Origin of the sequence: Paenibacillus filicis (assembly GCF_038070315.1) — a bacterium.
GTDB classification, from domain to species: domain Bacteria; phylum Bacillota; class Bacilli; order Paenibacillales; family NBRC-103111; genus Paenibacillus_G; species Paenibacillus_G filicis.
Genome location: NZ_JBBPCC010000017.1, coordinates 1 through 57,671, shown reverse-complemented (window position 1 = coordinate 57,671; position 57,671 = coordinate 1). Strand labels below are relative to the sequence as shown.

Annotated in this window: 48 protein-coding genes and 3 pseudogenes (1 of these 51 running past the window's edge); 42 read left to right on the top strand and 9 right to left on the bottom strand. The window is 48.4% G+C overall.

Features of this window, described 5'->3' with window-relative positions:
* From WMW72_RS23435 to WMW72_RS23390, 10 genes are all read left to right on the top strand, one after another.
* On the top strand, positions 1-471 hold the end of the coding sequence (locus WMW72_RS23435) for a HEAT repeat domain-containing protein (protein ID WP_341418003.1). 699 nt of this gene lie to the left of the window's left edge; 471 of the gene's 1,170 nt are visible here — the last part of the coding sequence; its start codon lies off the left edge, out of view; the stop codon is at positions 469-471.
* A gap of 15 nt (positions 472-486) precedes the next feature.
* Positions 487-1,935 carry a glycosyltransferase family 2 protein gene (locus WMW72_RS23430; RefSeq protein ID WP_341418002.1) on the top strand — a complete coding sequence of 483 codons (1,449 nt, stop codon included), beginning with the start codon at positions 487-489 and terminating at the stop codon, positions 1,933-1,935.
* 33 nt (positions 1,936-1,968) lie between these two features.
* Positions 1,969-2,784, top strand: a complete 816-nt coding sequence (locus WMW72_RS23425) for a response regulator (protein WP_341418001.1) — start codon at positions 1,969-1,971, stop codon at positions 2,782-2,784.
* A 31-nt stretch (positions 2,785-2,815) separates the two neighbouring features.
* Entirely contained in the window at positions 2,816-4,171 is a 1,356-nt protein-coding gene (locus WMW72_RS23420) for a nucleotide sugar dehydrogenase (RefSeq protein WP_341418000.1), read from the top strand.
* A 32-nt stretch (positions 4,172-4,203) separates the two neighbouring features.
* Entirely contained in the window at positions 4,204-6,033 is a 1,830-nt protein-coding gene (gene glmS, locus WMW72_RS23415) for a glutamine--fructose-6-phosphate transaminase (isomerizing) (RefSeq protein ID WP_341417999.1), read from the top strand.
* Positions 6,034-6,056: 23 nt separating this feature from the next.
* Positions 6,057-6,818 carry an NTP transferase domain-containing protein gene (locus tag WMW72_RS23410; protein WP_341417998.1) on the top strand — a complete coding sequence of 254 codons (762 nt, stop codon included), beginning with the start codon at positions 6,057-6,059 and terminating at the stop codon, positions 6,816-6,818.
* Between the two features lie 145 nt (positions 6,819-6,963).
* On the top strand, positions 6,964-8,178 hold the full coding sequence (locus WMW72_RS23405; protein WP_341417997.1) for a copper amine oxidase N-terminal domain-containing protein: 1,215 nt from the start codon (positions 6,964-6,966) through the stop codon (positions 8,176-8,178).
* A gap of 35 nt (positions 8,179-8,213) precedes the next feature.
* The gene (locus tag WMW72_RS23400; protein ID WP_341417996.1) at positions 8,214-9,092 is read left to right on the top strand and encodes a hypothetical protein; all 879 of its coding nucleotides are present in this window, start codon (positions 8,214-8,216) and stop codon (positions 9,090-9,092) included.
* 244 nt (positions 9,093-9,336) lie between these two features.
* A complete protein-coding gene (locus tag WMW72_RS23395) occupies positions 9,337-10,038 on the top strand; it encodes a response regulator transcription factor (RefSeq protein WP_341417995.1) in 702 nt (233 codons plus the stop codon).
* A gap of 26 nt (positions 10,039-10,064) precedes the next feature.
* Positions 10,065-11,504, top strand: a complete 1,440-nt coding sequence (locus WMW72_RS23390; protein ID WP_341417994.1) for a sensor histidine kinase — start codon at positions 10,065-10,067, stop codon at positions 11,502-11,504.
* A gap of 36 nt (positions 11,505-11,540) precedes the next feature.
* Here WMW72_RS23390 and WMW72_RS23385 read toward each other — a convergent pair whose 3' ends face one another.
* Positions 11,541-12,170 carry a YfbR-like 5'-deoxynucleotidase gene (locus WMW72_RS23385; protein WP_341417993.1) on the bottom strand — a complete coding sequence of 210 codons (630 nt, stop codon included), beginning with the start codon at positions 12,168-12,170 and terminating at the stop codon, positions 11,541-11,543.
* Between the two features lie 219 nt (positions 12,171-12,389).
* Between WMW72_RS23385 and WMW72_RS23380 the strand changes: the two genes are divergently transcribed.
* Positions 12,390-12,668 carry a hypothetical protein gene (locus tag WMW72_RS23380; RefSeq protein ID WP_341417992.1) on the top strand — a complete coding sequence of 93 codons (279 nt, stop codon included), beginning with the start codon at positions 12,390-12,392 and terminating at the stop codon, positions 12,666-12,668.
* A 224-nt stretch (positions 12,669-12,892) separates the two neighbouring features.
* On the opposite strand, the pseudogene WMW72_RS23375 reads toward WMW72_RS23380, so the two are convergent.
* Together WMW72_RS23375 and WMW72_RS35660 are read right to left on the bottom strand one after the other, a co-directional pair.
* Positions 12,893-13,165: pseudogene (locus tag WMW72_RS23375) on the bottom strand (Tn3 family transposase); the annotation flags it as partial.
* 22 nt (positions 13,166-13,187) lie between these two features.
* Positions 13,188-13,319 carry a hypothetical protein gene (locus WMW72_RS35660; protein WP_423227591.1) on the bottom strand — a complete coding sequence of 44 codons (132 nt, stop codon included), beginning with the start codon at positions 13,317-13,319 and terminating at the stop codon, positions 13,188-13,190.
* Between the two features lie 394 nt (positions 13,320-13,713).
* On the opposite strand from WMW72_RS35660, the gene WMW72_RS23370 reads away from it, so the two are divergent.
* On the top strand, positions 13,714-13,971 hold the full coding sequence (locus tag WMW72_RS23370) for a hypothetical protein (protein ID WP_341417991.1): 258 nt from the start codon (positions 13,714-13,716) through the stop codon (positions 13,969-13,971).
* A complete protein-coding gene (locus WMW72_RS23365) occupies positions 13,958-14,242 on the top strand; it encodes a type II toxin-antitoxin system RelE/ParE family toxin (protein WP_423227587.1) in 285 nt (94 codons plus the stop codon). The genes WMW72_RS23370 and WMW72_RS23365 overlap by 14 nt, the downstream gene beginning before the upstream one ends.
* A gap of 376 nt (positions 14,243-14,618) precedes the next feature.
* On the opposite strand, the gene WMW72_RS23360 is transcribed toward WMW72_RS23365, so the two are convergent.
* On the bottom strand, positions 14,619-15,290 hold the full coding sequence (locus tag WMW72_RS23360) for an NAD(P)H-dependent oxidoreductase (RefSeq protein WP_341417989.1): 672 nt from the start codon (positions 15,288-15,290) through the stop codon (positions 14,619-14,621).
* Positions 15,291-15,446: 156 nt separating this feature from the next.
* Between WMW72_RS23360 and WMW72_RS23355 the strand changes: the two genes are divergently transcribed.
* The 14 genes from WMW72_RS23355 to WMW72_RS23290 all read left to right on the top strand — a co-directional run bounded on the left by WMW72_RS23355 (position 15,447) and on the right by WMW72_RS23290 (position 29,659).
* Entirely contained in the window at positions 15,447-15,800 is a 354-nt protein-coding gene (locus WMW72_RS23355; RefSeq protein WP_341417988.1) for a winged helix-turn-helix transcriptional regulator, read from the top strand.
* Positions 15,801-17,150: 1,350 nt separating this feature from the next.
* Positions 17,151-17,360, top strand: coding sequence for a hypothetical protein (locus WMW72_RS23350; protein ID WP_341417987.1), 210 nt, complete (start codon positions 17,151-17,153; stop codon positions 17,358-17,360).
* 180 nt (positions 17,361-17,540) lie between these two features.
* Positions 17,541-18,446 carry an ATP-grasp domain-containing protein gene (locus WMW72_RS23345; protein WP_341417986.1) on the top strand — a complete coding sequence of 302 codons (906 nt, stop codon included), beginning with the start codon at positions 17,541-17,543 and terminating at the stop codon, positions 18,444-18,446.
* Between the two features lie 174 nt (positions 18,447-18,620).
* On the top strand, positions 18,621-19,682 hold the full coding sequence (locus WMW72_RS23340) for a suppressor of fused domain protein (RefSeq protein WP_341417985.1): 1,062 nt from the start codon (positions 18,621-18,623) through the stop codon (positions 19,680-19,682).
* 721 nt (positions 19,683-20,403) lie between these two features.
* On the top strand, positions 20,404-20,703 hold the full coding sequence (locus tag WMW72_RS23335) for a hypothetical protein (RefSeq protein WP_341417984.1): 300 nt from the start codon (positions 20,404-20,406) through the stop codon (positions 20,701-20,703).
* Positions 20,704-20,707: 4 nt separating this feature from the next.
* The gene (locus WMW72_RS23330; RefSeq protein ID WP_341417983.1) at positions 20,708-21,421 is read left to right on the top strand and encodes a DUF4274 domain-containing protein; all 714 of its coding nucleotides are present in this window, start codon (positions 20,708-20,710) and stop codon (positions 21,419-21,421) included.
* A gap of 22 nt (positions 21,422-21,443) precedes the next feature.
* Positions 21,444-22,073 (top strand): hypothetical protein, encoded by a 630-nt coding sequence (locus tag WMW72_RS23325; protein WP_341417982.1) that lies wholly within the window; start codon positions 21,444-21,446, stop codon positions 22,071-22,073.
* A 2-nt stretch (positions 22,074-22,075) separates the two neighbouring features.
* On the top strand, positions 22,076-23,803 hold the full coding sequence (locus WMW72_RS23320; RefSeq protein WP_341417981.1) for a WD40 repeat domain-containing protein: 1,728 nt from the start codon (positions 22,076-22,078) through the stop codon (positions 23,801-23,803).
* A 418-nt stretch (positions 23,804-24,221) separates the two neighbouring features.
* Positions 24,222-24,785, top strand: a complete 564-nt coding sequence (locus tag WMW72_RS23315) for an RNA polymerase sigma factor (RefSeq protein WP_341417980.1) — start codon at positions 24,222-24,224, stop codon at positions 24,783-24,785.
* Positions 24,760-25,545 (top strand): hypothetical protein, encoded by a 786-nt coding sequence (locus tag WMW72_RS23310; protein WP_341417979.1) that lies wholly within the window; start codon positions 24,760-24,762, stop codon positions 25,543-25,545. The genes WMW72_RS23315 and WMW72_RS23310 overlap by 26 nt, the downstream gene beginning before the upstream one ends.
* Before the next feature lie 80 nt (positions 25,546-25,625).
* On the top strand, positions 25,626-26,963 hold the full coding sequence (locus WMW72_RS23305) for an ABC transporter substrate-binding protein (RefSeq protein ID WP_341417978.1): 1,338 nt from the start codon (positions 25,626-25,628) through the stop codon (positions 26,961-26,963).
* Between the two features lie 38 nt (positions 26,964-27,001).
* Positions 27,002-28,486, top strand: a complete 1,485-nt coding sequence (locus WMW72_RS23300; RefSeq protein ID WP_341417977.1) for a YcdB/YcdC domain-containing protein — start codon at positions 27,002-27,004, stop codon at positions 28,484-28,486.
* A 298-nt stretch (positions 28,487-28,784) separates the two neighbouring features.
* Positions 28,785-29,243, top strand: a complete 459-nt coding sequence (locus tag WMW72_RS23295) for a carboxymuconolactone decarboxylase family protein (RefSeq protein WP_341417976.1) — start codon at positions 28,785-28,787, stop codon at positions 29,241-29,243.
* 35 nt (positions 29,244-29,278) lie between these two features.
* Complete coding sequence (locus tag WMW72_RS23290) at positions 29,279-29,659, top strand: SDR family oxidoreductase (protein ID WP_341417975.1); 381 nt, start codon at positions 29,279-29,281, stop codon at positions 29,657-29,659.
* A gap of 66 nt (positions 29,660-29,725) precedes the next feature.
* Here WMW72_RS23290 and sigJ read toward each other — a convergent pair whose 3' ends face one another.
* The gene (sigJ, locus tag WMW72_RS23285; protein ID WP_341417974.1) at positions 29,726-30,586 is read right to left on the bottom strand and encodes an RNA polymerase sigma factor SigJ; all 861 of its coding nucleotides are present in this window, start codon (positions 30,584-30,586) and stop codon (positions 29,726-29,728) included.
* A gap of 248 nt (positions 30,587-30,834) precedes the next feature.
* Between sigJ and WMW72_RS23280 the strand changes: the two genes are divergently transcribed.
* Entirely contained in the window at positions 30,835-31,398 is a 564-nt protein-coding gene (locus tag WMW72_RS23280) for a cupin domain-containing protein (protein WP_423227586.1), read from the top strand.
* An 18-nt stretch (positions 31,399-31,416) separates the two neighbouring features.
* On the opposite strand, the gene WMW72_RS23275 is transcribed toward WMW72_RS23280, so the two are convergent.
* Positions 31,417-32,829: a PQQ-dependent sugar dehydrogenase gene (locus tag WMW72_RS23275; RefSeq protein ID WP_341417973.1), complete on the bottom strand. Its 1,413-nt coding sequence runs from the start codon at positions 32,827-32,829 to the stop codon at positions 31,417-31,419.
* Between the two features lie 321 nt (positions 32,830-33,150).
* Here WMW72_RS23275 and WMW72_RS23270 point away from each other — a divergent pair, with 321 nt between their 5' ends.
* Entirely contained in the window at positions 33,151-33,720 is a 570-nt protein-coding gene (locus WMW72_RS23270; protein WP_341417972.1) for an SF0329 family protein, read from the top strand.
* A gap of 129 nt (positions 33,721-33,849) precedes the next feature.
* Here WMW72_RS23270 and WMW72_RS35655 read toward each other — a convergent pair.
* A pseudogene (locus WMW72_RS35655) lies at positions 33,850-34,158 on the bottom strand (NUDIX hydrolase); the annotation flags it as partial.
* Between the two features lie 309 nt (positions 34,159-34,467).
* On the opposite strand from WMW72_RS35655, the gene WMW72_RS23265 reads away from it, so the two are divergent.
* From WMW72_RS23265 to WMW72_RS23250, 4 genes and pseudogenes are all read left to right on the top strand, one after another.
* Positions 34,468-35,382 (top strand): ornithine carbamoyltransferase, encoded by a 915-nt coding sequence (locus tag WMW72_RS23265; RefSeq protein ID WP_341417971.1) that lies wholly within the window; start codon positions 34,468-34,470, stop codon positions 35,380-35,382.
* Positions 35,383-35,530: 148 nt separating this feature from the next.
* Positions 35,531-35,954 (top strand): annotated as a pseudogene (locus WMW72_RS23260) (GrpB family protein).
* Positions 35,955-36,008: 54 nt separating this feature from the next.
* The gene (locus tag WMW72_RS23255) at positions 36,009-36,632 is read left to right on the top strand and encodes a hypothetical protein (RefSeq protein WP_341417970.1); all 624 of its coding nucleotides are present in this window, start codon (positions 36,009-36,011) and stop codon (positions 36,630-36,632) included.
* Position 36,633: 1 nt separating this feature from the next.
* The gene (locus WMW72_RS23250; protein WP_341417969.1) at positions 36,634-37,311 is read left to right on the top strand and encodes a TetR/AcrR family transcriptional regulator; all 678 of its coding nucleotides are present in this window, start codon (positions 36,634-36,636) and stop codon (positions 37,309-37,311) included.
* A 161-nt stretch (positions 37,312-37,472) separates the two neighbouring features.
* Here WMW72_RS23250 and WMW72_RS23245 read toward each other — a convergent pair whose 3' ends face one another.
* Both WMW72_RS23245 and WMW72_RS23240 read right to left on the bottom strand, forming a co-directional pair.
* Positions 37,473-38,231 (bottom strand): glucose 1-dehydrogenase, encoded by a 759-nt coding sequence (locus tag WMW72_RS23245; protein WP_341417968.1) that lies wholly within the window; start codon positions 38,229-38,231, stop codon positions 37,473-37,475.
* Positions 38,232-38,616: 385 nt separating this feature from the next.
* Entirely contained in the window at positions 38,617-38,943 is a 327-nt protein-coding gene (locus tag WMW72_RS23240) for a helix-turn-helix domain-containing protein (protein ID WP_341418100.1), read from the bottom strand.
* A 960-nt stretch (positions 38,944-39,903) separates the two neighbouring features.
* Here WMW72_RS23240 and WMW72_RS23235 point away from each other — a divergent pair.
* From WMW72_RS23235 to WMW72_RS23195, 9 genes are all read left to right on the top strand, one after another.
* Positions 39,904-40,719 carry a hypothetical protein gene (locus WMW72_RS23235; protein WP_341417967.1) on the top strand — a complete coding sequence of 272 codons (816 nt, stop codon included), beginning with the start codon at positions 39,904-39,906 and terminating at the stop codon, positions 40,717-40,719.
* 15 nt (positions 40,720-40,734) lie between these two features.
* Positions 40,735-42,156, top strand: coding sequence for a glycosyltransferase family 2 protein (locus WMW72_RS23230; protein WP_341417966.1), 1,422 nt, complete (start codon positions 40,735-40,737; stop codon positions 42,154-42,156).
* A 37-nt stretch (positions 42,157-42,193) separates the two neighbouring features.
* Positions 42,194-43,012, top strand: a complete 819-nt coding sequence (locus tag WMW72_RS23225; protein WP_341417965.1) for a response regulator transcription factor — start codon at positions 42,194-42,196, stop codon at positions 43,010-43,012.
* Between the two features lie 2 nt (positions 43,013-43,014).
* Positions 43,015-44,379, top strand: coding sequence for a nucleotide sugar dehydrogenase (locus tag WMW72_RS23220; protein WP_341417964.1), 1,365 nt, complete (start codon positions 43,015-43,017; stop codon positions 44,377-44,379).
* A 48-nt stretch (positions 44,380-44,427) separates the two neighbouring features.
* Complete coding sequence (gene glmS / locus WMW72_RS23215; RefSeq protein WP_341417963.1) at positions 44,428-46,260, top strand: glutamine--fructose-6-phosphate transaminase (isomerizing); 1,833 nt, start codon at positions 44,428-44,430, stop codon at positions 46,258-46,260.
* Positions 46,261-46,349: 89 nt separating this feature from the next.
* Positions 46,350-46,517 carry a hypothetical protein gene (locus tag WMW72_RS23210; RefSeq protein ID WP_341417962.1) on the top strand — a complete coding sequence of 56 codons (168 nt, stop codon included), beginning with the start codon at positions 46,350-46,352 and terminating at the stop codon, positions 46,515-46,517.
* A complete protein-coding gene (gene glmU, locus WMW72_RS23205; RefSeq protein WP_341417961.1) occupies positions 46,514-47,530 on the top strand; it encodes a bifunctional UDP-N-acetylglucosamine diphosphorylase/glucosamine-1-phosphate N-acetyltransferase GlmU in 1,017 nt (338 codons plus the stop codon). Before WMW72_RS23210 ends, glmU begins: the two co-directional genes overlap by 4 nt.
* Positions 47,531-47,550: 20 nt before the next feature.
* A complete protein-coding gene (locus tag WMW72_RS23200) occupies positions 47,551-49,758 on the top strand; it encodes a hypothetical protein (RefSeq protein WP_341417960.1) in 2,208 nt (735 codons plus the stop codon).
* Positions 49,759-50,230: 472 nt separating this feature from the next.
* Positions 50,231-57,671 (top strand): DUF7601 domain-containing protein (locus WMW72_RS23195; protein WP_341417959.1); only part of this gene is annotated, 7,441 nt, incomplete at its 3' end.

Below are 57,671 nucleotides of genomic sequence, written 5' to 3'. Positions count from 1 at the left end.
TCTGCGGTCTTCCGTCTTATGGAATCCAAGCATGAAGACATTCAAGTTAAAGCGGTGGACGTCTACTTGAAAAGCTCCCGTCTGCTGCCTAGAAACGTCGTTGGCAGGCTGCTGAGTCATCCGAATCTCGTCATTCGCCGGTTGACGATCGAAGCTTTGGCCGACATGAAAAATCCGGCTTATGTCGAGCTGATGACAACCAGTCTGGGCGACGACGATCAGCGAATCGTGCACGCGTCGGCCAAGGGCTTGCTCCGTATGGGAGAAGAAGGGATGGTTGCGCTTTGTGAGCGTACCGCAGCGGTTCAAGGTACGGAACGCGGGCAGTTCATGCAGCAGCTGATTGATGATGAGATCAAGCATCTGTCTATGCAGCTGCACCATTTGGATAAGCTCATGCAATATAACCTACTCATGTATACCTATGACAAAATATTTCACAAGTCAAAACGTTTGTATCGTGTCGTATAGGAGGGTTGCGTAAACATGTGGGTTTTCGAGTATCAAACGGTGGTGGATTCATTCCTGAAAGGGCTAAGGGAGTTTTTGCTTTATTACAGCTATGCCGCTCTCTTTTACGTGATTCTCGTCACGGTGCTTTATTATTTCATCTTCGGATTTTCGATTCGGCATATTTTCTCGCTCAAGCGGGGAATTCAGTACAATCGGATCAATAAGCTATCCAGCTCCAGCCAGCTCCCACCGGTTTCCTTATTGGTACCGGCCTATAACGAGGAGTTAACCATTATTGAGAATGTCAGGTCGCTGCTGGCGCTCAATTATGCGGAATATGAGGTGATCGTCGTCAATGACGGTTCACAGGACCAGACCTTGACGTGCATGCTTGAAGAATTCAAGCTGGAGCTCATCCATCCGGTGTTTTCCAGCAGCATAAAGACGGGAAAAATCAGAGGGGTGTACTATAATCCCCAGTATCCCAATCTTTACTTGGTAGATAAGGAGAATGGTGGGAAGGCGGACTCGCTGAACGCAGGCATCAACCTTTCCCACTACGCGTTGATCTCAACGATTGATGCGGACTCTTTGCTGGAGAAGGACGCCTTAACGAGGATTGCCCGGGTGTACATGGAGAACCCCGAGGAGACGATCGCCGTTGGCGGCAATGTTCGGATCGTGAATAGCTGTACCGTGGAAGACGGCATCGTGAAAGATGTTCAATTTCCTCGTAAGCTGCTCCCAGCCCTGCAGCACGTCGAGTATACGAAAGCGTTCCTCGGCGGCAGGATCGGCTGGAGCGCCGTCAATGGTCTCATTATTATCTCGGGAGCCTTCGGCGTGTTTCAGAAGGAGAAGGTCATCGCAGTCGGCGGTTACCGTGGGGGCTACCCCGGTGAAGATATGAACATTGTGATTAAGCTTCACCGTTACTGCCTGGAGAATAAAATCCCATACCGGGTAGCGTTTTGCCCGGATGCCGTTTGCTGGACACAAGCCCCGGATTCGTACCGGATCTTGAGCAGTCAGCGCAAGCGCTGGGGGCGGGGAAATCTGAAAAATATGATTGAAGAAGGCATTCACATGGTGCTGCGCCCGAAATACAAGGTATTCGGGATGGTGACACTTCCCTATAACATCGTGTTTGAAACCCTGAATCCGTATTTCCGCCTCAGCGGCCTGCTCGCTATATTGGGCTACTGGATGCTGAATATGACGGATTGGCACACTGTCGTTATCTTTTCGTTAGTCAATTTATTTTCCTGCTTTGCCTTAAGCCTGGGGGCCTTGTTTATTGAAGAGACGGCCTTCAGCCGGTATCCCAAGCTGAGTGACCTGAGCAAAATGATCTTGTACTCTCTCTTGATGTTTTTCGGTTATCGGCAAATTGGTGTTTGGTGGAGGTTAAACGGACATGTTCAATTCCTGCGTAATAACAACTCGTGGGGAACGATGGTCCGTACCAATTTTAATAAATAGCAATCCTAAACAAAGACAAGAGGAGTGGAGAAGATGGCGGTATTGGTTCATGATCCGATTCAAGAAGCGATGTTGCAATTAGCAGAACGAGTTCAGGCTTCCTATGAAAAGGGGACTCCATGCGGGATGATCCTTGTGCCATGCGCAGCGGTGGGCCAGAAGGTGCTGGACCAGATGCAGTCCTATATGAGCGGCTTCCAGCCAGAGATACCCCAACATTCCTTCTACTTGGATTCCAGCGGCCTTCTCGGAATCGTTCTGTCCGGGCAAAAGCTTATCCATACCCATTATACATCGCTCGTGCTCAAAGAGTTCCTGGAGCAGCAAGGCTTGCTCCAAGGTCAGATGGTCGTCGCCAGCTTCCCGGAGAGTGGGGAGCTGACGGAACAGTCGATGTCAGAGCTGCTCCATACGACACTTCAAGGGAAAGGGGAGAGCCGAGATATTCACCTGTTCATGAATCATGGGGTTCAGCAGGGAATTACTTCGATTCTCATCGCTGACCCGGACGAGGTGAGCAGAGAGTTTGTCAAGCTGCGGCTTGAGATCAACGGATACAAGGTCGAAGAGGCCAAGGACGGCAGTGAAGCGCTCGAGAAATTTGAGAAAACGATGCCTAACCTGGTGATCACGGAGCTGAACCTGCCGATTCTTGACGGGTACCAGTTGATCGACAAAATCAAGAGGGACTATGCCGGCGATGGACAAGTCATCGTGCTTACGGATAAGCAGCTGCCGAAAAGTATGGACCGTGCCTTTGAATTGGGCGCATCCGATTATGTGACGAAGCCCTTCTCCATTTCGGAGCTGGAGTGGAGAATTAAGAAGCTGGTTTCCCGTCTGGGCTAATAACGAGAAAACATGGGAGGGTGGAAGCATCATGAACGCATATAACCATTTAACATATAAATTTCAAACAAAAACAGCCGAAATCGGGGTCATTGGTCTCGGCTATGTAGGGCTGCCGCTATGCATGGAGATGGCGAAGGGCGGATTTACGGTATACGGCATCGATCTCGATGTCCGGAAGGTAGAGTCCCTTCAAAGGGGTCAATCGTATATTCAAGACGTTCCGAACGAAGAAGTGGCGAAAGCGATCGAGTCCGGCCGATTTATTCCGACCGACGACTACCATACGGTTCAAAAGCTCGATGCGATCAGCATCTGCGTACCGACTCCACTGAGTGAAAACCAGGATCCGGATACCTCCTATATTCAGAGTGTAGTCCGGGAAATCAAGAAAAATCTCAAGCGCGGAGCGTTGATCATCCTAGAGAGCACCACCTATCCGGGAACGACCGAGGAGCTCATCCAGTTCGAGCTGGAAGCGCAAGGACTCAAGGTGGGCAAGGATTTCTTCCTCTGCTTCTCTCCGGAGCGGGTCGATCCGGGTAATCCGAAATTCAACACCTATAATACGCCCAAGGTGATCGGCGGTACGACGGAAGCGTGCATCAACCTCGGCGTAGCCTTATACAGCCATGTCGTGAAGGACGTTGTACCTGTCTCCTCGCCGAAGGTAGCGGAGATGTCCAAGCTGCTGGAAAATACGTTCCGCAGTATTAACATTGCGTTCATTAACGAAATGGCCATGATGTGCGACAAAATGGATATTGATGTGTGGGAGGTCATTAAGGCTGCGTCGACGAAGCCATTTGGCTTCATGCCGTTCTATCCGGGACCTGGCATTGGCGGTCACTGCATCCCGCTGGACCCGATGTATTTATCGTGGAAGGCCAAGGAATTCCGCTTCTACAGCAAGTTTATCGAGCTGGCGCAATCCATCAATGATAATATGCCGGAGTATGTCCGGTATAAAGCTTCGCAGGTTCTCAATACGTATGCGAAATCCATCCGCAATTCGAAGATTCTTATTCTAGGTATGGCGTATAAGCCGGATGTGGATGATCTCCGCGAATCGCCGGGGCTGGAGCTGTACGAGCTTCTTCGGGAGAGCGGAGCTTATGTGGACTATTATGATCCGCATGCCATCTCCTTCCGCGATAAAGAAGATCATACGGTACAATCCGTGGACTACGATCTGTCCGCGTTTGCCAAATATGACTGCATGGTGCTGATCACGAATCACCGCTGCTTCAATAACCGTGAACTCGCGGAGCTGGGCGTTCCGATCATCGATACGCGCAACGCTTTCGTAGACATTGAAGCTGACAATATTTATAAGTTGGGTACGGGTATTCGGGGGCAAGAAGTGAAGCTCGCCGTTGGCGTTTAAACTCAATATAGAAAAGAGAGGAGAAAACAACGATGTGTGGCATTGTAGGGTATATTGGACAACGAGACGTACAGCCGATTCTGCTGAACGGATTAAGCAAGCTGGAGTATAGAGGGTATGATTCCGCGGGGATCGCGGTACTGGTACAGGATCAGATCCAGATTAGCAAGGCGGAAGGACGTCTGGCCAACCTATCGAGTCAGCTGGATAAGCGGCCGTTGAAAGGATCGGCCGGTATCGGGCATACACGCTGGGCTACTCACGGCAGACCGTCGGATGTGAACTCCCATCCACATACGGATATGTCGGGTAAATTCACTGTCGTGCATAACGGCATCGTGGAAAACTACATGGAGCTGAAACAAGAGCTGGCGCAAAACGGAGTCATCTTTGCTTCCGAGACCGACACCGAGGTGATTGCACACCTGCTTGCCGAGCATTACGAGGGCGACATCGTCACCGCCGTGCGTGCGGTGATTCAGAGGCTGCAAGGGGCTTATTCGCTTGGTGTCATGACGGAGTATGAGCCGGATAAGCTTGTCGCGGTCAGACAATCGAGTCCGCTTGTTATTGGCGCAGGTCAGGGAGAATTCTTCATGGCTTCGGACATCTCCGCCCTGATTGAGTATACCCGTGAGGTATATATTTTGGAGGATGGCGATTTGGCCGTCATTACCCAGGAGGGTGTCTCCATCACGAAGATCGAGACCGGGGAGCCGTCGGAGCGTGAGCTGCTGCATATCGATTGGAGCGCAGATCAGGTGGAGAAGGGACCGTTCGAGCACTTCATGCTGAAGGAAATTCATGAACAGCCGTTAACGCTACGCAATACGATGCTCGGGCGCATCAACGACCAGGACGAAGTGAGCTTCCCGGAATTGGCGCACGCAGCAGGCGCGTTTGGGCAGGTGGATAAAATCTTTATCATAGCTTGCGGCACCGCCTATCATGCCGGACTTGTCGGCAGCACGGTTCTGGAGAAGCTAACGCGAATCCCGGTGCAGTGCGATATCGCATCGGAGTTCAGATATCGTGACCCGATCATCACGGATCGAACGCTCGTCATCGTCGTGAGCCAATCTGGGGAAACGGCAGATACGCTTGCTGCCCTGCAGGAGAGCAGAAGGCAAGGAGCTAAGGTCATGGCCATTACCAATGTGCCAACCAGTTCGATTGCGCGAGATGCGGACTATGTTATCGCAACGAAGGCCGGCCCGGAAATTGCCGTAGCATCGACGAAAGCATATACTGCTCAGCTGCTCGCCTTCTATTTGTTCAGCATTTACTTGGCCCAGGAAAGACAGACGCTGTCTCCCGAGCTTCATGCGGAGCTGATCAAAGGGTTGAAGTCACTTCCCGTTCAGGTGGAGAAGGTGCTGGAGAACGCCAACGAAGTGAAGCTGTATGCGGAATCGATCAAGGATGCGGACAGCCTGTTCTTTATCGGAAGGGGCTTGGACTACGCTGTTGCGCTGGAGGGCTCTCTCAAGCTGAAGGAAATCTCTTATATCCACTCGGAGGCTTATGCAGCGGGAGAGCTCAAGCACGGCACCTTGGCGCTGATCGAGAAGGGTACGCCGGTGATTGCGCTGGCTACGCATATGGATTTGTACGAAAAAACAGTTAGCAATATTAAAGAAGTCAAGGCCCGTGGAGCACATGTGATGGGGATTACGGTGGAAGGCAATGTGGGGCTGCTCAACGCGGTCGATGAAATCTGCTTCATCCCGCCGTCCCTCCAGCTATTCGCACCGATATTGGCCGTCGTGCCGCTTCAGTTAATCTCCTATTACGCCTCCCTGGCTCTGGAGAACGATATTGATAAACCGCGCAACCTGGCCAAAAGTGTGACGGTTGAATAACCATCCGGAGGGGAGCTGAACACATGGAAGCATTCGCTATTCTATTAGCTGCAGGGAAAGGCACACGGATGAAGTCGGAGCTGCCCAAAGTGCTTCATCCTGTCGGAGGCATGCCGATGATCGTCCGTTTGGTGAGCAAGCTGGAAGCGATGCCTATCACTCAGATTTTGGCGGTGGTCGGGCATCGGGGAGAGCTGGTGGAGAAGTGCTTGGGAACGCGGGTTACCTACGTTCAGCAGGAGAGTCAGCTGGGAACGGCACACGCCGTTCTTCAGGCTGAGCGTCTGCTCCGTACCCGCAGCGGATCGACCTTGGTGCTTACGGGCGATACGCCTCTGATCCGACAATCCACCATCGAACGGCTGCTGGCGGCCCAGCGGGCACATATAAGCGCTGGCGTAGTGCTGACCGCGATCGTTCAAGATCCAACCGGCTATGGAAGAATTATCCGAGACCCTTCGAGCGGCGAAGTTGTCGATATCATCGAAGAGAAGGACGCAACTCCCGAGCAGAAACGGATTACCGAAATCAACACAGGGATTTTCTGTTTCGATAATGAGAGGCTGTTTCAAGCGCTCCCAGGCGTTACCAATGACAATGCACAGCAGGAATACTACTTGACCGATATCGTGAAGGTGATGCGACAGACGGGTATTTCCGGAGGCCAGAGGCGATTCGAGGCAATCATCCTCGAGGACCCCACAGAGGTGATGGGGATCAACACCCCTGAACAATTGGAGGAAGCGAATCGGGCCTTTTATGAGCGCAAGGGGATTTTTGCATAACGGGTCATAGGGAGGAGTGCGGATATGGGACCTATTTTTGGTACTCAAGGCCTGGTAGAGGTGGCAAAGGAAGAGCTTGAATATAGCGTGGTTTAATCCGTTAGTCCCGATAAGAAAGACGATTGCATGCTTGGTCCTTGGCCAAATGTTAACAAGCGTTCCTTTATTTCTCCCGGTGGACTCTCTTGTCACGGAGCTTGGGGTGGAGGTCAACGGGGAAAAGATAGTCTTTACGGATGTTCAGCCATACGTCGATGAACAGACGGGTAGTACGATGGTGCCGGTAAGGGAGATAGCCGAAAAACTGGGTGCTGAGGTGGAATGGGATCGTTCCCTGGAACAGGTAACCTTTCGCAGTCAGCACACCACATCAATATTGACCATTGGTGAAAAACAGGCTTGGGTTGACGGCAAGCAGGTGGAATTAAACGCTCCGGCTGTCCTAAAAAATGCCCGAACCATGGTCCCGCTAAGAGCTGTTAGTGAGAGCCTCGGGGCCGATGTCGATTGGGTGGGAGAACGGAATTTGGTACTGATAACTTCGGCGGACAAAGCCCAAAGGTCCACCTGGATCTGGGACAGCAAGCTGATTGAGACGGATGGTGACAGCATCCTCCAGTTCGCGGTGAACCAAAAGCTGACTTCCATTTATCTGCGCTATGAAACGTATCCGGGTCAGGACGTGTACCGGAAGTTCATTCGCAGAGCGAGTGGTCTAGGCATCAAGGTTGAGGCGCTGGCCGGCAAATCGGATTGGATCTATGACTATAACCATATCTATATCCGGCAATGGATTGCAGCGATTACGCAATATAACGCTTCGGCAGATGCTTTAGAACGCTTCCAAGGCTTCCATTTTGATATTGAGCCTTACACCTTGGACATGTGGAAGATCAATCAGACCTGGGTGCTCGAGCGGTGGATGGATACGATCAGATTCATTGAATCGGAAGTGAGAAAAGCGGATCGCAGCATGACGATGGCTTTCGATATTCCCTTCTGGATCAACAGCTGTACCGTTCCAGGATCCAACTACTCCTTTAGCGCTTGGCTGCTGGAGAAGGCGGACAGTGTGGTCATTATGGCTTATCGTAATCAGGCACTTGGCAACAACGGCATCATTGCCAGCGCGAAATCCATCATTTTAGAAGCAGCTACGCTGAAGAAGCAGGCGATCGTTGCCGTGGATACGTTGCCTAGTAAGGAAGCCGATTATACGACCTTTTATAAGTCGAAATCTTCGCTTATGGAGTCGGAATTGAAACAGGTCAAGGAAAGCCTCTCCCCTTATCCGAGCTATATCGGCATCGCTGTCCATGATTACGTGAGATGGATCGAATTATTGAACGCTAATCGCTGAGCAGATTCGATGAACAAGAAGGAGGAGGATGAACAATGAAAATTACAGGTTTGGTGATCTCTCTGTTGGTTGGTGCGGCGATCGGTGTCTCAGGGATGGCCTTCGCAGGCGGCAATGAGACGACCGGGGCCGGCACCTTTCAGGAATCGTCTTTACCGGGAGGAGGCCTTGAGGTTCCTCATAATGATCGGATTCATCTTTCTACCGATAAGCAGTGGATCTCGTCGGAAGGACACTTGTCGGATCTCATTCGGCTTCAGTGGACGAAAGATCGAGCGAAGCCGGCCATCGCTTGGCTGGACGAAAATGGAAAAGACAAGGCGGCTATCATCGCTCATGCCAAAGCGAATAACCCCGAACAGCACGATCATAATCATATGTCGTTCGAAACGACGATGGCACCTGACGGCAAAAACGCGAACGAACTGTTTACGCGGCTGGAAATTCCGTTCGACCAGGATGTGGCTGACATTCGCACGCATTCCTCTAATTTCAATGTGATGGACGGAATTTTACGGATTGCCGGAACCGGTGGCGTCAATCGTGATCTGACTTGGGCCAAATCGGAGGATGGGAATGCCACGACGCCTCGCTGGTCCATGCGTGCAGACTCCTCCGAGGAAACCGGAGGCAATACCGGGTCCAATCTGCAAATTATTCGTTATTCGGATGACGGTCAAGCACTGGACAATCCGTTAACGATTAACCGCAGCAGCGGCAATATCGGGATTGGCAACTCGGACGCCAAGACCAAGCTTGACATCAGTGATGACAGCATCCGCATCAGGAAATCGATGACGCCAGCCTCGTCTACGGCTCCCGGAGAAGTGGGGGAGATGGCATGGGATGACGGGTATGTGTATGTTTGTGTGGCACCTAACACATGGAAAAGAACGGCATTATCTTCGTGGTAAAAATAACTAGGTAAAGCCCTTTGTTTCATAGAGGGCTTTTTTTGAGCCTAAGCGAAAAATGCCTGGTATGACGCGGGGTCTGACCGCATCGGGCGTGCTTCCAAAGCAGCTTTTTGTTAAAATTTTTAGGGGCTCTTAGGTGAATTTCATTGTGTAATATAAATAATACATTTTCGCCTACCCACTTAAAAAAGAATGGATGTCAGAAGTCTATGGGAGGATCATAGAAAGGTGTGAACCGCTTATGCCTTGGAAAGTGTTGATTGCGGATGACGATCCCAATGTGAGAGAAATCGTCCGGCTCTACTTCCGTCAGCAGCTCATCGAATTAATCGAAGCCCCTGACGGCGTCTCGGCCCTGACCATGTTAGCGGAAGTTAAACCTGATATTGTGATACTAGATGTGATGATGCCCGGGCTCGACGGTTATGAAACGTGCCGGGAGATTACCAAGCGTTACGATGTGCCGATCATTATGCTAACGGCGAAGAACGATGAGTTTGATCGGGTGCTGGGCCTTGAGTTGGGCGCCGACGATTATATGACCAAGCCCTTCAGTCCGAGGGAGCTGGTGGCGCGCATTAAAGCGATCTTTCGTAGAATGCAGAAGGGGCAGCCGATTATTGAGGCGGATGCGACCTCTCAATTTGAGTTTGATGATTTGGTCATTCATGTGACCCGCCGAGAGGTGCTCGCGGGGAGTATGAAAATTGACATGCGCCCCAAGGAGTTTGAACTGCTCGCCTTTTTTGCAAAATCTCCGGGCAGCGTGTTTACGAGAGAACAGCTGCTGGAGCAGGTGTGGGGATATGATTTTTTAGGCGATATGAGAACGGTGGACGTTCATATTAAAAAGCTTCGTGAAAAGTTAAGCCCTTGTCATCAGGTTTGCATTCATACGGTCTGGGGAGTGGGTTATAAATTTGAGGTAGAAGCATGTACTTAAATCCCAATAAAAGCATATTCCTCAAAATGTTGACCAGCTCCATCGTTACGGTGCTTCTTGGGCTATGTGCGGTGGGACTCGTTATTTCGTTGTTTGCCAAGGCTTATATCGTGGACTCCAAAAATGATGAGATGATCCGGCAAGCCAAGCAGGTTAATCTCGCCATTCAAAATCAGACGGAACCGAGTGATGGATTTAAGGAGCAGCTGCGCTTTTTCGATCAAGCCTTTGATTCGCGTATTTGGATATTTGATTTGAATGGAAACATCGTGACTACCTCTTCCAAGGATGAGGTGAACGTAGGCAAGGTCGTCAGCACTGAAGTGGTCAACCAAGTCCTGCATGGTGAACCCGCCATATGGAATCAATCCGAAGGTTTTAAGGAAGGCATGCTTTCGATTGCCGTCCCATGGGGAAAAGACAACGACGTATACGGTGGTATTGTCCTGCATGCGCCTCTTAAAGGGATGAATGAGACCATTGCTCAACTTAGAGAAACCATCCTTTGGGTGACCCTGCTCGGTATATTCTTTTCATTCGGTGTATCCTCCTATTTATCCTGGTCCATTACTAGGCCCATCCAACAGATCGACAAGGCGGCAGCCAAGATTGCCGTCGGTAATTACAGTGAGAGAATTCAAATCGATTCCAAAGACGAGATTGGTGAGCTGGCGACGACCATTAATCACATGGTGGAGCAGCTTGCGCGCGTTGATCTGGAAAAGAGACAGCTGAATCAGCTGCGGCATGACTTTTTGGCTAATGTTTCCCATGAGCTGCGAACGCCACTTACGGCGATGCAGGGTTTTTTAGAGGCGCTTCAGGATGGTTTGATCGAAGAAGGAGCGCGGGAAAAATATTACGAGATCCTGTATAACGAAACCCTTCATATGAACCGGCTGGTCGATGATATTACCGATTTGATGAAGCTGGAAAATAAGGAAATCGATCTTGTGTGGTTGGCGGTCGATGTTCAGGCGATGCTGTCCAAGCTGTCCTTCAAATTCCAACCGGAAGCAGAACTCCGCGGGACGGTCATTCACTGCCTTGTGGATGAAAATTCGCCACAGGCTCACGCCGATCCGGATCGACTGGAGCAAATTTTAAACAATTTGATCAAAAATGCAATTAAGTTCACCGAGAACGGGACGATAGAATTGAAGGCGATGGCGATTCCATCCGAAGGGTGTGTCCTCATCACGGTAACCGATACGGGAATCGGTATATCGCCGGAGGATCAAGGGCTCATCTGGGAGCGCTTCTTCAAGGTGGAGAGAGGCAGACCCGTGAAGCATAAAGGCTCATCCGGTCTGGGTCTTGCCATTGTGCGAGAGCTTGTCGAGCTTCACAATGGAAGCATTCGCGTGCGAAGCGAGCTGGGGATCGGAAGCGCCTTTGAGGTCAGAATTCCGCTTTATGACAGCCGTCAGTATGTGCAGCCGTTAAGTTTAGGGGAGAGGGCTTGAGGAGGTATGAATGGAAGACGTGGTGTCATTCGGCATTTAGGATGCTAAGGCTTCATTTGTAATCTGCTCAATATTGATAGGAGATATTGAGCCTGCACGAACAATATCGGGCAAAATATGCTCAAGAAAATAGTTCACACAATGGAGCTTGATCCCTTTGATTTTGATAAGGGCATTTCGATACATCGTGATGAACTCTTTTTCTGTATTTCCTAGCTGCAGCTCGGTAAAGGCCTCATAGATCTGATCGAGCTTATCCGCGACTTCCAATATCTTTCCTTCTACAGAATCGTCTTTGCCTTCCCGAAGCTGTCTACGAAATATGTCCTGGAATTGATGCGGAATATGCTCATCAATGAAATGAGCGACCATGCCTTCTTCGACTTGTTGCAGCATGGCTCGAAGCTCCAATGAATAGTGCTTCACAGGTGTTTTAATATCCCCAATAAAAATCTCCCCGTAATCATGACTGCTGGTGATTTCGTATAGCTTTTTCCAATCCACGACGACTCCATTACTTTCCTCAATATCAGCCAAGGTTTTGGCATATTGTACGACCTTCCAAGAATGAGCGGATACGCTATGCTCTTGAAATTTGAATCTACCCGGGCAGCGGATAATTCTCTCTAAATCGGTTAGCGATTGGAAGTACGTATGAATCCCCATCTATAGTTTCCTCCAGTAATGAATGGCATGTTGTTATATATAAGCATACATACGAATTGTTATTGGATTGTTAATTTTGTTTGGGAGTTATGTCATGTGTTAGTGAGATATATGTTCCAAGGCCGGACCGTCATGATGCTGTAGTAGAGAATATCCAAATATTGAATAACCAAGTTTATAATATGTATAATAAAGCTATTAAATTCTGGAGAAGATTTAATGAGTGGTGTTATGATGGAATTTTATTTTAAAACGATCGGAGCAAAAGTGCATCTTTATCGCGAAGCCGGCTTTTTCGATGATGATTTAGGTGAACTACATGAAACTATTACTGGAAAATTAAAAACCAAAAAATTATTTGGAGAGAATTTTGAACTTGAACAAATTTCTGGGGTATTTTCAAAAGGAGAGAAATATTCGATTAAGAGCACAAAGGGCTTAAGTGGTATTTTAGAGAAAAAAACGTTTAGCGACCGATATACTTTTAAGACGACTTGATTAAAATCAAAGATTCGATAATTTGTCATGCAAATTAGTCGTTTACAACGGGTGTATTATTTGGCGATCAATGCCGTTATGATGACGCAAGGAAGGGGTCCCGCCAACATTTTAACGAAAATATACGCTAAGCCCTGATTCGCGTCTGGCTTGGCGTTTTTTCATACTCTAAGCTGGTCCGGGACGTGTCACCTAGACCAACCGGTCATTCAACCTCCTGTTCTTTCTTCCTGAAGCTTACCTTGCTTTTTTCGATGTTCTGTTGCTTGTTGGAGATAGACGGTATTCCAAACGCTAATCGCATTAATGATGATATTCAATGCGCTGGCTCGTTGGAGCTGATCCTGTAGCACACGTTCCCGCAGTTCTCCATGTTTGCCGAAAAAGATCGCTCTAGCCAATGCGTTCATGGCTTCCCCTTTGTTTAACCCCCGGTGGATTCTTCGCCGCATCGCTTCGCTTGAAAGATAATCCATGATGAAGATCGTTTTTTTTCTCGCGTACATCGTTCTCATCCCCTCATTGCCATGCTATTTTTTCGACTTCAGATTGCAGATCCGCTAGAGTCGCTTTGACGTAAATCATCGTTGTATCCAGACTATCGTGTCCCATAATTTGTGCCAAGCGGTGCAACGGCGTGTTCTCTGCCATCACGTACCCGAACCGGTGCCGTAAATCGTGGGCGCTCAATCTTTCTCCGAAGTAAACAGAAAGAACTGTCCGGAGGGAGGACTGCCAGATATCTTTCCAAAGCAACTCTGCACGTAGCGTTCAAAGGCACCTCTCGCTGTTTATTTCGTTTCCCGGACCGCACCGTAAGCTGACCGCTGCGTTTTCCGATTTGAATGTCGCCGGGAGCCAGGTCGCTTGCGTACTCCTTTAGCGTTTTGGGATTCAAATCTTCGTGGGTGGTGAGAGCGTGAATGAAGTCCTGAATCGTCTGCTCTCCCTGTTCCGAAATCCCGGTTGTCTCTCTCATTAGCAAAGCCTCCAAATCTTGACTTACATTAGCGGTCATTAGAAATAAAGGAGGTTCGTTTCTTTCATGGTAGTTCGTAAAGATGATCTGCACAACTTGATTGAACGATTGCAAGAACCGGATCAGAAAACAGCTTTTGACTTTCTTCAATATTTAATCGAGCGTTCGGAAAGAAAACCGCTTAGCTGGGAAGAAATTGATCAGCAGAAACCCGATGACGAACCGTTGAGTGAAGAAGAGCTTAGCCAGTTGAAAAGCGATGCTGGATATGTGTCGGGTGAGGAGGCTAAGCGTGAGTTCGGGTTACAAGTTGACTTACCATAAAGAAGCGGTAAAATTTATCGCAAAGCAAGAGAAAGCCATACAAGAGCGAATCGTGCAGGGCCTGAAAGGTTTGCTCAACATCCCACCTGCTGGCTACATCAAACTTATGAAGGGTTACGTTGGCTACGAATACCTCCTGTTAGCTTTCGAAGAAGCAGAAAAGGCAAGAGATGAAGGTAGTTTTCCTATCGGAGCGGTTATTGTCGATTCGAACGGCGAAATTATAAGTCAAGGTAGGAACAGAGTATTTTCGAGCTGCGATTCTAGTTAGTCCATTACTTCTCGTCACGTACTTGCTCGTCTCTCGCTATGTCCCGATGAGTGATTTCGTAAATGGTTTGTTGGCGGGGATTTCAGTGGGAGGAAGCCTTTACACTTTAGTGCTGCTCGGACGGAGAAATAAAAAGAGAGTGATTTAGGAATGAAAGCATGACCAGTCATCTAGAGGGCTGGTCTTTTTTTGCCTTATTGATTAATAATCATATCATGGCGAACTACCCACCATTGTGATGCGTTAGCATAAAATGACAAAATTTCAGATTTAAGGGATGATATTAAGCTAGAGAACGATAGTTAAAAGGCCTCAGTCCAATGGGTTTCAGGACTAAGGCCGTTCTAATTGATTGTTATTGGCGATCTTCGATCCTTTATGTCCAACTCACAATTTGATCCATATTGCTTCTTGTTTTGGCTCGTTTGGGCTCTTCATTCCGATATCCAAAAGCGACCATCACGGATGCCTTCAAATTTCCTTCCTCTAACAAACCTTCTTCTTTTAAGATATGGTCTACTGCTGCATAGTCAAATCCTTCAATCGGACAAGAATCGATTCCAGCTAAAGCAGCGGCGGTCATCATATTCCCCATAGCAATATAGGTTTGCTTGGCAGACCATTCATACATTAAACGTTCATCTTTCAACAAACCACGCACTTCCTGAACCTCTTTTAATGCACCAGAGATATAAGTAACAACCTCTTGGGGCATTTTTTGCACATTTTTCATTTGATCAATCACATATTCGGAATCATACCTTACATTTGTCCGGGCAAGAATGATCAGAAAATGACTCGCAGTGTCCAGTTGGCCTTGGGCTCCAGGTGAAACTGCTTTTAGCTTATTCCTTAACTCCGGATTTTGCACAACGATAAACCTCCATGGCTCTAAACCAATCGAGCTGGGAGATAACCTTCCCGTTTCTAGAATATAGTTAAAATCCTCTTCGGATATTTTTTTGGTCGTATTAAAAGTTTTGGTAGCGTGTCTATATTGAAAAGCTGAAATAACGTGTTCTTTGCAAACGGGTATGATTGTATTCATCCGAGTACTCTCCTCTGTTTTTCATTTTATTGTTTGAAAATTTATCATATGATAAAATTATATCGCGCAATTAGTATTATAGAAGTATCTTCAGGGGGTTTCTACGCTCTTGGAGCAGCGTTAGTATGCAATTGGATACTGGAAAGGATAGCCATTATGAACTACACAAATGAGATGTTGGAAGAATGTGGATTCACAAGCGCTCAAAAGATATTGTCGGGAAAATGGTCCATGCTGATCATTCTGTTTTTAAGTGAAAAAACGATGCGATTTAATGAAATTCAACGGTTGTTTCCAGACATTACTCATGCAACCTTAACCAAGCAGCTTCGCATTTTGGAGGAGTATGGCATTGTTGTTCGTAACGTATATTCTCAAATACCACCTAAAGTCGAATATTCGTTGAGCGATATCGGAAAAAAACTAAAGCCGATACTAGATTCAGTTATGGTTTGGGGGGAGGAATACAAGGAATATCAATATGGTTCAACGATATTAAAGAATTCCTGATACGAGATAAAACGACTGTCAATTTTCCAGTTCTCGAAAAAGGACGAAGCGTAAATGTTGGCTCTTCATTTCATGTAGACGATAAGCAAGCAACTATAAATATTTCATGGAAAGAAGATAACAAAGCGTTCAAGTAAAAGCTCCTTAGAATAATTATTAAGTAATTTGAATAATAAGTTAGCTCCGCATAGCTCACGCAGTAAGGTCGCGGTAGGTAATCGTGTCAGATGATACACAAGCGGTTAAGAGACGATTAAACAATTAGTTTATTGAAAGGGGCGCCAAGCGGTGCTCTTTTGGCATGTAATTAGACAGTCTTCAGTAAGGGGAGACCCCGCATTAAAGACTAAAGCAGCTTAGGGCAATGGGTTCGTTTCGTGAGATCCCTTTTTCGGTTTGCATTTGAAGAAGGCCATATTTCACAGAATCCGGCTCTAAAACTGAGAGAGCCAAAAACAGATAAGCGCATTCCCAAATTTTTGATTGAAGAAGATGTCATTCATCGAAGTATTTCTTGTGAATCACCACGGGAGTATGCAATGCTTGAATTTCTTTATAGTACGGGTTGCCGTGTTGGCGAAGTGTAGAAACTAGATATTGAAGACATCAACTTGGAAAACTGTTCAGCCATTTTGAATGGCAAGGGGCAAAGCAAAGGGAGATTTATTTTACGACCGAATGCAAAATCTGGATAAAAAGATATTTGGAGAGCCGGGATGATTCCTGTAAAGCGCTATTTGTTACGGAAACTCAGCCTGCTCGCCGTTAAAATGTTGGCGGGACCCCAGGAATGTCTAGTTTTTCTTCGAATAAGGATACAAGGAAGAAATTTAATACGTATACGTTGATCTAAATGTTCGTTATAGTATTCGCTAAGAAGTTGTTTTCACGTTATTAAATTGCGAGCCTTAAAGTAATATGCTCAAACAATGAAGCCATGCCGTATTAAACGGGCATGGCTTAATGGCGCGCATGCTTCAGCACCTCAGTCAATATAAGGAAAGGAAGAGGAGCTAGTAAGGCTTCGAGAGCGAGAGCGGGCGGCCTATGAAGTCGTGAAACTCAGCATGAGCGGAGACGAGAGGGACCTTTTTATAGCATGGGGAGAAGCGTATTGGGAGTTACATCGTATGGAGCTTGTGCAGCTGTACCGGCAGGGACTTGAGGATGCGATTCCTGGCATTGCTACGTTGTTTCATTATCCTTGCAAGCCTAGATGAAAAAGTCCAAGCGCCGGGCTTCCCTGACCGGCGCTTGGACTTATTTTCTTAGGTAAGACTTTTCCCAGTCTTTCATGACTTCCGACTTAGTTAGGAACCTATTTCGCAGCCATCGGGATGTTTCCCATTCGTGAAGGGCTTGCTGTCTAGTTTTGAAAAAGCGCAAATCACAAATAAACCAGGAACAAAACAACTTTCGATACCACTTGCCATTTTGAACGTCATCTGTGAAGCGGCGAACCGCTTTACTGGCTTGCCGTTTACTCCAGACGGTTCCGGGTGTTCGGTGGTCTGTCCATACGGACGATTTTTTTACACTTCTGCTCATGGGGCTCTCTAACCTCCTTAAGGGAAGCTAGAGGCCGTCTAATGTTTTCATATTTCACCTCATTTGAAGTTTGGTTTTACAACATATATAAACGCTGTACATAGTAATATGTTTCTTCAATTTCTTCTCCTTAAGAACAGCAAGATATGGTACGATTTGGTTAAAATCATTTTATGTTATGGGGGATACCGGATGAAGATTTTATTTTGCTCCGATCCGTTAAATAGCAAGGTTGTAGATATGGAGTATGAGCACGAATATAGAAGTGCCCGCAAGTTGGGGCTGGATGTTTATTTGATTTCTCTGGAATCGGTTTTGGACGGAAGCCTATCGCAGGCCGTTAAGCGGATTCCAACCTTCGAAACACCGCAAAGCTTCATTTACAGAGGATGGATGATGAAGCCTCGTGATTACGAGCAGCTATATGATGCGCTAAGACAGAAAAACGCTCTCCTGATAAACTCCCCATCTGAATATACAAATGGTCACTATTTTCCTTATTCTTATGAGGCGATTAAACAGAACACTCCGCATAGCATTTGGATCGAAATTGAAGAACTTTCAAATGGGTTTGACACTCTTTTTGAAAAGATGCGTATTTTTGAAAATAAACCGGTCATGATCAAGGATTACGTAAAGTCCCGAAAACATGAGTGGGAGGACGCCTGCTATATTCCTGATGCTTCCGATAAACAGAAGGTCCAAACGGTTATCCAAAACTTCGTGGATCGTCAAGGCTCGGAGCTAAACGGCGGTATCGTGGTTCGTGAGTTTATCAAACTGGAGCAGCTCGCCAAGCATCCGAAAAGCGGAATGCCTTTGGCAAACGAGTATCGGTTGTTTTTTCTTCATCACAAGCTGATTCAGTGTGCGGAGTATTGGGATGAGGCGGTCTACGGGCAGAGTATTCCAGGGCTTGAATCGTTTATTGAGTTAGCAATGGGTGTAGAGAGCCAATTTTTTACGATAGACATTGCAAAAACCATAAACGGGGAATGGACCGTTATTGAGATTGGGGATGGGCAAGTCTCTGGGCTTCCGAGTCATGCGGACCCGGAGCATTTTTATAAATCGATATTGGATGTTCAGGCTAATTAGAGCTTGCTTCCTCGTTCATACAAAACGTACTCCCCATCCTGTCCTCTTCAAAATTAGATGATGACGGACGATATATACTACATCCTTTTTTCTGGAAACAAAGGTTCTATACAAGAAAAAAGGACTCAAATTCTGCTATCTAGAGTAGCGATATACAGGGATGGAGGAATCACGATGAACGAAGAAGCAACAGCAAGCGGATGGGATGCCATTGATCAAGCTATGTCCAAGCTCTACGGAGATCAGGAGCCGAAGCATTACGGCACGCTGATTTCCTACATGCTGGGAGGCCCGGACCCGCTTGACGGTCTCAGTGCATACAAGGCGGAGCAGCCCTTGCCGCATTGGCATATTGTGACGTACGGGTTTTCGGAGTTGTATGATAAGGAAACAGACGATGCCGAGCATAGCGGCTACGGATTTGAGCTGACCTTCCGGCTGGCACGGGAGGACACAGAGGAGGAGCCTCCGGCCTGGGCGCTCAACCTGCTGCAGAATATGGCGAGATACGTGTTCAAGAGCGGGAATATCTTCCGGTCGGGCGATTACTTGGATGCCAACGGTCCGATCTGTGAGGGGGCAGATACGCAGCTGACGGCGCTGGCTTTTATCGAGGACCCTGAGCTTCCTGAAGCGGACACGCCCAATGGAAGGGTAAAGTTTCTGCAGATGGTGGGCATCACGGGCAGCGAGCTTGAAGCGATGCAGACTTGGAATACACTGGGCCTGCTGAGAGCTTGTGAGCAGCTTATGCCGCGTTATATTACGGATCTGGAGCGTGATTCCTTCTTGCAGACGCCTGCGGTAGCGGAAGCGGTGCAAAGAGGGATCGAACAGGACGGGTCCAACACCGGCTTTCTCTATGTGGATCAATTGGATTGGGAACCGGCTAAGAAGCGTCTATTTGGCAAAACGCCGGCCGTGCTTACTCTAGGGGCCAAGCAGGCTGGGATTGTAGGCAAGATGCTTGCAGGCCGCATTCTGAAAGGAAAGTCGCTCAACTTATCAGGGCCGGATATTCTTGTCGTCCTAGAACCGGGAAAGGCCGCAGGCTTGGAAGAAGGCGAGGACGAGGTCTGCATCCGCCTCGACGAGGCGAGCGCCACCGAGTTGTCCCGTAAGCTTCAGCCCAAGGAAGGCGTGCTGTCACTGTCCTCCTTCAAAGGTCTGAACGTGCAAATCGTCAAAACCTACATTAAAGACCAGGACGGCCATGTGGTATCTACGATTGGCTAGAGGATAGCGTTGTGTCGTAACATTCACCGGAGAAGGAGCATGCCCGGTTCTTCCAGCGTTTCGGCTGTTCGAAAGATAGCCCGCTGCAAGGATCGGGCATGCTTGTAGCAAATAAAGAACAGTGTGGAGGTACACAGATGGGCACATAACATGTACATCGGACGGGGGGACGAACATGGGAGAAGCATGCAAATTGGAATGCAATACTTGTCGTTATCAAAGGAACATATTTGTAGGAATCGGTTTTGCTTACGTATACCTGGAGTCGATCGCTTCGTTTGTCAAAGACTCTGCACTCCAACGGCAGATCCGAGCATTCATGAAGGATGGCTCGACGACGTTCGACGCCTATGAGGCCATGTATGTGTGTCCGCTGTGTAAAGGCATCCAAAATGAACTGTACATCGAGATGCAGTCGGATACCTTGCAGTATCAGCACGTTTGCCATTGCAAAAGGTGCGAAGCCATTATGGAACAGACAACGATCGAGCACAACACCCCTATCGATTTAAGTTGCCCGGATTGCAGCGAAGGCAAGCTGAAGGCGACGTTTTATATGGACTGGGATTGATGGGGAACGAGACTAACGGTAAACTGACGCTGGAGGAGATTCATTCGTGTACCAGGGGCATATCGAACGCATGCTGGCAAAGCTGGAATTGCTCAAACAGGCGGACCCGATGTTTCGGGATATTTCCCGTATACAGAAGCATGGAATGCAATGGCTCATTGGGACGGCGAGCGCATGAGCGAGGCCGAGCGGGAGGAGCTGGAACAGGATTATTTCAGTGCAGACAAGTCGGCCGGACTGCTGCGCATCAGTAATTTTGGCTGCGGCGTTTCCATCAATCTGGTGGTAAAGGGCCTGTCATACGGTGAAATTTGGGTCGATGACAGGGCGAGTGATGGCGGGATTTATCCGGATCATGATTTGGGGAATACAGAGCGCTTTACGTTCCTGACTTGGTACGAAGCTTGGCTTGACCGCTCGCTGGAAGAGATGAGGAAAGGAATGGCCTGAAGTCATGAATTGGACGGACATCAGCAAGACGAAAGATCTGGAGGCGGTTCGCAAAGCGGTCGTAGAGCTCAATGTGAATGAACGGGACGAGCGTGGCAGAACGCCGCTTATGCTGCTGGTGACCAATCGCATGTCGGCTCAAGCCATCGATCTGCTGATCGAGCAGGGAGCCGATCTTGAAGCAAAGGATAGGCTTGGGGATACGGCGCTGAAGAAGGCGGTCAAATTCAATCAAAAAGAAGCAATCGTAAGGCTCCTCGCAGCCGGTGCCATGCTCGATTCTCCAGATGGTATCTTGGCAACGGCTTGGAATTCGGCGCGCGGCAGAAGTAAAGAAATCGCCGATCTCCTGCTGGGGACGACCGGGGCGGTACGGCTGATATTGACTACGGAAGAGCGGGAGACGCTGGATGATCTCTTATATGAACCATCGCTGCAAGCGATGTGTGACAAAATTCGTAGGCTGGATTCTGCTGTCCTGCTGCATGCAGTTGTGAATAACTACAATTGGGACGACGGACCGGAGCCGATGATTGCCGTATTCCGGAATCCAGTCAGCCCTGAAATTTCGCTGCTGGATATGTACGACCTGCTCGATGGGGATTACTGGATGGAAGCAGACGAGAGGGACTTCGCAGAGTCCGAGCAGTACGCACTCTGGAGAGAGCTTGCCGAGGGGCTGCAGCAAAAATTGAATCGATACCGGAAGGAGCCATAAGGACATGCTCATCGACGCTGTCATGGAACAACAGTTAAGGCAGCTGAAGTCGGAATGTGACCGAGCTTCGGCATTCATCGGGATTTCAATATATGCTCCGGAAGAGCTGGAACGCGAACAAATCGGCTATCGTGTGGATACGGAGGGGGTTCCCTTGGTCTCCGATGAAGAAGGAGCCTGGCAGCAGGGATGGATTGTCATCGGTTCTGTCCAGCTTACTGGTGACCCGATCATCGTGGACACGGGGGAAGCCGGACAGCCTGTCAGCTATCTGATGCACGGCATGGGGGAGTGGGAGGCAGGCAGCTATATCGCAGGTTCGATCGGACAATGCATCGAGGCGATCGCCAAAGTCAGGCTAAGGATGACAAGCCAAGAACCTGATCGGATGAACGTGCCCGTGGCCAGCGCCGATCTGGATGCTGTTGTCGCAGACATTACGGCGGCGGACGAATATGCCCAGGAGGATGTCTGGAAAGGCCTGCTTGCTCCCAGTTACCGGGTGGTGCGGCAACAGGAAGAGGCAGTGATCCGGACCATCAAGTCGATGAGCGGGCAAGGCATGAAGGTAAAGGAAATAGCAGATGACCTTCAAATTCCTTTGAAGCAGGCTTACAGCTATTTGAAGCAATCGAGGATCGAGGTAGACTAAGCATGGAAATGGAACAACGGATGGTTACTGCCAAGAAGTACAACATGGCCGGGAGGCATAGGGAAGCCATGGACTTGCTCGGCCCGGTATGGCATGAGGATGTTAGGAGCCTGGAAGCTCCTGCTTTGCGGCAAATAGCTCTCGGCTGCCTCTATTACTATGCGGAAGCGGCTATTCTCGGCGAGCGGTTCGAAATTGCTGTAAAAGCTGCGGAACGATTCGAGACGATGCTTGCAGGCACGGCAGAACATGAGGTCCTCGATCAAGATCTCCGATTCATGAGAACTGTGCTGCAAGGGGCCGTTTCACTTTTCGGTCCATGGGAAGGCCGGAAGCAAGGGCTTCATAGCCTGGGCAGCTCATTGGCGTATGGTGGCCTCAAGCCCTTATGGAAGGTGCGGGTCAAATATATTCTGGCACTGGCCGATTACCTGGATTACAACGTCATAGACGCCCGGCGCAAGTTGTCCGACCTATCACCGGAGGAGGAAGCGTTGTTCCCCGGACCGATTAGCGAGCTCAGCCTCCAACTAGAGGCAAGAAGCTTGCTCGATTTCCAGGCGCTGCGCAGCGAGCGGCGGGCCTTTGTCGAGATCGGCGAATATAACGACTCGATCAGGCAGTTGGAGCTGAACGCTGAAGGCACATGGGTGGCTGTGATGTATCAGGATGGAGTATTAAAGCTGCTGCATACAGAAAACGGTAGCGAAGCAGCCTCTTTTTCGGACAATAAGGCGCTGTATGAACAAGAGAAAGCGGGAGAAGCTGGGCTTGCTTTTAGCCCGGACTCCCGTTATCTCGCCGTCGGCTTAGCAGTCGGCCTGGTCAAGGTATATGATCTGCAGGAACGGAGGCTTCTTGCTGAGTATGCATGTCCCGGGCTGGATTGGGAGCAGTTGGATAAGAATGCTTACTATGAGGAATATACCCATGTAAGGTTCAGCGCTACTGGCAGGTATCTGGTCATCGTACCGACTGCCAGCAGCTATGATCCACAAGGCGACGACGGGTATCCTATTCCGGAGCCTTATCGCACGTTCACTTGCATCGATAGTGTCAGCGGGCAGATCGTTCTTCAGCACACGTTCGACGATGAGAGCAAGATTGCAGCGATTGCTATGAGCCCTGACGAAAAGCGGCTCGCGGTCGGCTTATTCGGGAAGCGGATGACGGTATGGGATGTGCAGACCGGACAATGCGTATACGAGGAAGAGGGCTTCGTCTGGCTCGGTCTGCCTTCGCGCGTCGGGATGACGCAGACGATTGCTTTCAGCGGGGATAGCCAAAAGCTGTTCTACGCCGCCCGTGACTCTGTTCGGATTATTTGTTTGGCAGACGGCAGCCGCACCGGGGACATCCCGCTGCCTGGAGGCCGAGTATGCTGCGCGCTAGGATTAGATACACGGGACCGCGTGGTGGTGGCTCGCTATAGGCACAATACTCCGTCCAGCATCGTCAGATATGGTACCGGCTATGATGAGGAGGAGATGTCGATTGAACGCGTGGCGGTGGACGTGGAGCATATCTGGATGGATGAAGAACGGGATGAAATGTGGGTCTATGCTTCTCCTGTCCTGCAAGTCCGGAAATATGGCAGCGGAGAGCTGATCCAAACGTATGATCCGTATCAATGGGCTTACTCTCCATATCTGATCGGCAACACGGTGTCCTTTGCGCCGAAAGCGGGTATGGCTGCCATTAGCTTTGGTTCTAAGATTCGGCTTATTTGAACGCTCAGTTGGCACTAAGCCGCAAAGCATCCCGCCAGGACCTCACCGCAGAAGAGGAGCCCCTAGTCTTCGGTGGGCGGCGGGGACGAAGCTTTGCTCCCCGGCGACGTCGTGAAGTCGCTTCTTCACCCGTATATATCCCCCAATCCCCTCTCAACGCTTAGCTGCTTCAAGTTTTTCCGCCGTCTTCCGACTCGGGCCGGGTTCGATGCTGATAATCGGATACCAGCTTTGGCTAATGCAGCTTTTTATCCTGGCTGATCCCGCACCTGCTTCCACACTTCCGCTGCCTCTTGCATCCAGCGAGAGCCCATCTCCTTAGATTATTCTGAAAACCGCAAATTATTTTTAAACAGATGTCACATAACGGAGCCACCGATTGTATACGTAATAGGATTGCAAGAAGAGGGAGGTCATTGTGGAGATCAACGCCCTTATTCAACAGGTTCGGCAAGGAGACGTCGATTGCTTCGAACCGATCATCCGGAAGTATGAGCAGCAAATATACCGATTTTGTCTGTTTTTACTGGGAGACCGGCAGGAGGCGGAGGATGCAGCGCAGGATATATTTTTCAAATCATACCAGTATTTGCACAGGTTCGATCCGGCCCAGTCGTTTTCGGCCTGGCTGCACAAGATCGCGGAAAATCATTGCCGCAATCTGCTGAAGCGAAGAAGGAGATGGTATCATCTGCTTCCGTTATTTCGCCCGACCGGACAAGCTAGAAGTGCGGAGCAGGTATATGCGGAGAACATGGGGACGGAGCTGGGCTATTGGTTTCATGGCTTGTCCGTTCCGGAAAAAAAGCTGCTTTTTCTAAGAGTGGTTGAGGATTATTCATTCGAAGAGATCGCGCAAATGATGGAGGAAAGCGCATCGACGGTTCGCAAGCGGTTCGAACGGCTGAGGGTGAAGCTAAGAGGAAAAAAGCCGCAAAGGGAGGAGGTTACAGGTCATGAACAACGACTCGAATTACGATAAGCTCGTTAGCGCCATCAAGCAAGCTCAAGTGGAGGAGATCGACGTTGCCCCCAAAGTGATGCAAAGGATTCGCGGATACGAGCAAGCCGGGAAGAAGCCGATTCGCTCCTCGTTTCGCCTTCGGGCGTCGGTTGTTGTCTTGGCGCTGTTCTTCCTCACCGCCGTTACGGCAAGCGGTTCGACAGCGATTTTGTTTGAATGGAACGGCAATGTTATCAAAAAATTTAAATATGAGCCTGAGCCGGTCAAAACGTGGCATGATCATATGACCTTTCTACAACTTATAGATCATGAGCTGCAAAAAAGTCCTGCGGAATGGAAGGAGGTCACGCTGGAAGAAGCGCAAAAGGAATTACCCGCACCTCTTTTGCGACCGGTTCATACGGATAAGAAGCCTGTCCGGACTTTTGGAGTGGTTATAATCCCTGGCAAGCATTGGGAGAAGGATGACGTTCATGTCGACGGTTTTTATGATGTATTCGGGCAAGGAAAAGAGCAAATTGTCGTCAGACAAACGTCCTTCAAACAGGAGCCGCAAGAAGGAAGAATCGAGCATAATTATCCCGAACAATGGGAGGTCGTCAAAGTGGACGAGCAGATCATGAGTGTGTTTTGGGAGTATAACAACACGGCAACTCTGGATCTGGAGATCAAGTCGGACGATATGACGATGATTAGATTAAGCTTTGACGGCAAAGTCTCCAAGAAAGAACTGGTGAAGCTGGCCGAAGCTTATATCGGTAAGAAGCTAAAGCTGTAGTTAGAGAGGTAGAGCCAAATGATATAAAATCCCCGACAGATTGGAGTCAATGATTGGACATGCGACGTTTCATCTGGTTGATGTTAACGATAATGCTCGCCCTTGGCACGGTTGGATGCGAAGCAACCGGAAGCCCGGAATCGACAAAAAAGACAGCTCTTAAAGTACTGTATGATAGCGAAGACGCCTACTATGAGGATTTCGGTATGTTGTTCGCCGCCCAGCATCCGAACCTTGAGGTGGAGGTTGTCCCCACGAGGGGAGTTTCCCCGAAAGACATGAATCGATATATTCAGGAAAAGAAGCCGGACGTGTTCATTTTGGATCAAAGCGATGTTTTTGAACAATATGCCCAGGACGGGCTGCTGTACGATCTTGACCCGCTCATCAAGAGGGACAAGTTTAATCTGGAAGGCGTTGTACCGGCTGTTTTGGATACGGTTAAAGCGATGGGCGGAGGGAAATTGTACGGGCTTGCGCCGCATTTCAGCAGTCAGGCGCTTTACTATAACAAAACGTTGTTCGACAAAGCGGGTATTCCTTATCCGAAAGATCGAATGAGCTGGGAGGAGGTGATGCAGCTTGCGCAGCGTTTTTCTTCCGGTAAAGGCGATTCCAAAGATCGGACTGCCGGAATTATGCTAGGATTATACGCTGTTCATCCGTATTACATGGGTTTGGAGATAGGGAGAAATATGGGCCTGGCTTCGGTCGACCAAGATAAGATGAAAATGATCATGGATACGAGCGAATGGAAAAACGTGTACCAACTCTCCTTCGGCGCGATGAAATCGGGGGCGTTATTTTCGGGAGAGGTTTTGCACACACCGGGTATGGATACTAGCGCTGAGATGAAGCAGCATCCTTTCATCGGCGGGAAAACGGCGATGGCGCTTGGCCATAGCGATTTTCTCAGAGAATTAAAGAGAGCCCAGGACGTTCTCAAGGATCAGATGCCGGTATGGGATATCGTGACGGTGCCTGTCGACCCGAAAAAGCCGGATGTCGGAAACCAACTCTGGATCAAAAGCATGACTGCAATTGCGGCAAATGCCGCAAACGTGGAGGACGCATGGAAATTCGTAAGCTATTTCAACGGCGATACGTATGCGAGTGCGACATCCAAAGTGTGGCGGTACGGAGCCATGCCGTCAAGGACCGCCTACTTGAAAGACATGGAAGGACATAGCCTGCAAGCCTTTTATGCCTTGAGACCGGATCCTGACGCGCCGAAGGGGGGCGGGAAAATACCGCAAAGCTTCTATATGCCTTACGAGGCGTTGGCTAAGAAGGAGCTTCAGGACGCCTATGACGGACGCCAGTCGATTGATAAGGCGCTTAAGACCATTCAACGGCAAGGGCAACAGATCCTGGATCAGTCCATTGTGGCTGAGAAGGACAAGACCCCTACACAATAGCATGTTTATAAACATTTCGGGAGGATGAGGATACTACGATGAAAAAAGTGAATAAAATGATCGTTACCGCAACCGTACTGGCAGCCGTTCTGTCCGTAACCTCGGTTGGGTTCCTTCAGCATGCGTCCGCGGCAAGTCTGAAGGCGGCAGCAAATGTACGGCAAGCAGCGAAATTGAACGATGCGGCCAAGCAGTCGCTTGACAAGCTGCTTACGCTGTTCCCGCACCTTGCGTCCAAACAGCAGCGTGTCGAGCCGCACACGGCCGGGGCAAGCTTCGTCATTACTTTCGACGATGACTTCTCGCGTCAATCGGTACGCATGTTTGATTTCGTATCCATAGACGAAAAAGGCCGGCTTCGTTCGCTTGTAAATAATGTGCCCATAGGCGACAGCGTGCCCGACACCTTGATGAAGGAGAAGGCAGACGGGTTTATGAAGAAGTGGCTGGGAAGCGATTATGCCGGCGGGTATAAGATGGAGGATAAGGCCGGAACCAATGTACTCGGTCAAAAGGCTGCCCATTTCTCGCGTGTCGTTAATGGCTTGAAGGTCGAGGGAGACGGTTACTTGGTGACCGTAACGGCGGATGGAGCGATTGCAAGAATCGAGGAGGCCGGGCATTCCCAAGGAAAGTATGCGGACAAAGAGCAATTCCCAGACCCTTCGAGCGCGCTGCCGAAGGCTCAGGTGGAGGAAGCGTTGACGGGCTTTATGAAATTAGGTTTTGCGTCTGACGGGAAACTGAATTATGCGGCTATGTTCTCCGGCATCATCGACGCTAAGACGGGCAAGGAAATGGTCGAATCGTATACGTCTCCGCTGATTCCGGTCAAGGCTGGAGGCAAGAGCTTGTCTGCGAATACTCCGAAAGAGGTGTCAAAGCTCGTTGCCGAGCATTTCGGGATGGAATTGACATTCGAAGCGGGGCCGGAGAGTGGCGAAGAATTGCTCTATTCGGCCGTAGGAAGAGACGACAGCAATGCCAGTGTCCAAACAAAAGACGGCCAGTTGGTTTCTTATTCTCTTTTCAAGGGCTATAACGAATCAACAACTAAGCAGGCCGCATATTCCGAGGAAAAAGCGCAAGAGAAAGCCGCGCAGTTCGTGCAAGCGTATCTGGATTCAAGCGTGAAGGAAGTTCAGGTACTACGCATGCAGGCTTCTCCGCTTGGCAGCACGGAATATTCGTTCCAGCTCCATCCTGTGCATCATGGAATCCCCGTACTGGACCAGTATTACCAGGTAGGGATTGATAAGCAAAGCGGAGCTATCGTAAGCTACTTGGCGTATAACCATACGGCCTCGCCGCTATCGTTGACGAAGCCGAAAGGGTTTGTGGCGGCCAAGTCGGCTGCTGCCGAATACATCAAGCACCATCCGTACGAACTGAAGTACGTATATCCGACGGTGGACGGCAAGGTTTCCGATAAGCCGGTGCTCGTGTACCGGATCAACACCGATTCTTATGTGGACGCGTATATGGGTACGCCCAGCATGGGCACGCGGTTTCTTGCTTATTAACGGCAAAATCTTTCATTATTCTTTTATTTCCCGTTTCTAGCTGCCCTTTTGTCACGGATGAATAAGCAGCATCGTTATATGTATGCAAACTGCTGATTCATTATCGTGTTGTACTCAAATCCTTCGTGTCAATGTCGAGAATGTCACAAAATGAATCTCATCATCGTTATATTCACGTGTGCGATTAACAAAGGAGGAAAAGCCAGAAAGGTACGGCTAATTAAGCTTTGGCGGATGAAATAGAAATCATGTTGTAGAAAAGAAAGGTAGTGTAGTTATGGCACAACGTATAAATTACATGCAACAATCACCAGAATTTTTCAAAAAAATGATGGAACTTAGCAATGCCGAGAAGGAAAGTTCAATTGAAGAGAAAATCCTCGATCTCGTTCACATCAGAGCTTCGCAAATGAATGGATGTGCATTTTGTTTGGATATGCATGTCAAACAGGCCAAGATCCATGGCGAGAGCGAGTTGCGCCTATACCACATCTCGACTTGGCGCGAATCAACGTTATTTAGCCCACGAGAACGGGCTTCGCTGGCATGGACCGAGATTCTGACCAAGCTGCCGGAGCAAGGTGTACCGGATGACATCTATGACCGCGTTCACGGACAATTGTCCATTAAAGAAATATCAGATCTCACCTTCTCGATCATGGCGATCAATGCCTGGAACCGCGTTAACGTCGCCTTCAAGACCGTACCGGGTTCTGCTGACGCAGCATTTGGATTGACTAAAGCCGGCTTGAGCTGAGCTGTAGGAGCAGGTGTGCTTTTTTAAGGGAGGGGTTGGCTGAGGCGCTTAATGGCGCACAGGTTGTCGTCGACGTATCGAATTCGCCTTCATTTGAAGACAAGGACGTATTGGAATTCTTCGAGAGCTCAACTCAAAATCTTCTTGCCGCCGAAGCAGCTGCTGGTGTGGGACACCATGTTGCTTTATCGGTTGTTGGCACCGAGGGCCTTCTCCAGAGCGGTTACCGGATGGGACTCGATCAATTCGTCGGTTCTTTCTTAAGCGCTCAAAAGGACAATCGTCAGGTGGTCGTAGATGACAAAGCTCTGTACTTCCGCGCGGAATTGAACAAGCACTCTCTCGTTCCGACAAGCAGTGACGCTTACATCACATCAACGCACTTCAATGATTGGCTCAGCCAGTCGCAAGGTTGATTTCTAACAGCATCGATATCAAAACGGAAGCACAAAGAACCCTGCGAAGGTTCTTTGTGCTTCGTTTCAATCTCCAACGTGCTTCAGCTTGTCCGGGTTTCGGACCATATAAATGTTACGAATTCGATTTTTCTCTACATGGAATATCCCGACGGTATGAATCCCTTCGCTAGATCGAAGAACAAATGCAGGCTGTCCGTTCATCTGAACGACCTCGATATGAACTCCATCGATCATTGATGCCAGGCGCAATGGACCAACCAGGAATTGTGCAACAAGATCACTTGTAGAGATGGGTTCGACAACGGCTGAGACTTTGCCTCCTCCATCGGAGACAAGGACAACTTCTTTATCCAGAATGGTTAAGATTTGATTGAGGTTACCCTGTTTGAGAGCATTCAGAAAGCTATGGACGAGCTCCGGTGGGGCTCCTTCCGAACGAACAAGTTGTTCAGATGTAATCCCCATCTTCGCGCTGGCCCGACTGAACAGTTTACGACAGTTCACTTCGCTCTTCTCCACCAGTTCGGCGATTTCATGATAATCAAAGCCAAGCGCTTCTCGAAGCACAAATACGATACGTTCCGTTGTTGATAGCCGTTCCAGCAGAACAAGTATCGCATAGGACAGCAGGTCGTCGCGGACGACCGCATCCATCGCATCGTCATGCCTGCTGTGTAGGGGCTCTGGAAGCCATTCCCCATAATATTGCTCTCGTTTCCTACGCGCCGATTTTTGCAAATCCCGACAGCGATTCGTTACCATCTTACAAAGATAAGCTTTAGGTTGTGTTAGCTTCTCCGGTGGTACATCGACTATTTTCAAGTAAACATCATGTACAACATCTTCCGCGTCAGTAACAGATCCGGTTAGCTGGTAGGCGAGCTTAAAGAGCGGTCCTTTATACTTCTGATACAATTCCTTCATGTCTTCACTTCCGATCGGTTCCCATATATTTAACCTCATGCAAGATAGGCCTTGGATATTAAACGAGTTACGGGGTGATTTTGTGACATCCCCAAATCTAAATACCTCAAAGGGTACTCCCCTTATATCATGCAAGCTTAACCGGTAACGCATATTATGTCATTCTGCCTCGGATAAGATGCATTTTCCAACACTAGGCATATGATGAAGTATTCATTATGGAAGGAATGATCAAGAAGATGCATGCTATGCCTCAAGCATACAGGAATCTAACGTATCCCCACTACCATGGGCCGCTGTATCAGCCGTATCGAACGCAAACATATCCTTATTACGTAACGGGTTATCTCCCGGTATACCCACACGGCTATGCCAATGAGCGGTTCAGCTCCTGGTATCGGAATGAAAGGAAGGACCATGGGAAAGAACCGTACGTAGTCAATATCGAACAAGCAGCGAGACAGAACAACACGTACCGCAGCGCATTATGGACGGGGGAGCATTTCCAAGTAACCGTGATGAGTATCCCTGTGGGAAGTGATATAGGTTTGGAGATTCATCCTCATACGGATCAATTTATTCGAATTGAAGAGGGGCAAGGCCTTGTTCAGATGGGGAACTCCCGAGATAAGCTGGACTTCCAGGCTACTGCCTATGAAAATGATGCCATTATGATCCCAGCCGGAAAGTGGCACAATGTGACCAATTCCGGAAATAAGCCATTAAAGGTATCCGTCATTTATGCACCGCCGGAGCATCCGTTCGGCACCGTTCATACAACGAAAGCGGAAGCAATGGCATCCCATGAATAGCGATATGAGCAGCGCCTATTATGGAACAATCTCATAAACAGTGCCTTGGTTAGGATCAGCCACTTTCATAGAGCCATAAACCCCTAAGTATAGCCGGGTTTGATTCAGATTTGATCCCAAACTCACATAATAAGCGGATTGGGACCCAAAATTATAATCAGTTTCAATCATATTGTAATCACTTTGTTTGCAATCTGCAGTTATTCTTGTATAAGCTAAAACTCCTCTGACAGGAGGCTGTAATGGTTTCCGAGCAAGATCGGTAAACACGACGCTTCCCATTAAATCGGGGATTTCATTTCCGCTATAGGCCTGAACGCCTGTGAGTGCAGTCCCTCTGAACTTGTCAGGGCGGGAATCTTCATGATAATAACTAGTTAGAGGCTGAAGACGCAGCACGGAGGTTTTCAAGGCATCATCGAAATATGCCATACTTTTCTCATTCAACCCCGCATTGGCAGGGCAGCCTCTTAGTACGAAAGTAGGTAAATCGCCTTCCCACCCTCGCCAGCCAAAGTTAATCAATCCTTGTTGGTCAGGTTCAGAACTCATCATAGAAGCTTGTATAAGCTGAGTAACGGGTATCGGTTTATATTGAACGAATGAAAAGATGGATTCAGCCAGATCCTGGCCGACATTTCCTATGTATTTGATATACGTATGATTCAACCTTTGAAAAGAAATGCCCGTTATATTGCGTACCCCTTTGGCCATGACGGTAAGCATTTCCTGAATAGGTACGGGCAGCTCATCGAAACGTGAAACTATAGACGGATTATCCATGGAAGTATGCATGCCTACATCAATTTCAATGATCTTACCCGCGATTTCCATCATGTTTTGGCTTAAGTTAAAAGGGTCAAAGGCTGATCCGCCATCTCCGGTCGTTAGAACAAGTTTTCCTGTTTCCGGTGAAAAGTTTAAGCTATTGACACCATTATGATTTAAAAAGGGCCTTCTTAGATTGAGTAGTGTACGCCGCCTTTGAGGTTGCCCATTCGATTGTAGCATCCATTCTTCAATGGTATCAATATGATCATATTTTATGTCCCTCTGGGTCCACTGTAGGTTTAAAGTGCTGGTATCGCACGCGTTAGGCTTAAACGATTCAGAAAAAGCAACCGGACCTTGGGTCCCTGCTACGGAGTAATGGAGATAGAACAAACCATTTTGGTGGAATTTGGGGTGAAAAGCCAGGCCAATCAGCCCACGTTCATCGTATCCGCCACTTGTACTGCCTATTTTTAATATTCGCCGGCGAATATCTAAAAACGTCCCTATGCCTCCGTTTCTCACGTAAAAGATCTCCCCGACCTGGGTTGCAATAAATAGGCTTTCGATGGAGTCACCAGGAAGGATCGTTGTCTTTAACACCGTAGGCATATTTATCCTGCTCACAATAGGCCGTAGCCTGACATTAACTTTTTTCAACGAAAATATCCCTCCTGGCTATCAATATCTTGGATTAGAATATGATGAGAGCTGTTTGATTAGTACGGAATTGAGCTGCCGAATACGTCAAGCACCATCCGTACGAGGTGAAGTACGTATATCCGACGGTGGACGGCAAGGTTCGAACAGCTTAGAAGATGTCCGACAAATTAGCTTCCCATGTATGTGGAGGTGGCAAGGGTAGATGTTTCAACAAAGTCTGCTTAGAAAGCAGGCTTTTTGAGTATTGTTTATTGTATGATGGATAATAGGATGACTGCCTCAATAGGTAGTCATCCATATAGAACATAGGAGGAGCACATGGCCTGGAGCAAATTGAAACAAAATCTGGAGAGCTTTCTCTGTCCTGCGTTACATGGAAGGGTCGAATACAGCTCCACCAGCTACCGTTATTTATCTGATAAAGCGGGACTTTGTTATATTACGGTAGATAAAAAGAACATACTCAATATGAGTGATACATCTAACTTAATCAGATGGTATCAGACAGAGCAGGAAATTAAGAATGATTCAAATATCCAAATTCCTATCAACCACGAAGAAATTGAAGCGGTCAGAAAAGATACTAAGGGGATAGTTCCAGAGGATCGTCTACAAGTAATGGCAAGAAGCAGAAAAATATCAGAATATGCAAAGGTACTTTTGTCGGCACAATCATCATTAAGTAAATCAAATTTTATCGATGTCGCTAATAAGTTTTTATCCACCTCAATAGAGGAAAGCATAGAGAGCCATGATATCCTATTGAATATTTTAGCTTTGGTGGACAGACGAGTCGGAAAAAAGCGAATTTTAAACATGGCCGAGAAGATGAAGTTAAAGCATCCCATTGTGCAGTATTTTTATGAACTGCGGCTTAGTACTTTATGAAAATAAATAACTGGTCAGGGATGACTAATAGTTGAGATGTATTGGCGGAAATATTAAAGAGAGGCGGATTGTCTCTCTTTTAGCTTGTTTCGTACAAGTCTAGATTAAGGGCTGTTACATGAATTTTCATCATAGGATTCTCGTCCGACAATTATTCATCGTATTTTTTTGTGAATAAATGGCATGCGGGTTCCCAAAGGTACGCCAAACCAATTTTATTCCTGGTTGCTCGTTATGGTTTAATGAATCCGCAAATAAAGAGTCATCAATTGAACCCCAATGTAGGATAGTACAATCATGTCTCTTTTTTCCATCAATTTCGACAATATTTTCATTAAGGCATGCTAGTGAGCCAATTTCTGATTGTAAATCGAACTCCTCAATTAATTCTCTCTTTATCGCTTCGACGGCAGTTTCTCCGAATTCAACACCCCCACCGGGAAACCGATAAAATGTCTCTTCGTTATCACACTGAACAAAAGGCTTTCCTGAACTAGGGTGGTTCTTTTATTACGCCATAAACGTCTTGTCAAGGCTTCTCTATAAACCCAGAATGTGAAAAGCACTGATTGAATAGATTCTATCGCCGTTTCCCTTGCACCAAATATTTTCGAAAATTGATTGTGCGTACATTATCGTTCTATTTAGTATTGAGGTTGAAAATAGACAGTTGACACATATTCACTGTTACAATAAGATTGAATTTATATTCATAAATTTGTATAAAAATACAAAAGAGGTGATCCCGTGAATCATTTGTTATCATTAAAAGAATTGAATAAAGATACCCTTCAGTCCATAATCCAAATGGGAATTGAGATAAAAAAGAACCCAAAAAAATATGACCATGCTTGCGAAAGAAAAGGTCTCCTAATGCTATTTCAAAAGACATCGACTAGAACAAACTTATCTTTTCAATCTGGAATTAATCAATTGGGTGGATATTCTGTTACGATGGATTGGGACACAAGTAATTTCAGTATTTCTCCAATACAATATGAGGCTCAGTATGCATCAAGGAACTGCGATGTGATAATGGCGAGATTAAAGAAACATTCCGATTTACTTGAATTAGCTAAGTACTCCAAAGTTCCAGTAATCAATGGATGTTGCGATAAATATCACCCATGTCAAGCATTAGCAGACTTGATGACCGTTTATGAGATTTCAGGAACATTTTCGGGAATAACCATTACTTATGTCGGTATACATAACAATGTAGCAAATTCATTGGTAGCAGGCTGTATCTCATTAGGTATCAAGCTTCTGCTAGTGACCCCTATTATTAATACCCCTTCATGGGATGAGGAACTGATGCAGACTGCATACCAAAGTGGTTATGTGGAAAACTTAAATAATCTGTCTGAAGCTGTTTCTAGGTCTAATTTTGTTTATACGGATACATGGGTCGATATGGAATTTTTTCACGAGAGTCATTACCAAGATGAAAAGAATCGAAGAATTGAACAAATGCTACCCTTTCAGTTGAACAGGGAAAACCTTAGAGGGTACTCACCTTATATCATGCATGATATGCCAATTCATCCCGGATACGAAATTGAAGAAGAGTTAATTGAAACTGACAGGTCAGTTATATATCAACAAGCTGAAAACAGGATGCATGTTCAAAAGTCACTGCTACTATACTTACTCAATAAATAAAAACAAATAGACAGGTGAGGTTGAGCTACATGTGGAGTGGTGGTTTTTCTGTCTAAATACCGAGGGATAAAAGCAATTCATCAGGCCTGGTTTGGGGGAAGATGAGCTATAATAGAATAACCGCACTAATTAAAATTGGAGGTGCAGTATGCTTGGTTTGCCTAAAGGTGAAGTGTTCCTTCTTCCTTGGACAGAGGAATGGGAAACCGAATTTCTACTAGAGAAGAACAGAATTGAAACAGAGCTTGGCGAGCTTATTATAGCAATTCACCATATAGGTAGTACGGCTGTTAGGAATTTAAGTGCGAAGCCAATCATTGATATTGCAATTGAAGTAGATGATTTCCAGCATGGATATATATGTGTTCAAGGGCCAAGAAGGAAGCCCTTTTTTATTAAGACAACTTGCATTTAGAGATTATTTAATTCGGCATGAATGGGCTCGAAAGGAATATCAGGATCTGAAGGAAGAACTATCTCAGACGCATAGCAAGGATAAGCATACTTACGCTGATAAAAAGACCGACTTTGTTAATTCCATATTGAAAAGACTAGGGTTCAATATGGAGTAATGGATTTTTTGAAGTAAAGTGCAAATATTATTTCATATGCCAAAGGAGAAAAAAATGACCATAATCGACAAATTAGCAACTTCACTCAACCGCAAAGACGAAGGTCCTAATCAGGAGCTGGCGACATATATTGCCGGCCGAGATGATCGAGAAGCTGTGAAAGAACTCGTTGATCACTTGTATAACAAGGACAAGAACATTCAAAGCGATTGCATAAAAGTGCTCTATGAAATTGGTGATCTCAAGCCTTCTTTAATTGCTGAATACAGCAAAGAGTTCATAACCTTGCTGGATCATGGGAACAATCGACTTGTATGGGGGGCTATGACAGCTCTAGATGCGATAACTCTTGAAGATCCGGAAGTCATCTATGCAGCACTTGCAAAGATTGTCGAGATTGCTGACATAGGATCTGTAATCACCAAAGATCACGGAGTCCGTATCCTGATTAAACTTTGTTCGGTCCAACTATATACTGATCATGCATTCACCTTACTCATCGAACAGCTTAAGAGAAGTCCGACAAATCAACTTCCCATGTATGCGGAGAAGGCAATGTCCATCGTTAACGATAAAAACAAAGATCTTTTCCTAGAGACGCTTTCCTCACGACTCGACGATATTGAAAAAGATACAAAACGAAAGCGAGTGGAGAAGGTAATTAAGAAGTTGAGCTGATATGAATCGCGGGCGAGCCGCAACATCCATTCGAGTGCTATTTCAAGTGGAAGGGGCAGTTGTGAATATGGATACCACTCGTCAATCCCGAAAGCATCTACATACCAATCATGCTTTAAAGACTTCCTATATCAGCTTGATTTTGAAAAGCAACGAGCCCGACAACATTTCAGTTTCGGAAATAACCGATCGCGCCGACTATAACCGGAGCACCTTTTACTTTCATTATAAAAACAAGGAAGAGCTGCTGGAGGATATGTTTCATGATGCATTGCGCGGAATTGCACAAGCGCTGCGCGAGCCATTCAAGCATCAACAGCAAATCTCGGTCCATGAAGGTATCCAGATGACGTCCTTGATTTGCCAGCACATCGAGCGCCATCAGCAGTTATTTCTGGCATTGGCCCGAGTCTCATTCAAACCGAGCCTGTTCGATCGCATTGAAAAGCTGCTTTGGACCATGTTTACAGACGAGATCATCCTTATCAAGGATCAGCAAGATCAGAAGTTGGATTATGAAATGAGTGTCATTTTTCATATTTCGTCGACAGTTAGTTTGATTAAGTATTGGCTGTTAACGAATTTTACATGCACGGCCGCATATTTGTGTGAACAGATCCATAGCAACTCGATTTTGCCCATTACTCATATGAGGAAGAAGCCTAGCAGCTCGAAATGATCGGCTATTGAAACAATCAGGCATTCAAAAAAACGCCTCCGGGACATGTGATCTCCACCGTAAATAGGGAGTACATGTCTGAAGACGTTGGTAAGCGGTAAGCTCTACGCAAGGGAAGGCTGACGGAGCAGCTTGTTACCGCTGCCCGCCCCGCTCTTGCCTTATACCGAAGTTTCTCCGCCGTCCACGACGATCTCGGCACCGGTAATGTAGCTGGACTCATCGGACGCCAAGAACAGAACGGGATAAGCAATTTCTTCCGGAACTGCAACGCGTCCGAGCGGAATACGGGCCGCGGACAAATTTTGCGTATCGGCTGCAAGAATGGCATTGGACATCGGCGATGCTACCGTCCCCGGGTGAACCGAATTGACGCGAACGCCGTGTGCTGCCGCATCAGCGGCTACCGACTTGGTTAAAATCCGGATAGCACCCTTCGATGCTTGGTAATGCACGCCGCCCTGACGGCCAACCAGACCCGCGATCGAAGAGATATTAATGATCGAACCGCTTTTATTTTTCTTCATTTCCCCGATGACTGCTTTCATGCCTAGAAATTGGCTAGTTGCATTGACGTTAATCATGTTGTTCCATTCATCGAGCGTGTATTCCTCTACGTCTCCGCTTAGTTTCCCCAGTATCCCGGCATTATTAACCAGTATATCGATTTTCCCAAAATGCGAGATCGCTTGTTCGATAACGAGCTTCCAGTCCGCCTCGCTCGTTACATTGTGCTGAACGGCAATGGCATGCTCTCCGTACTCTTCATGAATGTCAGCCACCGTTTTTTGCAGCAGCTCCAACTGCAAGTCCGTCGCGATGACTTTAGCACCTTCCTTAACAAACAGCCTCGCTTCCGCTGCCCCTTGACCACCTGCTGCACCTGTAATAATGGCTACTTTTCCCGCTAATCTGCTCATGTAGATTATCCTCCTTGTACGAAATGATGGGAAAGTTCTTTCACGACGAGAAACCATCAGTGAAATCCCTTACCGCTTTCTGCAAGCGATTGCGGAAAGGATGAATACTTACCTCTTAATTTTAAAATGACATGAGTGCGCTTACAACAAACAGGAATGAGCAATATGTTGGAGTTCCAACAATTACGGTGCAAGTGTTCAGTTTTGTGTCTCTAAGCCCAGGCAGTCAACAAAAAAAATCCCCTAATTCCACGGAGCTGGGGGATTGTGGCCGGGTTCGCTTGGCAGCTTGTCGAGTCACGCACGACAGAGTCACGGAGGGAGACCGGCACGGCAAGCAGTTTGGAGCGTTGCGGCACTGCCGGAGAAGTCCCTTCAGGCAGAACTATTCTTTCCGATTCAAACGGCTGATCGAGTAATCCAGAAACTCTTCAATCTGCTCTATGCTAATCCCGGCATCGATGGCTTTCTTGATGAGATGATGCCAGTCATTTTCGGTCTTTTCGTCGATATGCGTATTTTTCTGCAAGAAGGCATCAACCGTTATATGAAAAACAGAGGCAATTTTCTCAAGAAATTCAATAGATGGATTGTGTTGAATGTCTCTTTCGATACGACTTAAATACGACTTGGCGACGCCCGCGCTTTCGGCTAACTCGGATAGAGATAAGCCTTTTTCTATACGAAGCTGGCGTATGCGTTTTCCAATCATGGTCAGACACCTTTTTTCTACTGAATTTCCGATCTTGTATTTCATAGGGGAGAGGATCGCACCTGTACTTGGGTGCATCTGCGGACTCACTCTGGGTGTGGTTGTATGGTAGCAAATACTTTCTTTGGATTTATTATAAGGGATGTTTGTATTTTCACCAAATACTTATCCTTGTAATAGTCCCATATTATACCTTGCAAATGCCGCCATAACTGGCGGTTTTTTTATTTATTCCAAGATTAGGGGGGATTTTCGCTGGAGATGTACAGCTGGAGCTGTATCGAAAGACGCATATTCCAGGGCCCTCTGAACCAATAGGATCTGAGGACAACATGTCCATTTTAGAGAATGCTAAAGAAATTATATAGTTGAACGATTCGGAAAACAAGCGGAGCCTGCTCCTTTAGAATCAAGTGGACCCATCCTATCTATTTCAATAAAAATCGGTCATCTCCTCCAATGGAGAGGGTTTTCCAGAATATTGCAGCTTATATAATCGACAGATCGCAGCCACAGTTACATAGACCGGAAGTCATGGTTTGGAGTGCGTGCATACAGGTGTGGCTCTGGACCATAGAACGTTTTTATCCTATGGGAGCAATTGGGTTTTATAGACTATTCCAAATATCGAGAAGACTACCATATAATTGAGACAGATTCGTTCCCTAAAAGGAACAAAATCGAAATGAGCTCGATATTTTTCTTCTCATAGCGAACAGATAAGGGCATTTCTAATTCATGATCTTAACATTTTATCACCGAATAGGAAATGAATCCTGAGGTTTCGAGGAGAAGGGAGAGGAGAACGAGCATTTTCTGAAAAACATAAAGAGGATACGGAGGGAGAGATGAAGTATGATAGCCAACTTGTCAGTAGCCATAGGAATGGTCTATGTGATTCTTGCAACGATAACCATTTGTTTAATATCTATTTTTGTACTTAAGCTAAGAAAAAGCTGGATGGAGAAAAAAACAAAGGAGAGCCTGGTCAAGCTCCAAGATTACTTTACCTATCTGCAAACATATATCGACAGTGAAGCTCCATTACAGCTGCCGCACTTTCAATTAAATCAACATGAACGGCGTGTTGTACAAAAAAAATTGATCGAGCTGATCGAATGCTTGAAGGGAACGCATCGTGAGAAATTAACCAAGCTATGCGAAGACATGCAGCTGGTTCGACGTGATTTACATCGTCTGCAAAGTCCGCTTCCATGGATAAAGGTCGATGCCATCTATCATTTGGGCGCGATGAGATCGGACCAAGCCGTCTCGGGGCTTATGAATACGCTGAAGAGCAATAAGTATGGACCTAATGCTTTTATCGTCGCTCGTTCCATTGCGCAATGTGCAAGCGAGGTCGAACATCTGAGAGAAATGGTGCAGCTTGTCGTGAGGTACGGGAAAAATTTCCACTCGTTAGTTGCTGATATCATTACGGAATCGGAGATGGATTGCACCCCGTTCATGCTGAAGTTTCTGAATCAAGAAGACAGCGACTCCGTCCATATCGCACTCGCAGGACTTCCTGCTCACGTCGTTCCGAGCCAGGCTCCTAGACTTTATCGTTTGCTCGGATCTGGCAATCAGGAAATACGGATGAAAGCCGGCAAGCTGCTGTACAGCGATAACTATGCCATGGTACAGGATGACGAGAAGCAAGTGGATGATCACCTTCGGACTCAGACAGGTCGGTTGCTCCGTAACAAGCGTCAGCAGCAAGCGAGTCACCGATTATCTCGGAATGAACCATACACCAAGTCTGCGCAGTCTTAGTGGAAGGGAGACATCATGAAAGACATCTTATTAGGATTTGGGGTATTTATTACCTATTATGTGGTATTCATCAATAGTCTGTATCTAACTATTCTGTTGTTCTCATTTAAGAAAATTTACTCGATTATTAAGAACAGTGCTTACTCCAAGTTTAAGGCCTTATACGGTTCTGAGCATGTCCCGCCTATATCCATCTTGGTTCCGGCGTATAACGAAGAGCTGACCATTATCGAGAATGTTCGATCTCTACTGGCCCTGAACTATCCGAAGTATGAGGTTATCGTCATCAACGACGGATCGAAGGATGCCACCGTGGACATCCTGGTTAGTGAATTTCAACTCGAGCTTTCAGATCGGACAGCGAGTGACCCTGGTTTGGGAACGGCGGCCGTTAGAGCGGTCTATCACAATCCGCAATACCCAAATCTATACTTAATCGATAAGGATAATGGGGGTAAGGCTGATTCGCTGAATGCCGGCATTAATCTTTCCCATTATCCACTCATCGCTTCCATCGATGCGGATTCTCTGTTAGAGAAGGATGCACTCATTCGCATTGCACGAGTGTACATGGAAAATCCAGACGAAACAGTAGCAGTCGGAGGGATTATCCGAATCGCCAATGGCTGCGAGATTGAAGACGGCATCGTCAAAAAAGTTCATCTGCCCAATCAATTTCTTCCGATGCTTCAAACTGTCGAGTATTTAAAGGCGTTCCTGGGAGGGAGAATCGGCTGGAGCTCCATCAATGGATTACTTATTGTGTCAGGAGCTTTCGGGGTGTTCCGAAAGGATTATGTGATCAAGGTAGGCGGGTACCGCGGGGGATATCCCGGAGAAGATATGAACATTATTATCAAGCTTCATAAGTATATGCTGGAGGAGAAGCTGCCTTACCGTGTTGCCTATTGTCCGGATGCTGTCTGCTGGACGCAAGCTCCCGATTCGCTGCGAATCCTTGGCAGCCAACGAAGGCGATGGGGACGCGGGAATCTCAAGAATATGCTGGAGTATGGCGTAAAGATGACTTTCCATCCGAAGTATAAAGTGATAGGGCTATTAACGCTTCCTTGCAACATTATCTTTGAAACGTTGAATCCGTATTTCAGATTTATCGGTTTGTTGGCCTTGATTGGATACGTCTCGCTGGATTTAACGGCTTGGCCCATACTGGTCGTCTATAGTTTATTGAATATTCTCTATGGAATCATGCTTGGCGTCGGATCGTTGCTGCTCGAAGAAATTGCGTTTAGGCGTTATCCAAGCATGAAGGATACTTTCAAGATGCTGTTCTTTATTATCCTAATGTTCTTAGGGTATCAACAACTGGGAGTGGTTTGGAGATTCCTCGGACATATTGAGTTTCTACGGAACAACAATTCTTGGGGAACGATGACCAGAACCAGCTTTAGCCAGGATAAAAAAACGACTGCTTAAGGAGGGAACTACTATCAATACGAATACGATCGAAAAAATGCCGTCTCAAAAGCTGCAGGATGCACTTGAGCTGTTTCTCACCTACTACAAGGTCAATCAATTACCTTGCGGGATCATTCTAGTTGGGGCCAAAGAGATCGGCGACGTTCGCTTGCAGGAGATGAAAGCTTACTTTGGAAAAGGAGGCTCGCAGTTAGTTTCCCAATATTATTACGATTACGAAAGTGGAATTTTGGCTATTTTATTGGCCGATCGGAATCTAAGTTTTGCCCATTTCCAATCTCTTCTGGTTAAGGATTACCTGCAGCAGCGTGATCTTCTGGCTGGACAAATCTTAATCGCCAGTTTCCCTGAGAATGGAAATTCGGCTTTGCAGCTATTCAAAGAGATGCAGGATGAGATGAGTAAGGATGCCGGAAATCTAGGCGAAATTCGTATATTTAACGCTGAAGCGCTGGCTTCCAAGGAAAAGATTCGCATCCTGGTGGTCAACGATGACGTGACAATTAATGAGTTCTTGAATATTTATTTATGCCAAAAAGGCTATATCGTTCACTTTGCTTACAACGGCAGAGAGGGAATCGCCAAATTCAAGGAGCTGAAGCCGGATTTGGTGATTGTAGAGCTCAATTTACCGATCGTAGATGGCTATCACCTGATTCGTACAATTAAGGATAGTGAACAAGGCAAGAGCAGTAAAATGATGGTGCTCACGAATAAACGCTTGGAAGACGACATCAAAAGAACGTTTGACATGGGTGTCTCCGACTATATGACCAAGCCCTTTTCTCCGGTCGAGCTGGAAGCTCGCATTAAAAGATTGTTTCAAAAAAATGAATATAAGGGAGAATTCTAACCATGATTAATTATTCGAATTTGAAACAACTTATTGTATCGAAAACAGCTAAGGTCGGGGTCATCGGACTCGGGTATGTGGGCCTTCCGCTTGCTATGGAGATGGTCAAAAGCGGCTTTACCGTTATTGGTATAGATTTGGATGTCAGAAAAATCGAAAAATTAAATCAGGGCCAGTCCTATATCCAGGACGTGCCGGATGAAGTGATTCGATCCAGCATGGAATCGGGACGCTTCATTCCGACTGCCGACTATGCGGCACTTGAGGAGCTGCATGCCATCAGTATCTGCGTACCGACACCACTCAGCGAAAATCAGGACCCGGACACTTCTTATATAACCAGCGTAGTGAGCATGATCAAAAAGCATATGAAAAAAAGCATGCTGATCACGCTGGAGAGCACGACTTATCCGGGTACAACGGAAGAGCTGATTCAATGGGAATTTGAAAGAGCTGGTTTAAAGGTTGGGGAAGACTTCTTCCTCTGCTTCTCTCCAGAGCGTGTCGATCCGGGCAATCGTTCCTTCAATACGTACAATACGCCTAAAGTCATCGGAGGCACGACGCCTAAATGCGCAGAGCTTGGCTCGCTTCTATACGGGAACACGGTAAAAACGGTGGTTACCGTCTCTTCGCCTAAGGTAGCCGAAATGTCGAAGCTGCTTGAAAATACATTCCGGAGTGTAAACATTGCGTTCATCAATGAGATGGCTATGATGTGCGACAGGATGGGGATTAATGTCTGGGAGGTTATCAAAGCGGCTGCTACGAAGCCATTCGGGTATATGCCGTTCGCCCCGGGTCCGGGAATTGGCGGACATTGCATCCCGCTGGACCCGATGTATTTGTCCTGGAAAGCCAAAGGCTTTCGCTTCCATAGTCAATTTATCGAGCTGGCCCAATCGATCAATGACAATATGCCGGATTACGTCATCAGCAAAACGTCTCAAGTTCTTAATATCTATGCCAAATCGATCCGAAAATCAAACATCCTCGTCCTTGGTATGGCCTACAAAGCGGATATTGATGATTTGCGTGAATCTCCGGGCCTGCACATCTATGAGTTGTTTAAAGAAAGAGGCGCGCGTGTCGATTACTTTGATCCGCATGCACAAAGCTTCTTGGATAAACACGGGAATACGATCCAGTCCATCCCGTATGATTTGGAGAAGATGCAGAGCTATGACTGCTTTGTCCTCGTAACGGGTCACAAAAGCTTTGATTACCAAGCCTTCGCGGATCTGGGCGTAGCCATTGTGGATACACGAAATGCCTTCGAGGGCATCGATGCCCCTCATATCTACCAGCTTGGGACATCCGTCAAGCTGCCGGAAGAACAAGAACAAGACGTGCTTCTGTTGGCGTAATTGTGAATGGATCGCTTATTCTAACTTACTTAGCGGGGAGAGAGTCTGATGTGCGGAATTGTAGGATATATTGGAAAAGGTCAAGCTCAGCCGATTTTGACTCATGGCTTGAAGAAGCTGGAATACCGGGGATATGATTCCGCTGGAATCGCGGTTTATGACGGAGAGAAAGTTCAGGTGTCCAAGTCTAAGGGGGGCTTGGCTGTTCTTGAACATCGGTTGGAGCAATTACCGGTGCCGGGCTCCTTGGGGATCGGCCATACGCGGTGGGCGACACATGGGCGCCCCTCCGACGTGAATTCTCATCCGCATACGGATGTAACGGGGAAATTTTCAGTCGTGCATAACGGAATTATCGAGAATTATCTCGATCTCAAGCAAGAGCTTCAGGAGAAGGGAGTCACCTTCGTTTCGGAGACGGATACGGAAGTGATCGTTCACCTGCTTTCCGACTTATATGAGGGCGATATTGTGGCTACGATTCAAAAAGCCGCGTCCAAGCTGCGTGGCGCCTATGCGCTCGGTGTGATTACAGCGTACGAGCCGGACAAGCTGGTTGCCGTTCGTTTGGCGAGTCCGCTCGTCATTGGACTAGGCCAGGAAGAAAACTTCATCGGCTCCGACATTTCCGCTGTGCTTGAGCATACTCGCGATATTTATATCCTAGAGGATGGCGAGATGGCGGTCATTACGAAGCATGACGTGGCGCTGATGAAGATTGAAACACGGGAAACGGTCCAGCGCGAAATTTACCGGGTGGATTGGGATCTCGAGCAAACGGAAAAAGACGGTTTTGATCATTTTATGCTCAAGGAAATTTACGAGCAGCCGAATGCTTTTCGGAAAACGATATTAAACCGTATTGACGCCGAGGGTAAACATATTGTGTTTGAAGGTCTGCAATGGAGCTCAGAGCAAATCCAGAAGCTGGACAAAATCTTCATTGTCGCCTGCGGTACCGCCTATCATGCCGGATTGGTCGGGAAGCACGTCATCGAAGAGCTGACCCGGATCCCGGTAGAGGTGGAGGTTGCGTCCGAGTTTAGATATCGCCGTCCGATTGTGACGGATCGAACGTTGGTTATCGTGGTCAGCCAGTCTGGGGAGACGGCGGATACGCTCGCAGCTCTCCGGGAGAGCCAACGGCTCGGCGCCAAGGTCTTAGCCATTACCAATGTGGCGGGCAGCTCCATCGCCCGCGATGCGGATGAAGTCATTGCGACCGCAGCGGGGCCGGAGATTGCCGTCGCCTCGACCAAGGCTTATACGTCGCAGCTCATTGCCTTCTATTTATTCGGCATTTACCTGGCTCAGATCAAGGAAACGATCCCGGAAGAAGAGCGCCAGGTCATGATTGAAGCTCTGTGCAAATTGCCGGAACAAACGGAGGCCGTCCTTCAGCATGCTGACGATATTCGGATGTATGCCGAGGCGATCAAGGACCATTCCAGCTTATTCTTTATCGGTCGCGGCATCGATTATGCCGTAGCGCTGGAGGGCTCTCTGAAGCTGAAGGAAATTTCTTATATTCACTCAGAGGCCTATGCGGCGGGCGAATTAAAGCATGGAACCCTGGCATTGGTCGAAGAAGGAACTCCTGTCATTGCGCTGGCTACTCAGACGGAGCTTTACGAGAAGCTGGTCAGCAATATTAAAGAAGTCAAGGCGCGTGGTGCTCAAGTACTCGGAATCACCTTGGAAGATAATGTTGAGCTGCACCGAAACGTTGACGATGTCTGCTTAGTTCCAAGTACGCTGGCTTTGTTTACGCCTATTTTATCCGTCATTCCTTTACAACTCATTTCTTATTATGCGTCTCTAGCCCTTGGGCATAATGTGGACAAACCGCGCAACCTGGCCAAAAGCGTCACGGTAGAGTAACCCGTTGTCATCGTCAAGAATTCCGTTCAGCCAGATCGTTGCTGCCATGGAATTCTTGACGAATGTTTAGGGAGGAGAGGGAGTTCTCGATGATAAAAGCTGCCGGAAAAGGTTTGGATCAACAAGCCATATTGGATATTTTGCTGGAGGTTTGCGAGAGGGGACAAACGATTCAATCGCTCGGGACGAAAGAGATTGTTCAAGATATTGTGGTTCGATTAAAGCCCTATTATGTTCCGGAGTTGGAGGAAGCATGAGGAATCGTTACGCGATTGTGTTGGCAGCCGGCAAAGGAACCCGGATGAAATCCAAGCAGTACAAGGTCTTACATACCGTTTGCGGCAAACCAATGGTTCAGCATGTGCTCGATAGCTTGAAGGGCATCGTTGGAGGTCAGATTGTTGTGATTGTCGGCCACGGCGCCGAGCAGGTGAAGGAGCAACTGGGCTCCTCGGTCCAATATGCCCTCCAGGAGAAGCAATTGGGGACCGCACATGCCGTGTTGATGAGCCAAGATCTCTTACAGCATCAGACGGGAGCCACGATCATCGTCAGCGGAGATACTCCGTTAATTAGATCGGAAACCCTCGAACAGCTCATGGAGCAGCATGAGAAAAGCCAAGCAGCGGCCGTCGTGCTGACTGCGGTACTGGACGATCCTACGGGATACGGAAGAATTATCCGCACCCCCGACGGTTTTGTAGAACGGATCGTGGAGCATAAGGATGCAACCGAGACGGAAAGAGCCGTTTCGGAGGTCAGCACCGGAATCTTTTGCTTTGATAACCAAGCGTTATTCCAAGCTCTGAGGCAAGTCAAGAATGACAATGCGCAAGGCGAGTACTATTTGCCCGATGTTATCGAAATCATGAGAAAAGCAGGCCGCTCCATTTCCGCTTTTCCGACCCCGGCTGTGGAGGACGGAATGGGAGTGAACGATCGGGTGCAGCTGGCTGCAGTTGAAAAGCTTCTGCGCGCTCGAATCAATGAGAAGCATATGAGAAACGGAGTTACCCTAGTTGACCCTGATTCGACGTACATTGATGCGGAGGTTGTCATTGGAGCGGACACCGTGATTCACCCGGGAACGTTTCTTAGGGGGAGCACCTGCATTGGTGAAGACTGCGTGATCGGACCGATGGCTGATCTGTCGGATTGTCAGGCGGATAGCAAAGCGATGATCTCCTACACCCGGTTAAGGAAAAGTCATCTTCGTCCGTCGGATACGGCTGTGGATCATCCATTGGAGGGCCTCTTATCAACACGCTAACCCCGCTGGCGCGCAGAAAAATGTTCCATCGCAGCACGGTTGTCATCGTAGCGTTACTGCTGGTTGCAGCAGTTGTCTCCTTTTTTCGGGATGATGTTTGGTCTTCGTTATCTACCCAGCCAGCCAAAGCCAGACCTATCTTTGAAGACCAAGGAGTCCGAAGCATCGCTAAAGTCAACGGCGAACATCTTACCCTCTATGACGGGACGGACTGGAAGTCGACCTTCTGGCCGGGCATCAATCTGGGAGCCACCACCCCGGGACACTTTCCAGGGGAGCTTTCCCCGACCCGTGCGGATTATCTACGCTGGTTCACGCAGATGCAGGAGATGAACATCAAGGTGATCCGCATCTATACGATCCTGCCGCCCGTATTTTACGAAACCTTGAGTAAGTTCAACCAAAGCACCGATAAGCCCTTGTATATGATGCAAGGAATATGGGCTCCCGAAGAGAAATTGATAGGGGATGATCGGCGCGGAAGAGATGCGTATACACCTGACATTGCTAACGAATTTATGAGTGAAATCGAAGATGCCGTGAGGGTCATTCATGGAGATGCGAAGCTTCCCGAACGAAGAGGTCATGCAAGCGGCGAATACCGCACGGATGTTTCGCCCTATGTATTAGGCTGGATCTTGGGGACGGAGTGGCACCCTCATATGGTACAGGTTACCAATTCGGAGCATGCGAACATGCCGCCGTATGTCGGGGAGTACATCTCTGCCAAGGAAAGTGCCTCTCCGTTTGAAAGCTGGCTTGCCTCCATGCTGGATGTATTAGCGAAGGAGGACATGAAGTATGGCTGGCAGCACCCCGTTTCGTTTACGAATTGGTTAACCACGGATCCGCTCCCGCATCCGAACGAGCCGCTTGAACAAGAAGACATGGTATCTGTGGATCCCATGAATGTAAAGGCCACCGATGCTTGGACCGCAGGATACTTTGCGGCCTATCATGTTTATCCCTATTACCCGGATTTCATGAGATACGAGGAGAATTATCAGAGCTATCGCGATAGTCAGGGCAAAATAAACCCCTATGCGGGGTATTTGCATGATCTGCGCGCTCATCATCAAGGCATCCCGATTTTTGTAGCGGAATTCGGTGTGCCCAGCTCGAGAGGGATCGCTCATTATGGGCCCGCCGGTATGAATCAGGGGATGCATACCGAATCGGAGCAAGGTCAATTGGATGCAGATATGCTTCAGAGCATCTATGAAGAAGGGTACAATGGGGCCTTGCTGTTTGCTTGGCAGGATGAATGGTTCAAGCACACCTGGAATACGGTCGACCTGGAGCTGCCCCCGGAACGTCGGTCCTTGTGGAGAAATAGCTTGACCAATGAGGAGCACTTTGGAGTCATTGCCGTCGAAGCGGGGGATTCTGGTGATAACACGATTAAGTTAGACGGGAAGAAGAGCGATTGGGAGAAGAGAAAGCACAAGGTCAAACAAGCTTATGCAGACTTTGATCTCACGGTGTCTCATGATGAAGCCTATCTGTACATAATGGTAAGGAAACGGGATGGGGATTGGGATTTAGCTCAAGACAAGGTGGATATCGGCTTTGATACGTTGCCAGGCGGGAGTCTAGTCGCTGATCGATTGCCAGGCATCAAGTTCACGAACGGCATTGAGTTTTTATGGAGTATGCGCGGAGTAAACGATACCCGGCTCTTTGTGAATAGCGCGTACGATCAGCATACCTGGCTGTATGGGCACGTGAAAAAGATGCTGCCGTGGGACCCTCGTTACAATCAAAATACATTAGGTCTCTTTTTGCCGTGGAAGCTTACTCTGAACAAAGAACAGTATTTACCCGTAAGCCAGAAAACGGTTCCTATCGAAGAATATGAAGTAGGGAAGATGAGGTACGGGATCACCGATCCGGAAGCGCCTGCTTTCGATTCGTTGGCCGATTGGTATGCTTCCGGTGATGTCATGGAGATCCGTATTCCTTGGATGCTGCTGGGTTATACGGATCCGAGCAGTCACCAGGTTTGGAATTATCCCTATGCGGCTGATGGACTTGTACCTGTCACTAGCGATGGGGTACGCATAGAACCCTTCGTCGAATCGAGCGGCAAGCTTTCTAACGCATCATCATCTCCCTTATTCTATCAATGGGAATCCTGGGATCTGCCTACGTACCATGAACGTAAGAAGCAAAGCTATGAGATTCTTCGCAAAGCTTATGAAGAACTATCCAATATTGAGCTGAAATAAACCTGATTCTGGTCGGGAACACAATTAAATAGACATTGAAAAAACACTAGTCTGCAGGCTGGCGTCGGTACTTAACCGGCGTCAGCTTATTTCATTTGTAGTTATAAATAATAGGGTTTCGATAGCCAATAATAGTCCAATGCGTAAGGAACTGCGCCAGTATGGCATGTATAGTTCTTGTATAGGTCGCGGCAGTAAAATGATGAAGTAAGCTGTGTAATTTGGCCTATTCGGTTATTTGCAGGAACGGATTGGCGAAAATGGTCGACGGAAAGGGGGAGAAGGTTACTAAGCATGGATCAACTGCCTGCACACCCACGGAGCTTGCCCGGTCATCTGGAACTCCTCAAGATTTCGAAGATGTAAAGGACCGCTGGGTCAAGCCAATAGGTGATGTCTATTTGCTTGTGCGTTATATGGAACGGATGATCTTGCCTTCTAAAAATTTAGGGAAATCGAGGAGAAATTGGCAATGAAACGAAAGCGCAGTGTAAGTAAATCGGTACTGTCTTTTTGCCTAGCGGTTATGCTTATTTTGCAAACGGTGATGTTCTCTGCTCTTGCATATGCGGAGAGCGCGCCAGCAGTGAGCGAACCCGGCTCGTCGGATGCGAACGGGCCGTCGGTACCTGAGGCGGTGTACAATGTGCCGGACGGGCATGCTGTGCTGGTCGGCAAACCCGCAGCTATAACGGTAGGCCCAGCGGACAAAACAGCGGTGCTCATGGGGGCTAATTCACCGTTTCCATTGACGGTGCAGCAGGGAACACCTGCTGTTGTTATTCCACCCGGCGGTACCATCCAAGGCAGACAGCCATTTACGCTTAAGTCGGAAGGTCTCAAGGTGCCTGTGAATGGCGATGATGCGGATCCGACTAATGCGGATCCAAGCCTGTACATTCAGAAGGGCGACTGGATCGAACTGAAAAGCGCAGACCACTTCCAAGAAGCGGTGTTGCCAACGGCTACCAAGCCATTGATGGCACAGACGGAATCTGGCTCGAAAAAACTTGGTACGGCCTATTTCACACCGGTCAGCATTAAGGTTCTGTTTGACGGAGATGAAGGCTTTTTCAATGGTGTCGGGCGAGCCGTTACCTTCGGCTTTGAAACCACCGCCAATTCGGATCTGTCAGGCATGGATTACGGCGATACAAAGCCCATTAGTATGTTCGGGAAAACGTACCAGCTAAAAAATCCGGACGTCACGGCGGCATACAGCATCACATTGACCTCGCCGGGAATGATCAAGTGGGATCAGTATAGTTATCGTGGACTTCAAGCCACACAATTGGTTGAGGGAGCGGTTACTTGGCAGTCAACCGTATCTGCCTTCGATAAGTTGGATAATACAATCAAACTGTCGCTGGACGGGAAGACGTTCTATACGAACCCTTCATCTTATAATACTGGCAATGGTAATGTCCGCGGTATCTATGTGTCAGGTTCATTCAAAGTAAACGGTATAGAGGCAACCCCAAGCATCGGTGGGGACGGATCGTTAACCTATACTTTCCCAGCGGAAACAGGGGTAGATCCGAAGGTCGAATATAAAACATGGATTCCAAAGGAAGGCTACTATTACGAGCACCGGAATCCGCCAAGCAATCTGGGGCGCAGCTATCGGGACATGTTTGGCAAAGTAGAACTGAGACAGGGCAATGATAAGCTGGCGGAGGCAGGTCAGGAGATTTCTTTTGCTCCAGACTGGATTCAAGCCAGCGCTTCGTATGATCACGCTAATGAAATGATCACATGGAAAGTCGTTGTCAACAACTATAACAAAAAGGGTTTAAAGGATTTTACGATCACCAATGTACTGCCTAATGGGCTAGAGTTTACTTCTGCCACACGGCAGACATGGGTAGATAATGCTGCCTCTGCAGTAACATCCATTATACCAGATGCAAATGGCGTTTATTCTTTCGGGAATATTGACGGTAAAGTGGAGCTAGTGATTAAGAGTAAGGTAACCAACGGCTCCAATTTTAGAATAGACCCGCGCGCTAACTGGAATTTGGATACACCGGGTGGCATACAGAACAACGATATAGCAACCGGTACAAGACCTACCGCAGTGACTGACGAGGCCATTGTCACTATCGGCGATCATACTTTTACAAAATTCGCTTCTATTGCGATGGAGGATTTTCACCTCGGCGGCGTCACATGGACGGTCAGCCTGGCACCACAATATACCCTGCCCAATGCGGTGGTCTACGATGTGCTGGTGCATGGCGGTGATCTGAGCGTTCTGGACCAGGCGGTGGATGCAACCGGTGAGGTCAGCAAGGAAGCGATTGCGAAAATCAAAGCAAATGTAAATACGGCGCAGCTGTGGACGCAGTACCACGCGGGTACTCTGAAGAGCGCGAACGGCTTGACCATGAAGGCTATTCCTTTGACTGTGAACGGTGAAGTCGTGGCGGACTTGATCAAGGTGACTGGATACACCGACCAGTCTGCATCCTTCAGCTTCCGCGCACTTGTGACCAATCCGGATATCCTCTTCAGGCAGGATATTAACACAGGGAAAACGCTCTGGAATCGGGCTTTGCTCTTTGAAGGCGAAACCGTCAAACAAGCGCAAAAAGATGTCAACCTTCACCTGCGTATGCTGAACAAGGATATGCTCTTTGCGTCGAAGCCATTGAAGGCAGATGGTACGCCTGAAAACGTTACCCCAAATAACGCCAGCAGCTACATCTCAGACGATAACAACGAGGCATGGACGATTTCTGCCTATGACCGGACGACCAAGACCGTCACCTTCCGCTTAGGGGTAAATATGCCAGGGTACAACACGGTCGAAATGGCGAAAGACGGCGGAAGTCGGGTCATCACCAATGTGAAGCTGGTGGATACCCTGCCGGTAGACTGGGAGTTCGTTCCGTTTACCGAGGGGAAGAATTTTGAGCTTTGGAAAGGTTATTCGGACAATGGCAGCGGCACCAGCTATGGGGTTCGAAACAACGCTGTGTCCATCATCGAGCCGAACGACCCTGCTCATGTGGTGAACTTCTCCCATAGCGGCAACGTAGGCACCTTCACCTTCTCCAAACTGGAAGGTCCTTATGTCATTCTGGTGAAGGCGAGACCTTCCAATGCGGCTCTGGAGAAATATTTGGACGAATACACCGCGCAAGGGAAAAACAAGCAGGTCCTGTACAACAAAGCCGACCTGCACATGACATGGGGCGGGGTGGAAAAGGTCCTCACCGAACAGCGCAAGCTCATTGTGCCCATTCAGGCGCTGGGCAAGTCAGTAACAAAGCCGTTTCCCGGCGTGCTGGAATGGACGGTGAACTATTACCCGCCATATCACATGGAGAATGGCGTGTATTTAGAGGACACGCTAGGGGCAGGTATGAACCTGCGCAAGGATGAAAGCGGAAAGCTTGTGCTGATAGCACCCAGCATGGCGGTTTATCGTGCCAAGCTTACTGCGAGCGGTGCTCTGGAACGGGACGGTGCAGCACTGAATCTCAGTGACCCGAATAGTGAAATTCGGGTGGAAGCCGAACCGGGCGCAGGCGGCACGACGGTTCTGAAATTCATGATGACCAATCCCAATAACTATTACCAGTTTGTGTACCAGTCCGAGGTTGATCCTACCAAAGCGAAGGCCGGCGACAAGATGGGCAACGAGGTCAAGCTGGTGGGCGATGACAAACTGAAATTGCTCAGAGTCAAAAGCGAAAGCACGCTGGATAGTACGGACGTATCCGGCAGTTCCGGTTCCAATGCCCTGCTGCCTTTGAAAAAGGTAGACCCTAGCGGCAATCCGCTGAAGGGCGTAGAGTTTACGCTGTATAAGAAAGACGGCGGAACGCAAGTCGCCAAGGGAACAACCGGTGGTGACGGCAAGCTCAATCTGCTGTTCCCGAATCCGGGCTTTTATGAGCTCAAGGAAACCTATATTGACACCACGACGTGGCTGCCCACTACGAGAATTTATCAGGTGTATGTAGGAAATACTCCCGGGAAGCCCATCTGGGTAGACGGCGTGAAAGTAACCGCTGGGGATCCACTGGTTGTGCCAACTCCTGCTGCCGGCAAGCTGACGATCAGCAATAAGGTGGCAGGTAACGGGAGTGATAAGAATAAGGAATTTGCGTTCACCATCACCTTCCAGGGTGAGGGCAAAGGTGAGAGTTATCCTTATACCAAGCCAGATGGCACTAGTGGAACGATCAAAAGCGGCGATACGATCCAGCTGAAGCATGGACAAAGTGCTGTCATTCCGAACCTGCTCGAGGGTCTGGTCTATTCCGTAACCGGAAATGATTACTCTCCGGGCGGCTACAGCACGGACCCAACGAATCGAATTCTTACCGACACGATCGTTGCGAATGGCGACCACAAGGCTCCGTTCGTCCACACACGGATGGTGTACGGAAGTTTGCAGATCGGGCAGACGGTAACGGGCAACGGCGGACAGCCGGATAAGGCGTTCGAGTTCACCGTCACTTTCGGTGGCGAGGGTGCAAGCGGAGAATATGCTTATACCAAGCCGGACGGTACGACAGGAAGGATCAAGTCCGGTGGCAAGATTGCCCTCAAGCATGGGGAAACCGTCACCATGGACAGGATTCCTAAGGATACGACCTACACCGTCACTGAGACTGATTATACGACAGATGGTTACACGACTGAACCGACGAGCCTGACGCATACCGGTACGATCGCGGAGGGGGGCACACATAAAGCGTTGTTCGTCAACACGCGGATGGTGTATGGCAGTCTGACGATCGGGCAGAAGGTCGCTGGCAACGGCGGACAGCCGGATAAGGTGTTCGAGTTCACCGTCACCTTCGACGGCGAAGGCAAGGACGCAAGCTATGCCTATACCGGAACAGGCGTTGCATCCGGCAGCCTCAAGAGCGGGGACACGATCCGTCTGAAACACGGTGAGCAAATTAAGTTCCCGAAATTGCCGAAAGGTCTGACCTACACCGTCGTCGAAACGGATTATACATCCGACGGTTATACGACGAATTGGCCAGATCGGACGCATACCGACACGATCAGCGAGGGTGGCGTACATCAAGCGGAGTTTGTCAACACACGGCTGCTGTTCGGCGGTCTGCTGATCGGGCAGACGGTGGAAGGCGGCGGCGCGGATAAGGATAAGGCATTTGTGTTCACCGTCACGTTCGGCGGTGCGGGTGCAAGTGAAGAGTATACCTATACGAAATCGGACGGCACTACAGGAAAAATGAAATCCGGCGATACGATCTCTCTCAAGCATGGGAAAACCGTCGCCATTGCCGAAACCGACATTCTTACGGGTACGACTTATAAGGTTACCGAAACTGATTATACGGCCGAGGGTTACACAACAAATCCAGCAGGGCTGACGCATAGCGGCACGATTGTGGAGAAGCAGATTTCCGAAGCTCGCTTCGTCAATACGAAGTATCTCCCGGGCAAGCTGCTGATCGGCCAGAAGGTAATGGGCAATGGCGGACAGCCGGATAAGGCGTTCGAGTTCACCGTCACTTTCGGTGGGGAGGGCGCAAGCGGAGAGTACGCTTATACCAAGCCGGACGGTACTGCAGGAACGATCAAGTCCGGCGGCACGATCACCCTCAAGCATGGGGAAACTGTCGCTATTGCCGGGATTCCTAAGGATACAACTTACACGGTCACCGAGACTGACTACGCGACAGATGGTTACACGACTGACCCGACGGGCCTGGCGCATACCGGTACGATCGCGGAGGGCGGCACGCATAAAGCGTTGTTCGTCAATACGCGGATGGTGTACGGCAGTCTGACGATCGGGCAGAAGGTCGCTGGCAACGGCGGACAGCCGGATAAGGCGTTCGAGTTCACCGTCACCTTCGATGGCGAAGGCAAGGACGCAAGCTATGCTTATACCGGAACGGGCGCTCCATCGGGCAGCCTCAAGAGCGGGGATACGATCCATCTGAAGCACGGTGAGCAAATTAAGTTCCCGAAATTGCCGAAAGGTCTGACCTACACCGTCATCGAAACCGATTATACAGCTGACGGTTATACGACGAATTGGCCAGATCGGACGCATACCGACACGATCAGCGAGGATGGCGTACATCAAGCGGAGTTTGTCAACACACGGCTGCTGTTCGGCGGTCTGCTGATCGGGCAGACGGTGGAAGGCAGCGGTGCGGATAAGGATAAGGCATTTGTGTTCACCGTCACGTTCGACGGCACGGGTGCAAATGAAGAGTATGCTTATACGAAATCGGACGGCACTACAGGAAAAATGAAATCCGGCGGCACCATCTCTCTCAAACATGGGGAAACCGTCGCTATTGCCGAAACCGACATTCTTACGGGTACGACTTATACCGTTACCGAAACCGATTATTCGGTCGAGGGTTACACAACAAACCCAGTGGGGCTGACGCATAGCGGCACGATTGTGGAGAAGCAGATTTCCGAAGCTCGCTTCGTCAATGCGAAGTATCTCCCGGGCAAGCTGACGCTGACGGCAGATCCTGCAGCAGTTCCCGGCGACGGTAAAACGCCTTCGCAGCTGACGGCTACGTTGACCGATTATGCAGGCAATCCGGTTGTGAATCGGGAAGTCGTCTTTACATTGCCGGACCAATCGGAAGTAAAGGCTACGACTGATGAGCAAGGAAGAGCGGTGATCTCTTATACACCGCCAAAGCTGGGCGCAACAACGCCTGAGGATCACATCATCACGGCCAAGGTGAACAGTCTGACAGAAGGAATCTTGACCGCCACCGCGAATGTAACCGCCATGCCGGCGGCAATCGTCGGGGTGCTGCGGGACAACACCACAGGCGAAGTGATTCCGAATGCGACCATTGTGATTACAAACGATACGAACGGCGAGAAGCACACGATCACGACCGATGCCGCAGGCGCGTATTTCCTCCCTGTGGCGTATGGTGGAGACTATACGATCAGCTTCCCGAAAAAGATCAAAATCAATGGCGTTGATGAGTCGATTACCTTCACGCAAAAAGCAGTGGTTGACAGCAATGTGAAGGGCGGGGAAGTGGTTCCGGCGCACATTACGGCTGTAGGCATCGTGCTCGTGAAGCAGCCCGAAGGGCATTCTTCGCTGATGAAGAGCGCGCTCGCTAATAAGATGCGCATTTATTTGCGGGATGCGAACGGCAACTATATGGTGGATCAGAACGGCGCTCCCAAAGCATTCAGCTTGCAGCCTGACGGTTCATTCTTCGTGGATGGCCTAGCTGCGGAGAGCTATAAAATGGAAGTGCGTTACGAGGTTGCACGGGGCAAAGAATTGACGCTCATTCGAGATGCAAAGCTCGATGTGAAGGCGAACGGCGAATTGAATATTTCGCAGGAGCTCGTTGACCCGTATGGCATCATTACGGACGCAAAGACTGGCGCAGCCATCGCAGGAGCTAGAGTGACACTGTACTATGCGGATACGCCTAGGAACAGGGCGAACGGCATCGTGCCAGGGACGACAGTCACGCTGCCTGCGATTCCGGGCTTTGAACCCAACGATAACGCCAGCCCAAGTCAGAACAGCGATGCAACCGGCTCCTATGCGTACATGGTGTTCCCGGACACGGACTACTACCTGATTGTAACGAAAGCCGGTTATGAGACGCATGTGAGTGCAACCATCTCGGTCGGAATCGACATTGTACGCTATGATGTGCAGTTGAAGCCGTTAAGTTCCGATGGTTCTGAGCCCGGCAACGGCAGCCCTGAACCTGGCAACGGCAACCCCGGAGCAGGCAACGGCAACCCCGGAGCAGGCAACGGCAACCCTGGAGCAGGCAACGGCAACCCTGGAGCAGGCAACGGCAACCCCGGAGCAGGCAACGGTAACCCCGGAACCGGCAACGCCAACCCCGGAACTGGTAACAGCAACCCCGGAGCAGGTAACGGCAACCCCGGAGCAGGCAACGGCG

Bases quoted from the DNA above. Each gene is read 5' to 3' on its own strand.
- WMW72_RS23395 (WP_341417995.1), top strand. From the start codon at position 9,337: ATGCCTTGGAAAGTGTTGATTGCGGATGACGATCCCAATGTGAGAGAA.
- WMW72_RS23390 (WP_341417994.1), top strand. From the start codon at position 10,065: ATGTTGACCAGCTCCATCGTTACGGTGCTTCTTGGGCTATGTGCGGTG.
- WMW72_RS23235 (WP_341417967.1), top strand. From the start codon at position 39,904: ATGGAGAAAAAAACAAAGGAGAGCCTGGTCAAGCTCCAAGATTACTTT.
- WMW72_RS23295 (WP_341417976.1), top strand. From the start codon at position 28,785: ATGCAACAATCACCAGAATTTTTCAAAAAAATGATGGAACTTAGCAAT.
- WMW72_RS23360 (WP_341417989.1), bottom strand. From the start codon at position 15,290: ATGAATACAATCATACCCGTTTGCAAAGAACACGTTATTTCAGCTTTT.
- WMW72_RS23220 (WP_341417964.1), top strand. From the start codon at position 43,015: ATGATTAATTATTCGAATTTGAAACAACTTATTGTATCGAAAACAGCT.
- WMW72_RS23210 (WP_341417962.1), top strand. From the start codon at position 46,350: ATGATAAAAGCTGCCGGAAAAGGTTTGGATCAACAAGCCATATTGGAT.
- WMW72_RS23370 (WP_341417991.1), top strand. From the start codon at position 13,714: ATGGTAGTTCGTAAAGATGATCTGCACAACTTGATTGAACGATTGCAA.
- WMW72_RS23355 (WP_341417988.1), top strand. From the start codon at position 15,447: ATGAACTACACAAATGAGATGTTGGAAGAATGTGGATTCACAAGCGCT.
- WMW72_RS23320 (WP_341417981.1), top strand. From the start codon at position 22,076: ATGGAAATGGAACAACGGATGGTTACTGCCAAGAAGTACAACATGGCC.
- WMW72_RS23335 (WP_341417984.1), top strand. From the start codon at position 20,404: ATGGCTCATTGGGACGGCGAGCGCATGAGCGAGGCCGAGCGGGAGGAG.
- WMW72_RS23340 (WP_341417985.1), top strand. From the start codon at position 18,621: ATGAACGAAGAAGCAACAGCAAGCGGATGGGATGCCATTGATCAAGCT.
- WMW72_RS23325 (WP_341417982.1), top strand. From the start codon at position 21,444: ATGGAACAACAGTTAAGGCAGCTGAAGTCGGAATGTGACCGAGCTTCG.
- WMW72_RS23270 (WP_341417972.1), top strand. From the start codon at position 33,151: ATGGCCTGGAGCAAATTGAAACAAAATCTGGAGAGCTTTCTCTGTCCT.
- WMW72_RS23330 (WP_341417983.1), top strand. From the start codon at position 20,708: ATGAATTGGACGGACATCAGCAAGACGAAAGATCTGGAGGCGGTTCGC.
- WMW72_RS23310 (WP_341417979.1), top strand. From the start codon at position 24,760: ATGAACAACGACTCGAATTACGATAAGCTCGTTAGCGCCATCAAGCAA.
- WMW72_RS23410 (WP_341417998.1), top strand. From the start codon at position 6,057: ATGGAAGCATTCGCTATTCTATTAGCTGCAGGGAAAGGCACACGGATG.
- WMW72_RS23405 (WP_341417997.1), top strand. From the start codon at position 6,964: ATGTTAACAAGCGTTCCTTTATTTCTCCCGGTGGACTCTCTTGTCACG.
- glmS (WP_341417999.1), top strand. From the start codon at position 4,204: ATGTGTGGCATTGTAGGGTATATTGGACAACGAGACGTACAGCCGATT.
- glmU (WP_341417961.1), top strand. From the start codon at position 46,514: ATGAGGAATCGTTACGCGATTGTGTTGGCAGCCGGCAAAGGAACCCGG.
- WMW72_RS23255 (WP_341417970.1), top strand. From the start codon at position 36,009: ATGACCATAATCGACAAATTAGCAACTTCACTCAACCGCAAAGACGAA.
- WMW72_RS23225 (WP_341417965.1), top strand. From the start codon at position 42,194: ATGCCGTCTCAAAAGCTGCAGGATGCACTTGAGCTGTTTCTCACCTAC.
- WMW72_RS23200 (WP_341417960.1), top strand. From the start codon at position 47,551: ATGTTCCATCGCAGCACGGTTGTCATCGTAGCGTTACTGCTGGTTGCA.
- sigJ (WP_341417974.1), bottom strand. From the start codon at position 30,586: ATGAAGGAATTGTATCAGAAGTATAAAGGACCGCTCTTTAAGCTCGCC.
- WMW72_RS23420 (WP_341418000.1), top strand. From the start codon at position 2,816: ATGAACGCATATAACCATTTAACATATAAATTTCAAACAAAAACAGCC.
- WMW72_RS23345 (WP_341417986.1), top strand. From the start codon at position 17,541: ATGAAGATTTTATTTTGCTCCGATCCGTTAAATAGCAAGGTTGTAGAT.
- WMW72_RS23230 (WP_341417966.1), top strand. From the start codon at position 40,735: ATGAAAGACATCTTATTAGGATTTGGGGTATTTATTACCTATTATGTG.
- WMW72_RS23245 (WP_341417968.1), bottom strand. From the start codon at position 38,231: ATGAGCAGATTAGCGGGAAAAGTAGCCATTATTACAGGTGCAGCAGGT.
- WMW72_RS23305 (WP_341417978.1), top strand. From the start codon at position 25,626: ATGTTAACGATAATGCTCGCCCTTGGCACGGTTGGATGCGAAGCAACC.
- WMW72_RS23400 (WP_341417996.1), top strand. From the start codon at position 8,214: ATGAAAATTACAGGTTTGGTGATCTCTCTGTTGGTTGGTGCGGCGATC.
- WMW72_RS23425 (WP_341418001.1), top strand. From the start codon at position 1,969: ATGGCGGTATTGGTTCATGATCCGATTCAAGAAGCGATGTTGCAATTA.
- WMW72_RS23430 (WP_341418002.1), top strand. From the start codon at position 487: ATGTGGGTTTTCGAGTATCAAACGGTGGTGGATTCATTCCTGAAAGGG.
- WMW72_RS35660 (WP_423227591.1), bottom strand. From the start codon at position 13,319: ATGGCAGAGAACACGCCGTTGCACCGCTTGGCACAAATTATGGGACAC.
- WMW72_RS23240 (WP_341418100.1), bottom strand. From the start codon at position 38,943: ATGATTGGAAAACGCATACGCCAGCTTCGTATAGAAAAAGGCTTATCT.
- WMW72_RS23250 (WP_341417969.1), top strand. From the start codon at position 36,634: ATGAATCGCGGGCGAGCCGCAACATCCATTCGAGTGCTATTTCAAGTG.
- WMW72_RS23385 (WP_341417993.1), bottom strand. From the start codon at position 12,170: ATGGGGATTCATACGTACTTCCAATCGCTAACCGATTTAGAGAGAATT.
- glmS (WP_341417963.1), top strand. From the start codon at position 44,428: ATGTGCGGAATTGTAGGATATATTGGAAAAGGTCAAGCTCAGCCGATT.
- WMW72_RS23280 (WP_423227586.1), top strand. From the start codon at position 30,835: ATGCCTCAAGCATACAGGAATCTAACGTATCCCCACTACCATGGGCCG.
- WMW72_RS23380 (WP_341417992.1), top strand. From the start codon at position 12,390: ATGAGTGGTGTTATGATGGAATTTTATTTTAAAACGATCGGAGCAAAA.
- WMW72_RS23300 (WP_341417977.1), top strand. From the start codon at position 27,002: ATGAAAAAAGTGAATAAAATGATCGTTACCGCAACCGTACTGGCAGCC.